The following is a 57,671-nucleotide window of genomic DNA, read 5'->3' as shown; positions in this document are numbered from 1 at the left end:
GAGCCGACGGCGACCACCTCTCCGCTCAGCTCCCCTCCCATCACCTTGGGCAGGTCGAGCCGGAAGACGGCCTTGAACTCACCGGTGCGGGTGCGCTCATCGGCGTGGTTGACGCCGGAGGCGATCATCCGCACCAGGACCTGGCGTGGTCCAGGCTCGGCAACGGGTATGTCGACGGCTCTCAGGGGGCGACCGTACTTCTCCAGGACGAAGGCCTTCACGTGGTGTCCTTCCTGTGCCGCAGCACCAGACATCTAGTTACATTGTGTTACCACTTGAGATGGACGATATGCTATCCAGTAACAGAATGCAACTACCACGAAGAAGGGCGCACGATGATCCCCCGGCCTCGCTCCGCCTGCCCTATCAACCGCAGCCTCGAGATGCTCGGCGACAGGTGGAGTCTGCTAATTCTGCGAGACATCGTCCTGCATGACCGACGCTCCTTCCGCGAGCTGCTCACCGGCAGCGAGGAGGGCATCAGCGCCCCGGTGCTGTCCCGCCGACTGACCGACCTGGTTGAGGCGGGCTTCCTCACCAAGAGCGAGGTCGCCCGGGGCAAGCAGGGGAGGTACTCGTTGACCGAGCAAGGCTTGGCGACGGTGCCACTGCTGATCGAGCTCGGCCGACTCGGCGCACGCATCGACCCGTCAACCTCTCGCAACGCCCCCAAGCTCAGCGCAGATCCCGACGACCTCGCCAAGCGCATCGCCGCCCTACGCGAGACTCATCTCGCTGATTAACACTCACCCCACAACAACCGCGGAGGATGCCGGCCCACATGGACCTTCTTCTCAGCGGTAGGCCTCTGCGGAGGCACTCTCGTCGTAGCGGGCCACGAGGACCAGGCCGGACAGGGCGTAGGGGCCGCCGATGTAGGGCATGACCTGAACCAGGGCGGCGGCCACCTCCTGGGGGGAGGAGCCGGCCCGGATCGCCCCGGCCACGTGCGGGCGCAGCTGGGTGGTGGCGCCGATGGCGGCGATGGCCACGAGGCTGATGAGCTCGCGCTGGGCGACGTCGAGCCCGCCGCGGGTGGCGAAGTCGCCGAAGGCGGAGGAGGTCAGCAGGTGGGGCACGAACTCATCGAAGGGCTCGGGCAGGGCGGAGAAGACCTCCTTGACCTCGTTGCCGTACAGCGGTGCCTGGATGGCGGCGCCGGCCTGCTCTCGGGCACGGGGGTCAGTGGCGTCGACGGCGCCGGCGTTCTCCAGGGGCAGGGAGATGTCGTTGGCCTCGAAGACCCCGTTGGCGATGTCGATGGCGTTGAGGGTCTTGGGGAAGCCGATGTAGGGGGGCGCACTGGTAGATGGTCTCGCGCAGCTGGAGCGGGCTGGTGCCGATGTTGAGGGCGGCGCCCACGTGAGCCCTCAGCTGCGGGAGGGTCTGCATGGAGGTCAGGGCGGTGATGGTGAGCAGCTCGCGCTCGACGTCGGTGAGGACTCCGGTGGAGAAGGCCTCGTCGAAGATCCCGTTCTGGAGGATGTCGAACAGCTCGGGGTCCGTGGGGTGGGGTTGGGGCTCCACCCCGAACAGCCTGGTGAAGGTCTCACGTGCTTGAGGTGTCAGCGCCATGGAGGGACTCCTTGTGCAGTGCGGGCGGCTCAGCCGAGCATGTCACGTTCGCTGCCCCAGCGACAGGCCACAGCAGTCCTCCCAGAACACGGGATCTCAGCCACGCCGGACGAGCACAGAGACCCAATCCTGCCGAGCATCGAAGATCCGATCCACCCGAATGAAGTGCTCTTCAATGCTGTAAACAGCCAGCAGACGACCAGCCACAACATAGCGACTGTCAGTTGGCGTGCCAACAACAACATCCAACCTACTCCCGGCCAACGGGTAGCTACGAGCCCCTTCGACCGCCTCAAGCAGGGCATCCACCTGCTGAAACGCTAAGTCCGGGTCACCGGAGATCTCAACCGTGAAATCCCAGGCCTCATCAAGATCAATGAGAGCATCAGTGGAGTAGACGATCTCAGCACTCATGGGCGGAATCCCGCCGTGCGACGAAGTGCGCACGCACGTCTGCAGCACTAACCCACCCTTGCTCCTCACCAGAAATCCGGCCCGCCTCGACCTCTCGGAGGAGACGACGACCCGCCTTAATGCGGTCATAGTCCTTCATATCGAGAAGGACGTACCTCCCATGACCATTCTTGGTGAGGAAAACAGGCGAGTCCTCCGCAACATCCTTGAGAACGTCGGTGTAGCTCCTCAGATCTGATACTGGCTTGATCGTCGGCATAACATCCTCCTGCTGCTAAATCCTTCGATTAATTCTACAGCACGAGCATCAGGATGTCGAGATCGTGGCTATCCTCCGAGCCGCGTGGATGACGCGGGCGGCCTGCTTCTCGAGCTCGGCGCGCGTCAGGCCGACAGCGCCGTCGACCGGCTCGGCATCGCAGTCTGACTCGCCACCTCCGCCTTCGCTCCCCCGCTCCAGGGCTGCCAGGAGGTCCTCCCGGTCCGTCTCGCCTCCGGGCATGAAGAGCTCGTTGCCGGCCTTGATGGTGGCGGCTGCGGTGGCACGCGGGTGCTTCATGTCGCTGCGGGTCATGCCGTCGACGACCCAGTCGGTCATGACCAGGCCGTCGAAGGCCCACTCCTGGCGCAGGATCACCTCGAGCAGCTGGGCCGACTCGGATGTGTGGACGCCGTTGATGAGGTTGTAGGAGGTCATGACGGCGGCGGGCCGGGCCTGGCGTACGCAGATCTCGAAGGCGCGCAGGTAGAGGTCGCGCAGGGCTCGGGGGCTGACCCGGCTGTTGGAGTTGAGGCGGTTGGTCTCCTGGTTGTTGCAGGCCAGATGCTTGATGGTCACGCCCCGCCCCGGGCGGGCCTGGACGCCGCGGGTGATGCCGGCGGCGATGCGTCCGGCCAGCAGCGGGTCCTCGGAGAGGTACTCGAAGTTGCGTCCGCACAAGACGCTGCGGTGCAGGTTGAAGGCGGGGGCGAGCCAGAGGTGGATGCCGAAGCGCTCCATCTCGGCTCCGACGACGTCGCCGAGACTCTCGGCGAGTGCCGGGTTCCAGGACTGGGCGAGCGCGGTGCCGATGGGGATGGCGGTGGTGTACTGCTCGCGGATCTCGGCGGGTTCGCGGGGTTCGGGCTCGTCGGCGATGCCGAGGGCCTCGCGTCCGGCATCGTCCATGAGCTCGAGGAAGGTGGCGGGCAGGCTGGAGTCTCTCAGGGAGAAGGGGCCCTCGGCGTCGACGCCGTAGGTGGGGGCCAGGCGCAGGCCAGCGGGGCCGTCAGCCATGATGATGCTGGGCAGTCCGGGGATCCGGGTGGTGGTCTGGCCCGCCGCACCGATGACGGTGGTAGAGGACGCCCCGACGATGGAGCCGGACTCCTCGCCGCTGCGGTAGTCCCCCAGAACGGTATGGATGAGCTCGTCGTCGGAGAGCCCCCGGGCCTGGGTGAGGGCCTGGCTGAAGTCCTCCGGCGCGGCCTGCTCAGTGGGCTTGGCGACGTCCGACCGGCGCAGGTGGGCCGGGTCGACGTCGAGCACCGGCAGGCCAGTCGGGATGTCGAGGACCGCCGGGACCTCGGGCTTCCAGTCCGTGAAGCCGGGTTGCCCCAGGTCTCCGGCCAGGCATCGCACGGTTGCGTCCTGGGCGAGCTCGACGACGGCGACGGGGCTCAGGTGCCGGCTGGAGGTTCCCACCCGCAGCAGGTAGTGGCCGGCCTCCAGGATCGTGGCACGGGTGGCCTCGTCATAAGAGGCCAGGTCGGTCAGGTCGACGTCGACGGTGATCCGTGCCGTGGCGCCGGGGGCAATCTCACCGGTCTTGGTGAAGCCGGCCAGCGCCTGGAGGGGCTGGTCGAGGTGTCCGGCCGGCACACTGGCGTAGACCTGGACGGTCTCCTTGCCCGGGTAATCGCCGGTGTTGGTGACGTCGACATCGATGCTCACGCGGGCGCCGTCAAGGCTCACCTGGCGGGTTTCGACGTCGAAGGTCGTGTAGCCCAGGCCGAATCCGAAGGGGACGAGCGGTTCCTTGCCGACTGAGTCATAGAGGCGGTAGCCGACGTAGATGCCCTCGCGGTAGTGGGTGTCGTCCGGGTCGCCGAAGTCGCCGATCTGGTCGTCCTCGTCCCAGGCGGCCCAGGTGGTGGTGAGCTTTCCGGAGGGGTAGGCCCGCCCCAGAAGAACGTCGGTGAAGGCGTCGCCGACGGTCGCGCCGAGCTGGGAGAGCAGGAGGATGTTGGCAACGTCGCCCAGCGGGCTGAGGTCGACGACGCCGCCCACGTTGAGCACGAGGAGGAACCGCTCGAAGCGCCCATTGAGGGCGAGGATGTCACGGATCTCGGTGTCGGTGAGCCTGAGGTCTCCGGCCTCGGGGCTGCGGTCACTGCCTTCCCCAGAGGTTCGGGCCAGGACGTAGACGGCTGTACGCGGGTCGGTGTCGGCCTGGATATCGAGGGGGATCGTGTACTCCGGCTCGGGCATGACCGAGCCCATGCCGACCATGATGGCGGGGACGCCGCGCTTGGCGGCCTCGGCCCTGATATCGGCGATGAAGTCCTGGTGGGCCTGAGCTCGGACACGGTCGTAGGCCTCCAGCCAGGGCCGGGTGACGATGGTGAAGCCGGCCGCCTCCAGGCCCTCCTCGATGGTGGTGACGTGGCGGGAGTTGACGTCTCCGCTGCCGGTGCCGCCCTTGATGGTGTGCCGCGCACCGGAGCCGAACAGGGCGATCTCGCCCGGCTCAGTCAGGGGGAAGGCGTCGTCGGAGCGCAGCAGCACCATGCACTCGGGGGCGAGAGCGCGGACGGCGGCGAGGTGGTCGGTCTCATGGGTGTCCATACGCAGCTACTCCAGGACGTGTCGTGACAAAATGCCCACGATACGGCTCACTATGAGCCGGGAGCGACCCAGGGGACGAGCGTATCGCGATCAATATCAGCATCGGTGACAGGGTCCTTCCATATCTCGGTGAACTCTCCCCGCCTTTCGGATCGGAAAATAGTCGGCTTATAGTCGCCGTGGTTGGACGCGCTTGACCAGGCGTTTCCAGGAGTCGGGTCCGACGTGTGCCCGGAGGCTCCGGATGGAGACGTCGTCGGCGCCAGCGGATGGTACACAGGCGCCTGGTAGTTCCGTGCCGCCTGGACCAGCTCGTCACTGAGAGGGATAGCGACGTAAGCGCCCTCGGTCGGCTGTCCGCAGCGACTGAGGTCGGAGAGCCCGTAGACCGAGATCGAGATGTAGGTTTGATCATTCGACAGGGAGGCACTGGCCGACGTGATCGCACAGGCGGGCTGGCTGAGCTGGACCACGATGTAGGTCCTCTCCCCCAGCACGCCGGCTCCAGCCCCCTGGGTTGTCGCCTGCGCCGGATCGAGGGTGGCCAAGGCGATCTTGGAGTTGATGACCGCGGCGGAGGCGAAGGCTGCGGGCTGATCACTCGCAGTCCACGGGTAGTAGACCGGCTTGACTCCGATTTGCTTCGAGGAGTCCGACTGATCGCGCTGGACCTCACCTTCAACCACCGGGGTGAAGAGAGTGACGGGCTCCCCACCGGCGACCGGGCTCGCCACAGCCGAGGAGAAAGGATCCACGGTCTTCCCCGAAGCAGTAGGACGAGGAGCCGGGGAGGAATCATCGCTATAGCAACCCACCATATAGGGAGGGCAAGGACCAGAATACGTATCATCAGCAGAGCTCCCCGATTTCGACACCCCCAGACTGCCTGATTGCATACCTAATCCAGCCAGAACCGCCGCCATCACGATGGTAAACAGACCCCCGAGACTCCGTAAACCATACGAGACCTCGGAGGGCTCATTAGCATCGGGGTCACGATATTTCCACCCTTCCGTCGCCCGCCAATTCCCTCTCGGGTTGACCATCTGCCACAATCCCAGCAATGCCATAACAATAGCCAACAGGATAAGCATCAACTGCGCTCCACCCACAGGAAGACACCTCACTCAAGATCGCATTCAATCAAACAGCACTAACCAGATCAGCGCTACCGGACGTCCACTATATTGCAATCCGACCATCTGGACGTCAGGTTTCCACCCCCTCGCCGTTCTGCCGTGCCCGCCCACCACCGTCGGTGGCCCGAGGGGGACCGCCCGGCCTCGCAGTGCTCCCCTCCCAGCCGCACCCCAACTCCGCACGGAGTGAACGAGCTGGACTCACCCCACCGTCGCGGGACTCTGGCGCTTACGATGAGTGAGGCGGCCGCCGGATCCGGAGAACTCTTCGGACAGCGTTCGAGGCCCTGCGAAGAGGAGGATTCATGAAGGCGCCCAGGAGACTAAGCGGGAGCAGGATCGCCGTCGGCGTGGCCGGCGTGGGCCTGACGGTGGGGGCCTTCAGCCTTTACTCCCGCAAGCGCTATGGCCGCTCGGCCGCGGCGAGCCTGGCGGAGTACGGAACCCGGCCGGTCAAGGCGCTGAACGCGTGCAGGCCGATCACCGAGCGGATCGCCCGCCTGGCCAGCCGCCCCGAACCTGCGCGCTCCGTCACCTTCCCCGCCTGGGGACGCTTCTTCTACGACCTGGAGCGGCGAGATAACTCCGGCATGCCCGTCTACCACGTCTACCCGCGGACACCGTCGAGCGCGGTCATCATCTACCTGCACGGCGGCGGCTACATCTCGACGGCGGTCTCGGCGCACGCCTGGCTGGTCGATCACCTGGCCCGCAGGACGGGGGCCGACGTCGTCATGCCGCTCTACCCGCTGACGCCCCACCACACCTGGTCCGAGGCGCACCGGTTGGTGCTGGACCTCTATCGGCGCACGGTCGCGGAGAACCCGGGTAAGCGGATCATCCTCATGGGGGACAGTGCGGGCGGGGGCCTGGCGGCAGTCATCTCCCTGTCCCTGGCCGAGGCGGGTGAGGCCCAGCCCGATGAGCTCGCCCTCATCTCCCCCTGGGTCGACATCACCAACACCAACCCGGATATCGCCGACTACGTCGACGCCGACCCGCTCATGGCGCCCGAGCCCCTCACTGAGATCGGCCGTTCCTGGGCGGGCGGCACCCCGCTGACCGACTGGCACCTCTCCCCCATCTACGGTGACCTGTCAGGTCTGAAGAAGGTGACGACCTTCGTGGGGACCCGAGAGATTTTCCTGCCGGACAGCACGCTCTTCCACGCCAAGCTCCTGGAGGCCGGGGTGGACTCAACGCTGCACGTCGGCGAGAACCTCAACCACGTCTACCCGATGTTCCCCACCCCGGAGGGACGCCGGGCGCGCCGAGACCTCGTCCGCCTGGTCACCGGTGAGCTCGCCTGACCAGCCGGCGCTCTTTAACCAGCGCTGCGAGGCAGAAGCACATGAGGTGTCAGCTGGCGGTCTGTCTCCTCTGACTGCCATACCTCGGAGAGCTTGGCACGGCTACGAGCCTGGAAGATGGTCGGGCTGTACTCCCCTTCGGGGGAACTCTGCCACCCGTACTTCAGCTCGGAGTCGTCCAGAGGATGGTAGGCGGGAGCCTCGTAGCTGCGCGCCTTCGCCACCTGCTCATCGGTGAGCGGGATGGCGACGTAAGCGCCCTCGGTTGTCTGCCCGCAGCGGGCCGGATCGGTGACCCCATGGACAGCGATCTGAATGCCCTGCTCATACTCTTCGACCGATACCGACGTGACGGCGCACACCGCCTTTGTCATCCGGACAATAATCGCAGTCCCCTCGCCCAATGCCGATTCTCCACCACTGGCCGTGGTCGCTTGGGCGGGATCGAGCGTCCCCAAGGCGACCTTGGAGTCGACGACGCTTGCCGCAGCGAAGGCACGCGGATGGTTTCCGGGCAGCCAAGAGTAATAGAAGGCGTCGATGCCGATGCTGACCGAAGAGTCCGATTTCTGCTCACCGGCCGCACCCTCGAGAACCGGCTTGAAAAGGACAACCGGCTCCCCAGATCCCACGGCAGTCGAAGAAGCTGACGGGAAAGGATCAACCGGAGACGAAGTCACGGTCGTCTCGGCATATCCATCACTATCCTCACCATCGCTCGAAGAATAAATGTTTGGGTACACATGAGGAGAGACATCATCCGTTGCGCGGTCACTCGCATTCCTGTGCGATGCCGACACAAAAAAGAATGCACCACCCACAATCACCAGAAGACTAACAAAGGCAAAGAACCGCTGCACCGCGAAGGCACTATCGGACGGCTCATTAGCCTCGGGGTCACGGAACTGCCAGGAAGGTTATTCAGGGGTTGGTGTAGGCGTAGAGGGCTAGGGTGGCTGTGATAGTTTCTTTGAAGGTGTGCAGGGGGCGCCTGTAGTCGTGGGCCAGGATCTTCCAGGATTTGATGTGCGCGATGGTTCTCTCCACGACATACCGGATTTCATTTAGGGATTTGTTGGCCTGCTTCTGGGCCTTGGTGAGCTCACTGTTGGGAGGTTTCTTGTAGGGGGTGAGAACCCCGGTTCCGATGTCGCCTTTATCGGCGATGCAGCAGGAGGGGTCGATCTCCTCCAAGAGACCGGAGGTGGTGATGGCCTTGGTGTCGTGGGTGGCCCCCGGTAGCGGGTCTGAGGCCCACCGCAGGCGCCCGGCGGGGCTGACCAGCACTTGCAGGCTCAGGCCGGTGCGCTTGTGCTTGCCCGACCACAGGTCCGTCCGATCCTTCCAGCTCCAGCACGCCAGGAGCGTACCGTCGATGATGTGCACGCCCCCATGGGGGACCTCCTCGACGGTCGTCAGCACAGGCCCCAAGACCCTGGCGATGATCCGGGTGACCACCGAGATCGCCCGCGAGATCGTCGGCTGTGACACCCCCATGATCTCGGCGATCGCCTCCTGGGAGGTGTTGGTGCGCAAATACATCAACGTCGCCCGCACCGCGGCCAGTGGGCCAAGAATTCTTGGCGCCAAGGAGATCTCAGTATCACCCAGCACCATTTCCACCAGGCAGCTCAACTGCGTTCTGTCCAGGCCCGTGATACCCTTACCCATGACGGCTCGTTCCTGAGAGGTTTCATGTAGCAATCTGATTCTCTCAGACCAACGAGCCGTCACCCATTCAACACACCGAACCCCTAAACCCCCACACACGCCCCTGAATAACCTTCCGTGTTCCTTAGTTTTATAGCGGTAGTTGCGAGCCAGAATAGCCCTCTATGCGCAAAAGCTGCTGCTTGAGCTCTGTGCCGTAAATGTAATTACCAAACCCACCCGTTGCCGGCACAACCCGGTGGCAAGGCACCAGCAGTGGTAGTGGGTTATTTTTGCAGGCGGTACCAACAGCGCGGGCTGCACCAGGGTAGCCAGCCGCTGCCGCTAACTCTTTATAGGAACGCACCTGGCCGTATGGAATACGACTCATAGCCTGATAGACAGCCCGTTGGAACGGCGTCATAGCAGTACGGGACTGATGGGGAATTACATCAAGTGCAGTGCAATCACCAGCACAATAGGCCCGCACGGCAACTACGTAGGGATGCTGCTGATCCGCCACGACGCTTCCCACAGCTTGCATCGTATAATCGGCGGGCTGCCCGCGGCTAAAAGCTGTTTTATATACCACGCCATGCTGATCGCAGTACAAAGCAAACCTCGTGTACGATACGCCCGTGTGCGCATGTGTGTCTACAATTACTATCGTTGTATCGTGCATTGTTGCCTATCTTGCATGCATCGATAGAATGCCAGCTACAAGAAGCAGAAACCCGATAAGCAGTAACGTTGCGCGAATTCCTTGAAAAATTTCCCATAGATTTCTTTGTCGTTTCCAGTCGCTAGGCAGGTCGTTAACATCCCACTTAGTAACAGCAAAGTTTCGCGGAACATTAATCGCCAAGGTGAAAGCAATCGAAAGAGCAAAACTTAGTGCTGATGATATCGCCAGAACGTGCACATGTTTTGGCTCGTCCTGAGTCATGAAGGCAAAGGATATGCCAATAACCGAACAAATTGTCATCGCAAACGGCATAAATACACCGAAAGTACCAACCAGCCCCTTCTCCACCATAATATGGTGTTTCGGCGGCAAGCGCTTCACGACGGGGTGAACGAATGCGAACGAACCGAATTCTGCCGATGCAGTAAAACCTGTAATCACAATAAAAACAAATTCTAACCAGTTCATGGGAACCTCCAAACTTAGTACTTCTTATCGATCAATTATACCATGAAGGTTATTCAGGGGCGTGTGTGGGGGTTTAGGGGTTCGGTGTGTTGAATGGGTGACGGCTCGTTGGTCTGAGAGAATCAGATTGCTACATGAAACCTCTCAGGAACGAGCCGTCATGGGTAAGGGTATCACAGGCCTGGACAGAACGCAGTTGAGCTGCCTGGTGGAAATGGTGCTGGATGACACTGAGATCCCCTTGGCGCCAAGAGTTCTTGGCCCACTGGCCGCGGTGCGGGCGACGTTGATGTAGTTGATGTATTTGCGCACCAACACCTCCCAGGAGGCGATCGCCGAGATCATGGGGGTGTCACAGCCGACGATCTCGCGGGCGATCTCGGTGGTCACCCGGATCATCGCCAGGGTCTTGGGGCCTGTGCTGACGACCGTCGAGGAGGTCCCCCATGGGGGCGTGCACATCATCGACGGTACGCTCCTGGCGTGCTGGAGCTGGAAGGATCGGACGGACCTGTGGTCGGGCAAGCACAAGCGCACCGGCCTGAGCCTGCAAGTGCTGGTCAGCCCCGCCGGGCGCCTGCGGTGGGCCTCAGACCCGCTACCGGGGGCCACCCACGACACCAAGGCCATCACCACCTCCGGTCTCTTGGAGGAGATCGACCCCTCCTGCTGCATCGCCGATAAAGGCGACATCGGAACCGGGGTTCTCACCCCCTACAAGAAACCTCCCAACAGTGAGCTCACCAAGGCCCAGAAGCAGGCCAACAAATCCCTAAATGAAATCCGGTATGTCGTGGAGAGAACCATCGCGCACATCAAATCCTGGAAGATCCTGGCCCACGACTACAGGCGCCCCCTGCACACCTTCAAAGAAACTATCACAGCCACCCTAGCCCTCTACGCCTACACCAACCCCTGAATAACCTTCCAGGTCGAGACCGCGCTTCTTAGCCCGCTTGAGGTCCTTCTTGCACTTGTTCGAGATGACGATCTGGAGCATCACAGGCCCAGGTCGTTGCGCAGGTCAGCTACGGTCCGGTAACGCTTGGCCGTTCCTGCGGCGATCGCCGCATCGGCCTCCTCGTAAGCCCGTCGTGCCTCGGCAGTCATGCCATAGGGACGTGAGGTGTCGAAAGGGAAACCCTTGAAGTCATTGAACGCACGGACGAACATGCGTACAGCATTGGACGGAGTCGTTCCCATCTGGCGAGCAAGCTCAACGAACAGACGCTTGTCCTCGGCATCGATCTTGACGTTGAGATTCTCCATAGCGGTCGACATCGCTTCCTCCTCGTCTCCCATCGAGGGTAACACGACGTGTCACGCTGGGGTACGGCTGCGCCAGGATCACCCGGCCTGGGCGGAGCGGTAGTACATGACCGCGACCTGGGTGCGGTTGCGCAGGCCGAGCTTGGCCAGGATCGCGCTGATGTGGTTGCGCACCGTGCCCTCGCTCACGAACAGCCGCGCCGCGGCCTCAGCGTTGTCCAGTCCCTCGGCCACAGCCTCGACAACTTCGTACTCGCGGTCGGTCAGGGCCGCGAAGGCGGTGCTCCGCAGGTCCTTGGCGGACGGCCCCCGGCTTCCCTCGGACTGCTCCCGCCCTGCGGTGCCTCCGCTAAGCCCCATGGTGGTGCTGCGCTCGAGCACCTCCCCCTCCAGGACGCAGACCCCGGCCATGACGGAGCGCAGCGCCGGGGCGACCTGGGCGACGTCCTGCTTGATGAGGTAGCCGCGCGCCCCCATCTTGAGGGCCCGCACGATGTACTCGTCGTCGGAGAAGGTGGTCAGGAAGACGATGCGCGCCCCGCCGTCCTCGGCCAGAATCTGTTCGGCCGCACTGAGCCCGTCCCCGCCGGGCATCTGGATATCCATGAGGAGGATGTCCGGGGTCAGCTCCCGGTAGCGCTCAGTAGCCTCGGGTCCCGAGCAGCCCAAGCCGACGACCTCGACGTCATCCTCAACCGACAGAATCGTGGACAGGGACTGGGCGACGAGCGCGTCGTCGTCAACGATGAGGACCCTCATGATGCTCCTTCTTTCCCTTGTCCGTCCTTGGGGATCGTGGCAAAGACCGTGAACCGTGGCCGCGGGGTGATGCGCACCCGTCCGCCCAGGGCCTCGACCCGCTCCGTCATGGAGCGCAGGCCCAGGCCCGAGCCGCCGCGGCCGTCCACGGCCGGCTCACCCTCGGCGGGAACGATGCCGTCATTGTCGACCGTCACCTGCCAGAACGCAGGGTAGTCGGCGACGGCCACGCGGGCCGAGCGGGCCCCACCGTGGCGGGCGGCGTTGGTCAGGGCCTCCCGAACGACGGCGACGACGCAGCGCGCCACCGCCGCCGGTGGCTCAGCCTCGGTGGAGCAGTCCACGCGCACCGACTCGATGCCGCAGCGCGAGCCCAGCAGGTTGAGGGAGGTGGCCAGCTCCTCGCCGTCGTCGGACAGGGCGTGGACGGAGCGGCGCATGGAGTCCAGGGCCTCGCCCAGGCCGCCGTCCAGGGTGGCCAGGTCGGCGACGACACCCGGCTCGTCACGGTGGACGACCTGGAGGGCCTTGACCTGCAGCAGGAGACGGGTGAGGAGGTGGCCGACGCCGTCGTGGATCTCGCGGGCGATGCGGGTGCGTTCGGCCAGGGCGGCGGCGCGCAGCTCGTAGTCCTGAGCCTGGAGCAGCTGGGCGTTCATGTCCTGCAGGGTGAGGACCTTCTCGCGCAGGTCGTCGCGCACCACGTGCAGACTCCTTCGCGCCTCCGCCTCCTGGACGGTGCGCAGCGCCAGGAGGGCCGCGAGCGCACAGACCGCCAGAGCCAGGGCCAGCACGGGCATGTCCTGAACCCGGGCTGCCATGAGAGCCGCGAAAAGAATGCAGACGGCCACCGTCACCATTCGCTCACTCCGGGTCCCGAGCGCGCCGAGGCGGGCCAGGGCGTAGACGACCAGCGGGGCCCCGGTCACGGAGTCCGTCGAGAGGGCCCCTACGAGGAGATAGGCGGCGGGCACGGCGATGCCCCAACGTCGCTGATCGACGGTCATGCTCAGGCCGGCGACGGTCACGGCCGCGATCAGCCAGATCACGGTCGCCGTCTTCACCTGCCCCACGAGCAGGGCCAGCAGGAGGCATCCGCACAGCAGTGCGCCCTTGTCGACCAGAACCCTCATCCCCCGATTATCGGTCGATGGCCCACGCTCGCGGGCTCGGCATGCCGTCGGCGGACGCGCTGCGGCATCTCATGACAGAAGTCATGGGCGGCCGGCCGCAGTCATGACACCAGGCACTTCTGGCCGCCCCCACGCCCCGCGACCATGGATGCCATGAGCCGGGGACCACCGGCGCAGCAATGGAAGGAGCCGAGATGGACATCAAGGATGAGAACCACGAGGCGAGCCTGGCGGTGGAGGTCGACTCACTGGTCAAGCGCTATGGGGAGCTGGTGGCGGTCGATGGCCTGTCGCTGACGATCCCGCGCGGCCAGGTCCTGGGGCTGCTCGGCCCGAACGGCTCGGGCAAGACGACGACGATCAGCTGTGTCCTTCAGCTGCTCACCTACGACAAGGGCTCGATCCGCGTCTTCGGTGAACCGATGACGCCCACCTCTTACGGCCTCAAGCGCCGCATCGGCGTGGTGCCTCAGGAGGTCGCCGTCTTCGATGAGCTCACGGTGGCGGAGAACGTCAATGCCTTCTGCGCCCTCTACGTGCGTGACCGTGCCGAAAGGCGCCGCCTGGTGGCCGAGGCAATCGCCTTCGTCGGCCTGGAGAAGTTCGTGAGGTTCAAGCCCAAGAAGCTCTCCGGCGGCCTGCTGCGCCGCCTCAACATCGCCTGCGGCATCGCCCATGGCCCCGACCTCATCTTCCTCGATGAGCCCACAGTCGCCGTCGACCCGCAGAGCCGGGGCGCCATCCTCGAGGGCATCAAGCGTCTCAACGAGCGCGGTGCCACCGTCATCTACACGAGCCACTACATGGAGGAGGTGGAGCAGCTGTGCGACCGGATCGTCATTATGGACCGCGGCCGGCAGGTGGCCTCCGGCACCTCCGACGAGCTCAAGGCCATGATCGGCACCGGTGAGCGCATCCGCGTGGAGGTCGTCGACCCCGCCCCGCTAGGCGAGGAGGCCCTGGAGGGCCTGCGCCGCCTGGAGCATGTGCGCACGGCCGCCTACCAGGACGGTGAGGTGCTCATCGAGTGCTCCCCCGGGGCTCACAACCTCACCGATGTCATGAGGGCACTGGATGCCGCTGGGGCGACCTGCGGCCGGGTGACCTCCGAGCCCCCGACCCTCAACGACGTCTTCCTGGAAATCACCGGGCGGGCCCTACGAGACGAGGCGGCCTGAGATGTTGACCGTCTTCCTGTATCAAGTACTCAGGCTCCTGCGAGACCGGGTCCTGCTCGTGTGGACACTCGGCATCCCCGTCGTCCTGTCCCTCATCTTCATGGCGATGTTCTCCAACCTGGAGAAAGCCTTCGAAGCCACCCCCATGAGCTTCGGCGTCGTCCAGGACGAGGCCTACCGGACAGCTCCGGGGCTGGACGCCGTCGTGGAGCGCATCTCCGCCGACGACGCCGATCATCACCTCATCACGAAGGTCACCCACTCCACGGTCGCGCAGGCCGAGACCGCCGCGAAGCGGGGAGAGACCAACGGGTACCTCGCCGTCGAGGGCAGCGAGCCCGTGCTGCACGTGACTCAGCAGGGCAACGAGGCCGAGACGACTCGGGTCCTGCGAGTGGTCATGGACTCCTACACCCAGAGGCAGGCCGAGTACGAGGCCCTAGCCAAGGCGGGGGCGGCTCCCGAGAAGCTGGCCGCGCTGGAGACCGACCAGTCCTTCACCCACTCGATCTCGGTGACGCCCTCCCCCGTCAAGCCGGAGACCCACTACTACTTCGCGCTGCTGGCCTTCGCCTGCGGCATGGGAACGACCGTGGCCATGGTGGCCGTGAAAGGAATCATGGCCGTCTCACCGGTGGGCGCCAGGCAGACCCTGGCGGGCCTGCCCCGGTGGAAGGTCCTGACGGCCACGCTCGCGGCCTCCTGGGTGTGCGTGTTCGCCTGCCTGCTCATCGCCTTCGCCTTCATGGCCTCGGTCGTGGGCGTGGACTTCGGGCCCCATGTGCTGCTGTGCCTCGTGGCGATCGGGGTGTGCAGCCTCATGGCGAGCGCGGTGGGAGCCGCCCTGGGGACGCTGGGTCGCCTGGAGACCGGGATAGTCTCCGGCTTCCCGGCCCTGCTGTCCTTGTTCACCGGCATGTACGGGCCCGCGTCCCAGTCCCTGGCCAGCTCTATTGAGGAGCACGCACCGCTGCTGGCGCAGGCCAATCCCCTGTGGCAGACGGCCCGCTGCTTCTACGGGCTCCTGTACTACGACTCTCTGGCGCCCTTCGCCCGCAGCTGCGCAGTCCTGCTGGGCATGACGTGCCTGTTCCTGACCATCGCCCTGATCCGCGCCAGGAGGATGACCCATGAGCACCTTTAAGACATGTGTGAGAGTTGTGGCCGCTCACCGGCTGTACATCCTCATCTACCTGGTGGTGCTGAGCCTGTTCGGTCTGTTCACCGGGATGGCCAAGTCCGAGGACAGCTCCGATGAGGTCACGGCTGCCACGGCGAGTGTGGCCGTCATCGACCGCGACGGCTCCACGATCTCCCGCGGGGTCAAGGGCTATGTCGAGTCCGTCGGCGAGGCTCAGCCGCTTGAGGACTCCAGGCAGGCCCTCCAGGACGCCACCGCGCAGAACCGCATCAGCTACATCCTCATCATTCCCGCCGGTTACGGGCAGAGGCTGCAGCAGGCGGCTCGCGAGGGCACCGAGCCGCCCCGCATGGACACGGTCATCGGGTACGAGTCGGCGTCCGGCGCGCTTATGAATGTGCGCGCCGACTCCTACGTGGGGCAGGTCAGCGACTACCTGTCGACCACCACGGACGACCCGGTCCGGGCCGTGGCACTTGCCAAGGAGACGATGAACCACTCCGCCCCCGCGAAACGGATCACCCCGGACGCCACGCCTCTGTCCCACAGCTTCGTCACCTACGCCAGGTTCTCGTTCTACCCGCTCATGGCCTTCGCGGTCGTCACGATCTCCACGCTGATGGCGGCGCTGGGGCGCCGGGAGGTGCGCGCACGCCTCGAGGCCACCCCGGTGAGCGGTACTGTCCGTAGCCTCGGGCTGCTGGGCGCATGCCTCGTGGTGGGGCTCGCCGGGTGGCTGTGGGTCTTCGGGCTGGGAGTGGCGGCCTTCGGCCTGGGCAGCGTGGCGACGTCGGCTCCGCTTCTGGGAGTGGTCGCAGCGGCGGTGGGCAGCTACACGCTCGTGGCGGTCTCGATCGGATTCCTCATGGGGCAGATAGGTCTGGGACAGCACGCGGCCAACGCGGTCGCCAACATCGGCGGCATGGCCCTGTCCTTCCTGGGTGGGGCGTGGGTGCCCATCGAGTGGTTGCCCGACTCGCTCGCCCGGGCGGCGAGGCTCACGCCCGGCTACTGGGCGGACCGAGCGATCTCCGGGGCGTACGAGGCGACCTCCATGTCCGCCGCCGTCATTGGGCCCCTGCTGGTGGACTGCGGCATCTGCGCCCTGTTCGCCGTCGCGGTCTTCTCCGTCGCCGTGGCCGTGGGGCGCGCCCGGGCCCGGTCGGCCCTGTAGGACGCAGGGGCGCGGAGCACCCGCAAACACGACCTTGGGGCCGGCCACCACCTGGTGGCCGGCCCCAAAAGTCTGGCCCTACGGTCGACGCCGAGGTCGTCACTTCACCGCGACGAAGACCTTGTCGGCGAGAAGACCGGGGGTCACCGCAAGAACCCCGTCCTGGGCGTTGGCCGACGGCACCGCGCGCACAACGTTGCCTGAGACGCTGGCCCCGTTGTACAGCGTGGTCAGAGTATCGATGGCATCCGGGGCGACGGCGATGGAGTCGGCCCCATCGACGGTGACACCATCCGCCGTCACGAAGTCGACCAGCACAAAAGCAGGTGTGTCTCCGCTTGGGTCGTTGCCGATGTAGGTGGCGGTGTAGTTGATGAGAACGTATTCCTTCCCTTCAGCGGGAGGGTCGTTGAACTGGTTGGCCGCGGCAACCTGATCGTCAGCCTTGAAAGTGACCGAGTTGATGACCACTTTCCATTCCTTGCTGGAGATCTCGGTACGGAGCGGGTAGGGGTTCTCCCGAGTCTTTCCCTGTGCGGAGTCCGCAGCACTCGATCCTTCTGAGTTCGACGACGCCCCATCGGGAGCCGGCGCCGCAGAGACGGCACTCGTGGAGGACATCGCCTCATCGACAGCGTTGCTCACAACCACAAGGAAGACGAAGACACCGACGACAGTTCCGACAACCGAGACGATCACCGCGGTGATTGCAGGCCAGATCACCTCCCCCTTCCGGAAGAGACCCACCAAACCGACGATGAAGGAGATTGGCAGCAGAATCCAGCCGACGATGAGCGCGCCAGGGACGCAGGCGAAGATGAACCCGATGATCGCCATCACCAGAGCAACGATGCCCACGGTGTTGCGCCCCTTCTTTACTGGCGCAGGCGCTTGCTGAATGGGCACAGGAACCTGATCTTGAGGCGGGTACTGCTGGGGAGGGACGGACTGAGGAGGGTACGACATTGTGGCTCCTGATATTCGACAGTATGCCGAAATGAGACAAACGAATGCAGCGACACCCGCTGCGCCACTCATCGTAGCTAGAACAACACCCGGACAGCACACCCGGAGGCACAGAATTCAGAATTCTTACATTCCAAAATGAACACTAACCGTCCGAATGAAACTTAATGTCATCGCAACTACCAGCGACATGACCACTACTCGCCAGACATACACCTGCGCACATCGACCACTGCAAATTAATACATCCAACCAAAGGAATATAGCAACCCCTAAAATTGAGTAGCCGTCAACAATAATTCACTCCCGGAGTCAAACTCCATTGAAACTCAGGACTCGAGGACCACTATCGATCTGCCGGCGATTTTTCAAGACTCCAGCTGACACTCAGAAAAGCGCCCAACATTCCCGTAGCTCACGCAATCGCCACCCTAAATCCAAGCCTTCCCGGATCGGGAACGCCCTTCCTGCACGAGGACTGATTTCTCCTCCAGACCACTGCGGGGAAATCCCAGCAGTCTGGAGGACACGTACGTCGTCGGCGAGAATCGCAGTCCTCGATCCACAGGCCAGGCCCACTGCAAGGAGGCGGTTCTAAACGTTGGTCGATGACGGCCTACGACGACAGCGCTAGAGCTTCTCCAATAGCTGACGCTTGGCAATGGCGAAGTCGGCATCATCCAGAATGCCTTCCTTACGTAGCTCAGCCAACTCACGTAGACGTTTCGCGACATCTTCAGTAGATAGGCCAGGAGAACTCATCCCCTGAGAAACCTCGACCTGACCTGACGGAAGAGTGGGAGCGTTCGACATCACAGGCCCACGCCCCAGGGCGGTCAGCACCGAGTTACCTGTTTGCTCCAGGACAGCGCCAACACTTTCATGATCTTTTCTGGGCATGGGGATGCCCGTTTTCGGATGCTTCACCTGATTCGTCAGCACATGAACTCTCTGGTCAGTGGTAATAGTCAGGACAGCCTTCGCTGACATGATTTTAGCAACCGTACCAGCCCCTGCGGCAGCAAGGCCAATACCACTTGAAACCGCCATCCCTACAGGGTGACGTTTCGCGATCATCGACACCACCTTGACTGCAGTTCCGGCCGTCGCAACCGATGGCGCAGCCACCGCACCAACCGCCCCAGAATTGCCACCATCAGGGCGCTCAAAAGATATAGAGATCAGATTCTCGTAAGGAGTCGATTCGTCCATCCAACAAGAACGTCCACCTTCATTGGGTCCAGCTACACGCACATACCCGTTCTCATAGATCTCAACTTCCGAAGCCCCAAACTCTCCACTCGTCACCCGCCTTCCAGCCATCCGAGCGCACTCGGCTTGCCGAAGACGCTCTTCACGCTCACGCTTCTCACGCTCTCGACGCGCCCTCACGCCGGCAGTCAGCGCCCCGATCGCCAGACTCTTTTGTTCAACCGCCGCATTCTTGACAGCCTGCCCCAGGGCGTTGAGTATTCCAGGCTCCTTCACAGGCTGTCCGACCGACCCAGCCACCTGCCCATAACCCGCCGCACCAGGGTCCCCCGGGACGGAGGAGACATCCTGCGCATAGACACCCCATGCGCTGCCATCCCACCATCGTTGCTGGCCCGTTCCATCGTCATACCAACCTGCTGGGGCAGACACCGCCACACCTCCATTGACGTGTTTTATGGGCGTGATCGTAGCACTGTCAACACTCCTCGGGAGAGGCGGGATTCGATAATCATCCACCCCTTCAATTAACCTCTACTTTTGGCTCTTTCGAAGCACGGAAGTCGCATGCATTATTGACCTAACAGTGATTTCGCAAAGCCTCTTCCGACCACCGAGAGGAGCACTCCACCACCCCCACAGGTCACGCAATCGCCACCCCAAATCCAAGCCTTCCCGGATCGGGAACGTACTTCCTGCACGAGGACTGACTTTTCCTCCAGATCACTGCGGGGGAACCCCAGTGATCTGGAGGACACGTACGTCCTCGGCAGGAATCGCAGTCCTCAATCCGCAGCTCCGACCCACTGCCCCACCCGACAGCCGGCCCCGCCCCGACCAGGGCCGGGAAGCACGCCGGATCGCACTCACCCACGGGCACAGCAAGGCCCCGCCGGCGCATTGCACCGGCGGGGCCCAGCAGGCGGCGGGCTATCGTTCCGACTCGCCCGTCACTCCCACTCGATGGTGCCCGGAGGCTTGCTCGTGCAGTCGAGCACCACCCGGTTGACCTCCGGCACGGAGTTGGTGATCCGGTTGGAGATGCGTGCCAGGACGTCGTAAGGCAGGCGGGTCCAGTCCGCGGTCATGGCGTCCTCGCTGCTGACCGGCCGCAGAACAATGGGGTGGCCGTAGGTGCGCCCATCACCCTGCACCCCTACGGAGCGCACGTCGGCCAGCAGCACCACCGGGCACTGCCAGATCTCGTCGTCGAGCCCAGCGGCGGTGAGCTCTTCGCGGGCGATGGCGTCGGCGGCCCGCAGCACACACAGGTTCTCGGCCGTCACCTCGCCGATGACGCGGATACCCAGCCCCGGCCCGGGGAAGGGCTGACGGGCGACGATCTTCTCCGGCACGCCCAGCTCGCGGCCGATGGCGCGCACCTCATCCTTGAACAGCTCGCGCAGCGGCTCGATGAGCTCGAAGTCGAGGTCCTCGGGCAGGCCGCCCACGTTGTGGTGGCTCTTGATGTTGGCGGCGCCCTCTCCCCCGCCGGACTCAACGACGTCGGGGTAGAGAGTCCCCTGGACCAGGAAGCGGATCTCACCGCCCTCAGCGCCCACGGCCTCGATGACCCGGCGCTGGGCGGCCTCGAAGGAGCGGATGAACTCCCGGCCGATGATCTTGCGCTTGGCCTCCGGCTCGGTGACGCCGGCCAGGGCGCTCAGGAAGCGCTCGGTCTCGTCGACCGTGATGACGCGGATGCCCATGCCCTCGGCGTAGTCGTGCTCGACCTGCTCGCGCTCGCCGGCGCGCAGCAGGCCGTGGTCGACGAAGATGCAGGTGAGCTGGTCGCCGATGGCGCGGTGGACGAGGGCGGCGGCCACGGAGGAGTCCACCCCCCCGCTCAGGCCGCAGATGACGTGGGCGTCGCCCACCTGCTCGCGGATGCGGGCCACCTGCTCGTCGATGATGTTGTTCGGCGTCCAGGTGGCCGCCAGTCCTGCCTCCTTGTGCAGGAAGTTGACCAGGGCGGCCTGCCCGTGCTCGGAGTGGAGGACCTCGGGGTGCCACTGCAGCCCGTAGAGGCGGCGGCCCGGGTTCTCGAAGGCGGCCACCGGAGTCTGGGAGGTGGAGGCGGTGACGGTGAAGCCCTCGGGGGCGGCCTGGACCGCGTCACCGTGGCTCATCCACACCACCTGGTCGTCCGGGGTGCCGTCGAACAGGCAGGAGCCCTCCGCCACTCGGGCGGGGGTGTGCCCGTACTCGCGGGTTCCGGTGCGGCCGACCGTTCCGCCTAGGGCCTGGGCCATGGCCTGGAATCCGTAGCAGATGCCCAGGACCGGTACTCCGGCGTCGAAGAGGGCCGGGTCGACGGATGGGGCGCCGTCGGCGTAGACCGAGGAGGGGCCGCCGGAGAGGATGATGGCCGACGGCTGCTTATCCAGCATGGCGGCGACATCCATGGAGTGGGGCACGATCTCGGAGTAGACACCGGCCTCGCGCACGCGGCGGGCGATGAGCTGGGCGTACTGTGCGCCGAAGTCCACCACGAGGACGGGGCCGACGGCGCTGGAAGAAGTCTGGCTGGTCGTCACCGGAACAGAATAGCCGGGGCAGCAACCGACCACCTTCCGCCCTGCCGGCCGGCGACGTCACCACTTCTCGGCATTGCCCACCACACAGGATGACTAGACCAGTGGTTGACGTCGCACTCCTACAGCACAGGTCACGTCTCCGGATCAAAACCACCGCAACGCCGACACCCCTCGAGCCCCGTCGCAGCCCGGAATCCCCTCAATAACGTCACATCTGGACACACGCCTCCACGCTCGGACCACACCCCTCCCAGTGCCACCTGTGATCCACGGACTATCGACGCAACACACGTCACGATCCTTTGTCTAGACAATCAGATGGAGTGTTCCTAGAGTTCTACGTGACGGAAAAACCTTCGTCCGGCCCACGGGCTGCACACAGTCGTGCAGGGACGCACGACTCATGGTCAGGCGGACCTGCTCGACACACACCGAGAGGAACACTCACATGACCGCCACCACCACCGAGCGCCCCACCCAGACCGTCGAGACCACCGCTGCTGCCACCGCCACCCAGGCGACCACCGGCACGCAGACCGACGCCAACCGCCTCACCTTCGCCGTCGCCATGATCGCCGTCATGTTCGCCGTCATGGTCATGGCTGTCGTTGGCGCCGTCACCGGCATCCCGACCCTCATGTTCGCCTCCTCCGTCCTGGCCGCGATCACCATGGGCGTGGGCATCTACACCGGCATCAACCTCCTCGAGGCCCGCTGAGCATAGACGACTCCAGCAAGCTCATCGGAGCTCCACCAGATCCGGACCACGCACCACAAGCAACGCAGGCCCCGGACCCAGCCCGGCAAGGGCACAGAACAACGAGGCTGCGCGGCCAAGGAAGCCCGCGCAGCCATGGCAACCCGAGGGGAACCGCACAGGCGGCGCCTCTCTTCTCATATCCCCCTCCCCGCAACGCAAACGGAACCAGGTCTCGCACCGACTCCGCTCACCACTGGTGCACCCCTCCCCACAAGGCAGACACCACCCTCCCGAGCGGCACAGGAGCGGCCGAGATGTCCATATCGGACACAAAGGCGAACTCCGAGCTCACGCCACCGATAGGAAACCGCATGATTCCGCGGTTTCATCAGCGGCCTGATCGAGCCACCGGCTCCTTTGTCTCCGATTTGGACACCAAGCACCCTCTTCCTCGGTTTCGGATCAGGCATCGCGCCTCCCACTCAGAGCAGCAGGGCCCGGGCAGGAGGCGCGAGGACGGGAGGTCACGGTGAAGCCCCAGCGACCGGGACTTCACCGCCGGGGCTCACAGCGACATGTCGACGACGGCGCGCCCCTGGATCTCGCGGTTGCGCAGGGCGGTGTAGCCGGCGCCGGCCTCCTCCAGCGGCAGGCGGCGCGAGACGACGTCGCGGTAGTTGATGACGCCCTTGTCGGCCAGGTCGACGACGGCCGGCAGGTCCTGGCGGGTACGCGCCCCGTAGGAGCCGAGGATCGACTGCGAGCGGCGCACGGTGCGGTTGATCTCCACCCCGGCGGTCTGCACGCCGGCCCCCAGGCCGATCGGCACCATGCGGCCACCGTCGGCCAGAACGTCGAGGGCGGTGGTCCAGGTGGCGGGGATGCCCAGTGCCTCGAAGGAGACGTCGACGCCCTTGCCGCCGGTGAGTCGGAAGACCTCCTCACGGGCGTCCTGGGTGACGGAGTTGACCACGGCCGTGGCCCCGTAATCGAGCATGGGGGCGAGCTTGTCGTCGTCGACGTCGATGGCGATGATCTGGCTGGCGCCGAAGGCCCGGGCGATCTGGACGATGTTGGTGCCCACGCCGCCGGTGGCGACCACGGCGACGGTCTCCCCGTAGCGCAGGTCGGCGCCGCGGCGCACGGCCCCGTAACCGGTCATGGCGGCGCAGCCCAGGATGGCCGCCGGCACCATGTCGATGGTGTCTGGCACGGGGGCCACGGCGGTGGAGGGGACGACCGCGTACTCGGCCAGACCGCCCATGGAGTACATGGCCACCGGTTCGCCGTCGGGGGTGGCCAGACGGGTGGTGCCGTCGTAGAGGAGGCCCTTGAGACGGTTGAGGTCGAAGAAGGGGCCGCACAGCTCGTCGCGTCCCGAGGCGCAGGCGTCGCACTGGCCACAGGGCATGAGGAAGCCGCCGGCCACCTTCTGCCCGACAGTCAGGCCGGTGTGCTCGTTGCCGGGGCCAAGCTCCACGATGGTGCCGGAGACCTCGTGGCCGAGCACCGCCGGCAGCGGGAAGGCGATGGCACCGCCGATGACGTGGAGGTCGGAGTGGCACAGCCCGCAGGCGGCCACCTTGATGAGGACCTCGCCGGTCTTGGGCCGGGGGGTGCGCAGGGTCTCGATCTGCAGGCCGACCTCGTGGTCCCGCAGGACCGCCGCCTTCATGGTCTCAGGGATGGACGCGGTTGTCTCTGAGGCCTGGACTGCCTCGTTGCTCGTCATGCTCAGGTGCCTCTCTGTCAGGTGTCGACGACGACGGGTCGTCGAGTGGCCCCTCGCGGCCACACCCCCACCATACGACATTTGTCCTGACAAATCATAGGTCTGAAGTCGGAGTCGCGAGATCCGGTCACGGATACCCTCCGGACCCGTCCCACCCTTAGACCTTTAGACCTTCAGCTCCCGTGGCAGGCGCAGGAGCACGGCGACGACGCTGACCAGCGACAGCGCAAAGGCCGCCCAGTACAGGACGGACGTCCCGAGGTAGCTCACGACGAGCAGCGAGGCCAGGAGGACCCCGGCGCGCGCCAGGACCCCTCCGGTCGCCGAGGCGCGCCGCTGCGCCTCGACCAGCCAGGGCGGGATCCGCGGGTCGATCGCCCCCTGGCAGGCGGGCAGGACCAGGACGGACTGGCTGGCCACGAGGATCGTCAGCGACACGACGATGGTCCAAGCACCGCCCACTCCCCCGAGAGTCAGGCCGGTGACCAGGAAGGTCGCCCCCAGCACGGCCACAACGGTGCCCAGGACCACGCGCAGGAAGCGCAGCTGCTCGATCCGGGTCACCAGCACCAGGGCAAGAAGGGCCAACCCGCCCCAGGCCGCGGCGCTGGTGGCAATCGCGCTCGAGCCAAGGCCGAGGTCGACCGCGACCAGCGGAGCGAGGACCAGAGCCGCCGCGCCCAGCGGCGCCTCCTGAGCGAGGATGAGGACGGCGCCGGTCAGCACGGCGGCACGCACCTGGGGCACCCGCAAGTCCGCAGGGGTCAGAGCCTGTTGCTCGGCCAGCATCTCGGCGTCCAGTCGGGTCCAGTCGATGGCCACAGAGGCCTCCAGGGTCCCGTGCAGTCGGCGCAGGGCCTCGAAGGCCTCGACGTCACGGCTCTGCCGCACCAGCCAGGTCGGGCTCTCGGGCAGAGACAGGGCGCAGAACAGGTAGACCAGCGCAGCGACTGCGACCACCACCCAGGCGGTGGGGGTGCGCGCCGGGCTCCACCAGGCCGCCAGGGTCGTGATGCCCGCCCCGGCAGGACCGAGGGCCATGGCCTGCGGCATGAGACGCTTGTGCCCCCTCAGGGAGAGCTCGTGGCAGACCAGTGGCGCCACGACGAGCACCCCGCCGGCGGCCGATCCTGCGAGCCCGGCGCCGATGAGGGCGGGGACGCCGTGGAGCCCCGCTGCGAGCCCCGCCCCCACTGCAGCCAGCACGGCCACGACCAGGCCGGTTCTCCTGCGGCCCAGGTGCCGGGCAAGGGGCATGCCGGCGACGGTCCCCAAACCCATGGCCGCACCAACGACGCAGACCAGCGCCAGCGCATCGCTGCGGATGTCTGCGACGACGATGGCCAGCGCCCCTTCGAGGGCGCCGAGGAACAGACCTGCCGCCCATGCGTACAGGCGGAGGCGGAGCGGAGCGGGTGGCGCGCTGCGCGGCGGATGGGGGGTCATGGACCGGTCACCGTGTACGTCATGGACGGCATTGTGTGTAGATGTCTGTTCAGATGTGGCATCAGCTGACGCTGACGACGTCGGACGGGAACTGAGACAGTGTGTCAGAACCGAGCGGTCGGCTTCAATCCGCCCCTGTCGGGCCCACCGACCCGACGGCCTGTCGCTGGCTCAACACTGACTCAGCTCCCTGACCACGTGAATCAGCTGTACTCCTTCTCGAATCGGGCCTCGAGCTCCTCCAGGGAGTGGTACTTCGTCTCGGGCACGAACTTCATGTAGAAGATGAGTGACATGACGTTGAACAGGCAGAAGATGAGGTAGGTGCCCGCTCCTCCGAGCTTCTCCATCATGATGGGGAACACCAGGGCGACGATCCCATTGGCGATCCACAGGGTGCCCACGGCCAGTCCCATGGCCGTGCCGCGAACCTTGGCGGGGAAGATCTCCGCGACGAGGACCCAGGTGACTGTTCCGGACTGCTTGGCGAACACGAACAGCGAGACGATGAGCAGCACCAGGTAGGGGGCGAAGGCAGGGGCTCCCTTGATGTTGCCGTCGGCGTCCTGGTAGGGCTGGATGAGGAAGTAGAAGACCGCTGCCAGGAGCCCGAGGGAGACCACGATGCTGGCCTCCTGGTAGATGCCCACGTGCCGGCGGGCGAACTTGGTGACCAGCCACAGGCCGACGGCCGACCCCACGAAGGAGACGAATCCGGAGACCACATTGAGGGAGATCGCGTCACTCATGGGCAGGCCGGCCGCGGAGAGCACCTTGGGCGTGTAGTACATGGCCGTGTTGATGCCGGTGAGCTGGTCGGCCAGGCCCAGGATGATGCCGATGAAGAGCAGGTGGCGGGTCCACTTGACGCCCATGATCTGCGCCAGGCCCCACTTCTCCTGGTTGGCCTCCTTGCGCTGGATCTCAAGCATCTCGTCGACCTCTTCGGCGATGGAACCGTCCTTGGACTCGTCGCGCACCCGCTTGAGGGAGCCGATGGCCTCGGCGATGCGCAGGTTGGCGACGTACCAGCGCGAGGACTCCGGCATGAGGCGGATGCCGAACCACAGGGCGACGGCGGGCAGGGTGGCCAGCACGAGCATGTAGCGCCAGGTCATACCGTTGCCGGACTCGATCATGACGTTGCTGAAGTGCTGCACACTCTCCCAGGCGACCTTGTCGCCGGCCTTGGCGACGACCTCACCGGAGTTGTTGACGACGTCGTTGGCGAGGGTGACCTCCGGGCCGCCGTGCATGCGGGCGAGGACGGCGTTCATGGAGAAGGCGAGGAACTGGCCGAAGACGATCATCATCTGGTCCACGGCCACCAGGGTGCCGCGGATGCGCTTGGGGGCCGTCTCACCGAGGAAGACGGGGACGATCGCCGAGGCACCGCCGACGGCGAAGCCCAGCACGATCCGGAAGAAGTAGAGGACCCAGATGTTGGGCGAGATCGTGCAGCCCAGTGCCCCGATGAAGAAGACGATGGCCAGGAGCATGATGTTGTGCCGGCGCCCGTACTTGTCGGAGAGCTTGCCCCCCACCGAGGCGCCGAGCGCGGCGCCCAGGCAGAGCAGGCCGCCGATCCAGCCCTCCTCCCAGGAGGTGATCTGCAGGCCGTCGGCGCCGTGCGGCAGATACATGTAGGGCAGGGCTCCGGAGATGACACCGGTGTCGTAGCCGAAGAGCAGCGAGCCGAGGGTGGCGACCAGGGCGATGAGTCCGAGCGAGCGCTTCGGCCCTGAGGCGGGGGTCTGGTCGACCAGCTCCTGGATCTTCTCCGGCGTGTAGTGCGCCGCAGAGCTGGGTGATGTGGACATGAAGGAACTCCTTGGGTCGTCCGCCATCGTTGGCGGAGGCGAAAGAGAGCGCTGCTGGGTGGACCGGATGGCCCGGTCCGCCGGTCACCGCGCCGCAGCGCAGGAGCGGGAGCCGGCAGCGTGGGCGGCCCTCACCGGGAGCGGCGAGGGCCGATGAGGGTCAGCCGAGCTCCTCGCGGAGCCGGGCCAGCACTCGGCGGTTGATGTCGTCGGCGTGCTCGTGCCAGCCGAAGACGCACACGGAGAGCACGCCGTCGAAGCTGATGTCACGCAGCGTGGAGAAGACGGCGTCCCAGTCGACCTCGCCGTTGCCGATCTCGTTGTGCTGGTGGACGGTGACGTCGGCGCCGGGCGGGTTGACGATGTAGCGGTTGCCGTCGTTGGCGCGGTGGTTGAAGCCGTCGGCGATGTGGACCTCGCGCAGCTTGCCGGCCTCGTGGGCGGTGCGGATCATGCGCTCGACGTCGCCGGCACCGTCGGAGAGGTGGAAGGCGTGGGGGCAGCAGAACTCGTAGCCGATCCAGTCCTTGTTGACCGCACGCACGAGGTTCAGGGCGGGGTCGTGCAGCTCGACGAAGTCGTAGGGGTGGGCCTCCATGTTGAGGCGGATGCCGTAGCGCTCGAAGTCGGGGATGAGCTCCTCGATGGAGCGGAACCACTGCTCCTCGCTGCGGCGGGCCTGGTTGCGGTCTCCGGAGAACTCGGAGGTGATCTCCCGGACGTCGATCTGGTCGGCGAGCTCGAGCAGGCGGCGCCAGTTGGACACCTGGGCGCGCCGCTCCTCCTCGTCGGGCGAGGACCAGTTGAAGACGGGGTTGAGGGTGCGCACCTTGACGCCCGTCTCCTTCTGAGCCTTGTTGAGCTCGGCGACGAAGGCGTCGTCGGCGGCGGGGCGGTGGTGCCAGAAGTGGAAGTCCGCGTTGGGTGAGAGCTCGACGTGCTCGAAGCCCAGCTCGGCGGCCTTGTGGAGCGTGCGCACCGTGGACATGGTGCGGTAGTACATGTTCGGGTCAAGGGCGATGTCTACCAAGGAGGTCTCCTCTCGGGCGCCGACATCCATGTCGACACCCCCATAATGTCATGACAATGACGTCTGGGGAAGTGGTCGTGGCGGGAATTTCCAGATCCTTCAACGAAGCGGCAGGAGACCCCCGTCCTGCCGACGAAAAGTCCTCGTCCCGGGAGGCGGGGCTCATGCCTCCCGGGACGAACACGGCGGGCGGGACCCGTCACCGTCCTGCCGAGGGCGACCCCGGCGCACTCGCGAACACGCAGCAATCGCGAACGCTCCGGCAAGCGGCCGTATCGGCGAGGACGATGACGGGAGGCTTCAGGCGTAGAAGGCGGGCTTGTCGATGAGCGTGACGTCGACCATCGGCGAGGACTCGTCCTCCAGTGACGCGACCGCCGCGTCGACCACGGAGGTGGCCGCGTAGCCGTCCCAGGAGGTCGAGCCGGTGTGCTCGTCGCGGGCCACGGCGTTGATCCACTCCTGCACCTCGCGGTTGAAGGCGTCCTCGAAGCGGTCGATGTGCGACTGGCACATGGCGTTGCGGTTGCCGTGGATGTCGCGGATGTGGATCCGCTCCTGGTCGCCCAGCCTCACCGCGGCGGTCTCCAGCACGAGCTCGCACTCGATGGAGTAGGCGTACTGCAGGTTGACGTTGACCTCGTCGTCGATGCGCACGCCGGACTCGGTGTACATGACGACGACGACCGGGTCGATGAGGTGGTCGAAGCGGTGGGTGGTGGACCTCGGGCGCTCGACGCGCACCTTGACGATCTCCTCGTCCAGGAGCCAGCGCATCGTGTCGATCTCGTGGATCGCCGTGTCGTCGATGGCCATGCGCGAGGTGTAGGACTCCGGCACGGTGGGGTTGCGGTGACGGTTGTGGACCAGGAGGGCCCGTCCGTTGTCGCCGTCGTCGAGGACCTTCTTCATCTCGTTGTAGGCGGCGTCGAAGCGGCGCATGAAGCCCACGGTGACGAGCTTCTTGCCGGCCTTCTGCTCGGCCTCCATGATGGCGATGCAGTCCTCGGCGGTGGTGGCCAGCGGCTTCTCGCACAGGACGTACTTGCCGGCCTCGACAGCCTTGATGACGTCCGGGGCGTGGACCTTGCCGAAGGTGGCGATGAGGACGGCGTCGACGTCCGGGTCGTTGATGAGATCGTCGGCGCTGTCGTAGGCCTTGGCGCCGTAGGGCTGCGCGGCCGAGACCGCGGCCTCGTGGTTGATGTCGGCCACGGCGACGATCTCGCCGCCGGACAGGACGCCCGCGATGCGGGCCAGGTGGGCGCGGCCCATGCCGCCGGCGCCGATGAGTCCGATGCGTACAGTCATGCGTGTCTCCTCGTTGAGGTGGTGTCAGTGGTAGGTCGGCTGTTGGACGCGGCGGAAGGCCTCAGGCCAGTCCCAGGCCGCACTCGGCCACGTACGTGCGCATGTTGATGGCGTTCTGCTTGGGGAAGGAGGGCTCGCAGGGGTAGCAGTCCTGCTCGCAGATCGCGTAGATCGGCTTGTCCAGGGCGGCCAGGGCGTCGACGAACTCGTGCATCTCGGGCAGGCCGGCGGGCGGGCAGACTGAGGCGCCCTTGGTGACGGCCTCACCGAAGGGCCAGTCCTTCTCATGGGCCTCTCGGGTGATGCCCTCGTCGAAGGCCTTGATGTGGACGTAGGTGATGCGCTCGGGGTACTTCCGGCACAGCTCGACGGGGTCGCCGCCTCCGTAGACGACGTGCCCGGAGTCCAGGCACAGGTTGACGTAGGTGGGGTCGGTGGCGTCGAAGATGCGGGCGATCTCCTCGGGAGTCTCGATGTGAGAGTCGCCGTGGGGGTGGAGGACCATCTTGAGGCCGTACTCATCCAGGAGCATCTGCCCCAGGGCGTTGGCGTGCTCGACGTAGAGCTTCCAGGCGTCGTCGGACAGGACGCGGTCGTCGGTCCACTCCCAGGTCTTGTCATCGCGGTAGAGCGGGGGCAGGTGGACGATGTACTCGGCGCCGACGGCGGCGTGGGTCTCGGCGATGGCGCGGAAGGTCTTGAGGGTGGTCTCCCAGGCCTCCTGCTTGTGCAGGACGCCCCAGCCGGTACCGGCCACCACCCTCATGCCGAACTCGTCGCACCACTTCTGGAGCTCCTTGGGGGCGGTCGGGAAGTAGCCGAAGGGGCCGGTCTCGATGACCTCGAAGCCGGCCTCGGCCATCTCCTCCCAGGCCTGACGGGGGTCCATCTGCCTGGGGTCCTCGGGGAACCAGACGCCCCACTGGTCGGGGCAGACACCGATGGTGAGTTTGGAGTACTTGGGATCGTTGGTGTTGACGGCTTTGGACATCGTTGTCTCCTTCGCGTGGCGATACCCGAATCGTTTCGGATGCGAGATCCACGATATACCTCAACTGATCGAAAGCATAGAGTTTTGTACTGACAAAGAGGTCTGATCTCTAGCGCTTCCAACAAGGCGCGGACGCACCGTAGATCTCGCGGACTCATCCTGCAGATCAGTCGTTGAGTTCTATGGTGCGTCCGCGGTGATGGGTGGCGGAGCAGCCGGGCCTACTCCTCGCGCTGGAAGGACATGGTCGCGGCGTAGGTCTTCTCCGAGGGCCAGCGGGTGGTGACCGCCTTGGCGCGGGTGTAGAACCGCACGCCCTCAGGGCCGTGGATGTGGGTGTCGCCCAGGAGCGACTCCTTCCAGCCGCCGAAGGAGTAGTAGGCCACCGGCGTGGGGATCGGCACGTTGATGCCCACCATGCCGGCCTCGACGTCGAGCTCGAAGCGACGGGCCACGCCGCCGTCGTTGGTGAAGATGGCCGCGCCGTTGCCGAAGGGCGAGGAGTTGACCTGCTTGATGGCCTCCTCGTAGGTGTCGGCGTGGACGATCGCGAGCACCGGCCCGAAGACCTCCTCGGTGTAGAGCGAGGACTCCAGGGAGACGTTGTCGACGATGGTCGGGCCGAGGAAGTGACCCTTCTCGTGTCCGGGGATGACCAGCGGGCGGCCGTCGAGGACGACCTCGGCCCCCTTGGCCTCGGCGTCGTCGATGAGGCCGGTGATGAACTCCTTGGACTTGGCGTCGATGACCGGGCCCATCTCAACGCCCTCGTCCATGCCGTAGCCGACCTTGATCTTCTCGGCGTGGGCCTTGACGCGACGGGCCAGGTCCGGTCCGCAGCCGCCCACGGCCACGACGACGGGCAGGGCCATGCAGCGCTCGCCGGCGGCCCCGAAGGCGGCGGCGGAGATGTGCTGGGCGGCGAAGTCCAGGTCTGAGTCGGGCATGACGATGGCGTGGTTGTTCGCCCCGCCCAGGGCCTGGACGCGTTTGCCGTGGGTGACGCCGGTGTCCTGGACGATGTGGGCCACCGGGGTGGAGCCCACGAAGGAGATCGCGTCGATGCCGGGGTGCTCGAGAACCTTGGAGACCATGGTGCGGTTGCCGGAGACGACGTTGAAGACGCCGTCGGGCAGGCCGGCCTCCTTGTAGAGCTCGGCCGTCAGCAGGGCCGCCGAGGGCGTGGCCGAGGCCGGCTTGAGGACGAAGGCGTTACCGGTGGCGATGGCAATGGGGTGCATCCACATGGGCACCATGGCCGGGAAGTTGAAGGGGCAGATGCCGGCGACGACGCCGACCGGCTGACGCAGGGTGTGGATGTCCACGCCGGTGGAGATGTCGAAGGAGTGCTCGCCCTTGAGGGCCAGGTTGATGGCGGTGGCGAAGTCGAGGGTCTCGCGCCCGCGCTGGATCTCGCCGACGGCGTCGGAGTAGTTCTTGCCGTGCTCGGCCACGATCATCTTGGCCATCTCGTCCTGGTGGTCCAGGACCAGCTGGCGCATGCGGAACATGATGGCGGTGCGCTTGGCCAGCGAGACCTTCGCCCACTCCTTCTGGGCTCGGCGGGCCACCTCGACGGCGTGGTCGAGGTCGGCGTCGGAGGCCTGGAGCAGCTCGGCCTCGACCTCACCGGTTCCCGGGTTCTCGACGGCGAAGCGGCCGATCGGATTTCCCTCGTAGTACTTTCCGTCAACCCAGTGCGCAATGGTTCTCATCGTTATCGACTCCTGATTGTCGGTTTCGCGGACCCACCCCGTCTATGGGGTGGGCAGGGCCGGACCCCGACCAAGGTCTCACGAACGGGCCGGTCGGGCGCCCAGCGCCTTGCATGTACTCCAAGCCTAACGTCCTAGACGGCAAATGGTGCCGTTTTGTCAGAACATAATGGGGGCGTTGACCACATCGTGATCTTGGCGTCCTTCCGCAGCGCCGCTGACACAGCACCCGAGGGACACCCGTCCCAGAAGGGAGCGCGCGCACGGCGGGGGTCCACGGCACTATCCGCCGTGGACCCCCGCCGTCGCGGCTGGCGCAGGAGCTGCGCGCCATTTCCCGCGTCCTACCTGCGATCCCTTCAGGTAGTGGCCTTACAGGTAGTGACGTTGAGGCTTGCGGTCACGCAGGTACTCCTCGTAGGCGCGCTGCGTGGACTCCAGCTCGGAGACGCCCGAGACCGGGACGTCCCACCAGCTCGACCCGGGAGGGTTGGGGCCGTAGAGGTCGGTCTCGATGTGGATCATCGTGGGACGGTCGGAGGCCTCGGCCTTGCGGTAGGCCTCCTTGAACTCCGCGATGGTGTGGACCTCGAGGACGTCCAGACCCCAGGAGCGGGCGTTGGCGGCGATGTCGACGCCGTCGATGACCTGCTCGTCGGCCAGGTGGCTGCCCTCGCCGCGCCGGCGGTACTTGGTGCCGAAGCGCTGGGACCCGCGGGACTCCGAGAGGGCGCCGATGGAGCAGAAGCCGTAGTTCTGCAGCAGGACGTAGATGACCTTGATGTTCTCCTGGACCACGGTGGCCAGCTCCATGGGGAGCATCTGGTAGGTGCCGTCACCCACGATGGAGACCACCTCGACCTCGGGGCGGGCGAGCTTGACGCCCATGGCGGCGGGCACCTCGTAGCCCATGCAGGAGAAGGCGTACTCCACGTGGTACTGCAGCGGGCTGCGGGCCTGCCACAGGGCCTGGAGGTCACCGGGCATGGAGCCGGCGGCGTTGATGACCACGTCCTCCTCCCCCATGAGCTCGTTGAGGGCGCCGAAGACCTCGGTCTGGGCGGGCAGGGGCCCGTGGTCCAGGTGGTAGCAGCGCTCGGTGGCCTTGAGCCAGGCCTCCTTCTCCGCGGTGATCTCCTCGGAGTAGGCCGTCTCGACACGGTAGTCCGCGAGCGCCTCCCTCAGGGCCGCCAGGGCCTCGCGGGCGTCGGCCACCACCATCTCCGCGCTCTCCTTGGCGGCGTCGAAGGGGGTGACGTTGATGTTCACGAACGTCACGTTGGGGTTCTTGAACTGGGTCTTGGAGGCCGTGGTGAAGTCGGAGTAGCGGGTGCCCACGCCGATGATGAGGTCGGCCTTGTCAGCGATGTGGTTGCCGGAGTCGCATCCGGTGGAGCCCACGCCGCCCACGGCGCTGGGGTGGTCGAAGTTGATGGCGCCCTTGCCGGCCTGGGTGTCGCCCACCGGGATGCCGGTGGCGGTGGCCAGGGCGCGCAGCTCCTCGCTGGCACCGGCGTAGATGGTGCCTCCGCCGGCGATGATGAGGGGGCGCTTGGCGGCCTTGATGAGGGCGACGGCGCGCTCCAGGGCGGCGGGCTCGGGCACCGGGCGGCGCACGTGCCACACGCGCTTGCGGAACAGCTCCACGGGCCAGTCGAAGACCTCGGCCTGGACGTCCTGAGGCATGGCGATGGTGACCGCGCCGGTCTCGGCCGGGTCGGTGAGCACGCGCATGGCGTTCAGCAGCGAGGGGATGAGCTGCTCGGGCCGGTTGATGCGGTCGAAGAAGCGCGAGACGGGCCGGAAGGCGTCATTGACCGAGACGTCCAGGCTGGTGGGGTCCTCCAGCTGCTGGAGCACGGGGTCGGGGACGCGGGTGGCGAACTGGTCGGAGGGGAGCAGCAGCACCGGCAGGCGGTTGGTGGTGGCCAGGGCGGCCCCGGTGACCATGTTGAGGGACCCCGGACCGATGGAGGCCGTGCACATGTAGGTCTGGAGGCGGTTGGTGGTCTTGGCGAAGGCAGCGGCCGCGTGCACCTGCCCCTGCTCGTTGCGGGGCATGATGTAGGGCATCTCCTGCTCGCCGTCGGCGCGGGCGATCTCGTTCTGCAGGAGGGCCTGACCGATGCCGGCCACGTTGCCGTGGCCGAAGATCCCGAAGGCGCCGGCGATGAGGCGCTGCTCGACGCCGTCGCGCTCGGAGTACTGGTTGGACAGGAAACGGATGGTGGCCTGGGCGACCGTCAGGCGGATCGTGCCGGCGTAGGCTTCGTTACTCATCGTGGTTCTTCTCTGCTCTTCTCAGGTGGTGGGGGCGGTCGAAAGGCGGGTCGGCTAGTCGTTCATGGGGGTCATGGGCAGGCGCGGGTCGACCTCCTGCCCTTCCCAGGTCTGGCGCACCCAGGTGTGGTGGGGGTCGTCGGTCATGAGCCACACGGAGTCCTCGGCGGGGCCGGCCATGACGTTGAGGTAGTAGAGGTCGTAGCCGGGGGCGGCCACGGAGGGGCCGTGGTAGCCGTAGGGCATGACGACGACGTCACCGTCGCGCACCTCGGTGCACACGTCGATGTCGTGGCCGGGCGAGGGGTAGATGCGCTGGAGCGCGAAGCCCTCGGCGTCACCCTCGCCGGCGCGGACCTGGTAGTAGTAGATCTCCTCCAGGACCCGCTCGACCTCGGTGTGCTCGTCGTGCTTGTGGGGCGGGTAGGAGGACCAGTTGCCCCCGGGGGTCAGGACCTCGCAGGCCAGCAGGTGGGAGGTCTCGACGTCGTTGCCCAGGGCGTAGTTGTTGACCTGGCGCGAGGAGGGGCCGGCCCCGCGCAGGCCGGTGCCGACCTCGGAGCGCGGGCAGTAGCGCAGCGGCTTGTCGGTGGTGGCCTTGGAGCCGGGCAGGGCGATGCGGGCGCCGTCTGCGCTGGTGAGGGTCACCTCAGTGCGGCGGGGGACGTAGACGTAGTCGGTGATGTCGGTGAAGACCGACTCGCGGCCGGCGACCTCGAAGCGCTCACCGCCGGCCTGGACGCCGCAGCCCCCCGACAGCGGCAGGACGAGGTACTCGTGCTCGCCGGCGGGCACGGTCAGGCTCCCACCGGGGGCGAGCGCCACCACGCGCAGGGAGGACCACTCCCAACCGGCCCGCTCAGGGGTGAGGTCCAGCTCGTAGCTGTCGTGGGCGAGCTCGCCGGCGCGGATGACGTAGCGGGACTGACTCGACGTCTCGGGCTGGGCGGTGCGGTCGGTGTGGCCCATGGTGGTGCTCCTTCAGCTCCTGGGTGGTACTCGTGCGGATTGTCTCGTACGGGGCGGCCCTGCCGGGGCCGATTGACAGTGGCTGCGGACTGGGGCGGTCGCCCCGCTTGTGGATGCTTCAGGTGCTCACAGCAGGGCGACGGCGGCGTCGACGGCGGCCTTGACGTCGTCATTGCCCGGGTAGAGCAGGGAGCGGCCCACGACCAGCCCCCTGACATTGGGCAGCTCGAGGGCGGCCGCCCAGGAAGCCCGGGTGGCCTCGGGGTCGGCCGAGACCTCGCCGCCCAGAATGAGGCTGGGCAGGGAGGTGGAGGCCATGACGCGCCGCATTGAGGCGGGGCCGCTGACGCAGGGCAGCTTGAGCCAGGTGTGCGCCGAGCTGCGCCCCAGCGCCTGGGCGATGCAGATCGAGCGGATGACGGCCTCCTCGCTGATGTCGTTGACGATCCGGCCGCCCTCCCACCGCGAGATGAAGGGCTCGATCATCGCGTTCAGCCCGCGCTCGGACAGGGAGTCGATGGCCTTGGCGCTGGCCTCGAGGGTGGCGGCGCTGGCGGGGTCGGCGTAGTTGACGCGGGTGAGCATCTTGCCGCCGTCGAGGTGAGAGGCCTCGATGCCCTCGGCGTCGTAGGCGCCGAAGCGGTCATCCATCTCGAAGGAGGCCCCCTGGAGGCCGATCCGGTTCATGGAGCCCCACACGAGCTTGCCGTCCAGGGCGCCCAGGAGCGTCAGGTCCTCGATGATCTCCGCGGTTCCCAGGAACCCGTTGACGCCGGGGCGGGACAGGGCCGTCATGCAGCGCTGGAGGAGGTCCTCACGGTCGGCCATCGCCAGGGGCCGCTCCCCCGCCCCCAGGGCCCCGCGGGCCGGGTGGTCGCAGGCGATGACCATGAGGCGCCCGGCCCCGGCCAGGTCGGCGCGGGGGCGCTGGGCCAGCGCCCGACCGATACGGCCGGGGTCGGTGGCCCGGATCTCGGTGACGGCGTCGGTCAGCGGCCGCGGCCCCGAGGCGGAGGCGGCAGGGGTGGGTGATGCGCTCATCGGGGGCTCCTCACAGGTCCGTCAGCCCCGGGGCGACCTCGTCGCGGCAGGCGCGCATGAGCTCGAGCAGCTCGGGCTCGGTGGGCATGGCGGTGGAGCACTCCAGTCGGGACGAGACGATCGCCCCCGCGGTGGAGGCGGCGAAGATGGTCTTCTCCAGGGACCATCCCGACAGCAGACCGTGGCAGATGGCCCCGCCGAAGGCGTCCCCGGCACCCAGGCCGTTCTTCGTGTCCACTGAGGTCACGGGCATCTCCACCCGCTCGGTGCGGGTCTTGGCCAGCGTCCCCTCCAGCCCCTGCTTGACGATGGCCAGCTCGACGCCGGCCTCCAGGAGGGCGTCGGCCGCCCGCTCGGGGTCGCGCTCGCCGACGGCGACCTCGCACTCCTCCCGGTTGCCGATGGCGACGGTGACCTTGGGCAGGATCCTGGAGACCTCCCGGTGGGCCGTCTCCTTGTCCTTCCAGAACATGGGACGGTAGTCGAGGTCGGCGATCGTGAAGCGCCGCCGGTCGCGGGTGCCCAGGGCCGCGTGGTGGGCCGAGCGCGAGGGCTCCTTGCTCAGCCCGGTCACCGAGATCCAGAAGATGGAGGCGTCGCGGATGGACTCCAGCGGCAGGTCGTCCCAGGTCAGCTCCAGATCGGGGGCCGATGGCTCGCGGTAGAAGTAGAGGGGGAAGTCATCCGGCGGGAAGATCTCGCAGAAGGTGACCGGGGTGTTGTAGGCGGCCTTGGTGACGACGTGGCGGTCGTCGACGCCCAGGCGGCGCATCTCGGTGTGCACGAAGCGCCCGAAGGGGTCGTTGCCAACGCCGGTGACGACGGCGGAGCGGTGCCCGTAGCGGGCGGCGGCCACCGCCACATTGGTGGGGCTTCCGCCCAGGAACTTGCCGAAGCTCTCCACGTCCTCCAGCCCGACGCCGACCTGGAGGGGATAGATGTCAATGCCGCAGCGCCCGATGGTGAGCACGTCGAGCCGATCAGCGCCTCCGGCGCCTGGGGGCGGACCCTCGGGCGCGACCGACTCAGTTGCCTTGGTCGTTGCCGTCGTCGCTGTCGTCACGGTGATCGCGTCTCCACATCCTTGGGGCCTGCAGGCCTGCGGGAATGAGGTCTGCTTCGGGCGTCACTGCGAAGCCTGCCCCACAGGACCGCCCCAGGTCAAGCAATTGTCAGAACATTTGAGGGCCCACTTCCCCGAAGAGCGGCGCCGGGATGACGACAGTGCGTGACATCAGCAGACAGCATCCGTATGCTCGAGGCATTATCACGTCTGACACAGGCCTATCTCATGTCTGATTCAACATCCCCTTTCGCCCTCGACATCACGATCGACCGCGACTCCAAGACGCCGTTGCACACGCAAATTTCTGAGCCCCTGGCCTCACTCATCCTCGACGGCACACTGCCGGCCGGCAGCCGCCTGGAGGACGAGCTCTCGATGGCCAAGCGACTGAAGGTCTCCCGCCCCACAGCGCGCCAGGCCCTTCAGCACCTGGTGGACCGCGGCCTGGTCAAGCGCCGTCGGGGCGTGGGCACGATCGTCTCCCCCATGCACGTCCACCGGCCGATGCAGCTGACCAGCCTGCTGTCGGACCTGTCCGCGGCCGGCCACACGACCTCCACGAGCGTGCTGGACTACACCGAGCACGAGGCCGACGCCGAGGCCGCCGAGCACCTCGAGGTCGAGGAGGGCACCGCCGTCGTGACCTGCACCCGCATTCGCTGCGCCGACGGTGAGCCGATCGCGGTGCTGTCCAACCTCATGCCGGCGGCCATCGCCCCCACCCGCGAGGAGCTGGAGACCGGGGGCCTCTACGACCTGCTGCGCGCCCAGGACGCCATCCCCACCGCGGCCAAGCAGACCATCGGGGCCCGCAACGCCTCCGCCCGCGAGGCCGACCTCCTCCATGAGCGACGCCGCGCCGCCCTGATGACCGCCACCCGCATCACCTACGACCAGTCGGGCCGCGTCATCGAGTACGGGCAGCACATCTACCGCGCCTCGCGCTACACCTTCGAGACCTCGCTGTTCTCCAGCTAGCCCTCACACCGGCGCCGGGGCCACCGCCGTTCCCAGAAATCTTTGTCCTGACATTTTATTGACAGATGCCGTCGAGCGCACTTCAATAGGGGCTACCGGACCGCGGCTGCAAGGACGCCTGCGCGGATGAACCCGAAAGAGAGCACAGAACCGATGAGCATCGACTACACCCCCGGACCCCTTCTCGACGCCGCCCGCAACACGCCCACCGCCCTGTGGAACGACTCAGCCGACCCCGACGAGCTGCGCCAGTCCATCTCCTTCGGCGGTGTGGGCGCCACCTGCAACCCCACCATCGCCTACACCTGCATCAACCAGCGCAAGGACGTGTGGCTCCCCCGCATCGCCGAGCTGGCCGAGGAGATGCCCGAGGCCACCGAGTCCGAGATCGGCTGGCAGGTCGTACGCGAGATGAGCATCGAGGCCGCCACGCTGCTCGAGCCCATCTTCGAGGAGCACAAGGGACGCAACGGCCGCCTGTCGATGCAGACCGACCCGCGCCTGGCCCGCAGCGCCAAGGCCCTGGCCGACCAGGCCGAGGAGTTCTCCAACCTGGCCAAGAACATCATCGTCAAGATCCCCGCGACCTCCGTGGGCGTCGAGGCCATCGAGGACGCCACCTACCGGGGCGTGTCGGTCAACGTCACCGTCTCCTTCTCCGTGCCCCAGGCCGTGGCCACCGGTGAGGCCATCGAGCGCGGCCTCAAGCGCCGCGAGGCCGAGGGCAAGGACGTCTCCACCATGGGCCCGGTCGTCACCCTCATGGGCGGTCGCCTGGACGACTGGCTCAAGATCGTGGCCAAGCGGGACAAGCTCTTCATCGACCCCGGTCACCTGGAGTGGGGCGGCGTGGCCGCCCTGAAGCGCGCCTACCAGGAGTTCCAGGCCCGCGGCCTGCGCGCCCGCGTGCTGTCGGCCGCCTTCCGCAACGTGCTGCAGTGGTCCGAGCTGGTCGGCGGCGACCTGGTCGTCTCCCCGCCCTTCGCCTGGCAGAAGCTCATCAACGACTCCGACTACAAGGTCGTGGAGCGCATCGACGAGCCCGTGGCCCCCGAGATCATGGAGACGCTCCTGTCGATCCCGGAGTTCGTGCGCGCCTACGAGCCCGACGGCATGACGCCCGAGGAGTTCGACTCCTTCGGTGCGACCCGCCGCACCCTGCGCGGCTTCCTCCAGGCCGACGCCGACCTGGACGCCCTGGTGCGCGACGTCATCATGCCCCAGCCCTGATCGACTCCAGTCAGGGTCGTCCGGGTCCCGGTGGGGCCCGGACGACCAGAGCGGCACCCGCCGCGCCGGGCGGGTCCACGGCATGTTCGGTCATGTCCACACGTTCCGCGCCCTCGAACCGCCCACCCCAACCACTGTCCACAGTTCAGACACCAACCCAGACACCCACTCACACGCAGAAGGAGCAAGGATGCTCTCCATCGCCGTCATCGGTGCCGGCCGCATCGGCCACGTCCACGCCAAGACCATCGCCGCCCACCCCCAGGCCGAGCTCGCCCTGGTCTGCGACCCCTTCGAGGACGCGGCCGAGAAGCTCGCCGCCACCTACGGGGCCCGGTCATGCAAGGACGCCGAGGAGGTCTTCGCCGACCCCGAGATCGACGCCGTCATCGTCGGCTCCCCCACGCCGCTGCACATCCCCCACCTGCTGGCCGCCGCCAAGGCGGGCAAGGCGGTGCTGTGCGAGAAGCCGATCGCTCTGGACATGAAGGACGTCGAGGCCGCCCAGGCCGAGCTCGACGCCGTCAAGGTCCCCGTCATGTTCGGCTTCAACCGCCGCTTCGACCCCAGCTTCGCCGCCGCCCGCGCCGCGGTCGAGGCCGGCAGGATCGGCGATATCGAGCAGCTGACCATCATCAGCCGCGACCCGGCCGCCCCGCCGGCGGAGTACATCAAGGTCTCCGGCGGCATCTTCCGCGACATGACCATCCACGACTTCGACACCGCCCGCTTCTTCCTGGGCGAGATCGAGGAGGTCTACGCCGCCGGGCAGAACCTCGACCCGTCCCTGAAGGACACCGGCGACTTCGACGCCGCCGTCGTCACCCTCAAGGCCGCCTCGGGCGCCGTGGCCACGATCATCAACAACCGCCACTGCTCCTCCGGCTACGACCAGCGCCTCGAGGCCTCGGGCCGCGAGGGCGCCCTGTTCGCAGAGAACATCCGCGCCACCACGGTGCGCCTGTCCAACGGCGAGGTCACCGACGCCCAGGAGCCCTACCTCGACTTCTTCCTGGAGCGCTACGCCGACGCCTACCGCATCGAGCTGAGCGCCTTCATCGAGGCCGTCGAGGCCGGCACCACGCCCCCCACCGGCATCGAGGACGCCATCGCGGCCCTGCGCCTGGCCGAGGCCGCCACGGAGTCGGCCCACTCCGGACAGCCGGTGCGTCTGAGCTGAGCACCGCCCCCTCTGACGCGCGGTGGGCGTCGTCGAGACGGAATGCTCGACGACGCCCACCGTACGTTGTCGCGCCTGCAGGCTCAGCACGCCGCTTGCGCGCTCAGTCCTCCTCGTACAGGCGGTAGGTGAAGGAGTGGGACTGCCCCACCGCCAGGAAGATGAGGTCCTCACCGCTGTTGAAGGCGTTGGGCGGGCAGGTCATGGGCTCAACGGCCACGCCGGGGCGACCGAGCTCGTCGGCGGTGTAGGCCTGCACCCAGGGGACATCCGAGCTCATGACGACGGCGCGGTTCCCCTGCCCGCCGCGCAGGCTCACCTCCCATGCCCCCTCGGGCAGAGCGGTGTAGGCGTTGTCCGTCTGGGTGTCCCCGACGAGCCGACCCTCGCGCCAGTCCCAGTCGGTGCCCTCCACGCTGCGCCGGTGCGTGGGCGCCATGCGCTCGTCGACGTCGAGGACCTCGGCCGCCGGGATGGTCAGGACACAGTCGTCCAAGGGGGCCGAGCGCGTCAGGTAGGGGTGGCAGGAGACACCGTAGGGAGCGGGGGCGGGCTCACCCCCGGCCTCCGGCGCACCGGGGACCGGCGGGGCGGGACGGGCCGCACCGATGTTGGTGGCGGTCACCGTGACACTCAGTCCGCGCTCGGCGTCGAGCTCGAAGCAGGCACTGGCCTCCAGGCTCCAGGGGTAGCCGTAGGAGGCCAGCAGGCTCAGCTCCAGGACGACCCGGCTGCGGGGGGCGCCGTCGTCGGGGCCGGAGGGGTCGTCGTCGGCGACCTGCCAGTCCATCCAGCCGGCCAGGCCGTGGAGGGCCGAGCCGCTGGCCGGCTCGTTGCAGCCCACGAGGAACTCGGTGCCGACATAGCCGTAGCGGGACCCGGCGATGCGGTTGGCCCACGGCAGCAGGGTCTTGCCCTGCCAGCCGGCGGGCAGCATGGCCTCGGCATCGAAGGGCATGATGAGGTCGCGCCCCTGGCGACGCAGGTGAACGAGCATGGCTCCCGACGAGGCGATACGCGCCTCGTAGTCGCCGACGACCAGGTCGATGAGTTCTCCGTTAATCATGGTTGATCTGGTTCCTGTCCCAGTGTGCGGGGCGTGAGCCCCTCGGTTCCTCGGTTGTGGCTTCCTCGGCGAGGTTCACCGTACGCCACGTGCCGCATCAGGCGCGGGCCTTGTCCCGGCGTTCACACGGCGGGGCAGTCGTGTCGCGGACAACAAGCTCAGGCATCACCCGGAAGAGGCGACCACCCAGAGGCCGGTCCGCACCGGCCACCTCCGCCGGGATGTGACTGTCCTGGTCCGGGTGCATCCGGGCCAGCAGCGCCCGCACCGCCACCTCGGCGATGAGGCTGGCATCCTGGCGCACCGTGGTCAGGGAGAAGGCCGAGGCCGCCGTGACCGGGATGCCGTCGTAGCCGGTGACGGCCAGGTCCTGCGGCACCCGCACCCCCTGACGGCGCAGCTCCATGAGGGCTCCGACGGCGCAGTGGTCGTTGAAGCACAGAAGCGCCTCGGGGAGCTCACCGGCCCGGACGAGGTGGCGGACCGCCCTGGCGCCGCTGTCCTCATCGCCTCCCCCGGGCACCACCCGCACGTCTCTCCCCAGGCCCCGGCTCTCCATGGCCTGGCCGAATCTCTCGATCCGTCTCCCTGCGGCGGTCTCCCGCCCGCCGTCCACGTGGGTGATGCGGCGGCGCCCGGTGTCGATCAGGTGATCGACGAGCATCTGGATGCCGACGTCGTCGCGGGAGTGGACCTCATCGACATCCTCCAGCTCGATACTGGTGCCAATGAGAACCGCCGGGGGGCGGTCCACGATGCGGGCCAGGGCGTCCACGGAGAGGTCGGGGTCGACGAGGATGAGGCCCTCGCAGCGCTGGAGCAGCAGGGAGCGAAGCCCGTCAGTCACATCGCGGTGCGGGGTGGAGGTGGCCAGCACCAGTGCGTGCTCCAGAGCGGAGGCCGCCTGGAAGAGCCCGTCCACGATGAGTCCCTGGTAGGCCTGCCCGATGGCGAAGCTGGCACCGATGAGTCCGGTGTGGCTGCGGCGCAGGAACTGGGCGCGCGGGTCCGCCTGGTAGCCGAGCTCGGCGGCGATGCGCAGGATCTCGCCACGGGTCTTCTCAGAGACGCCGTCGGAGCCGTTGAGAGCCGCCGAGACAGTGGAGATGGAGCGGCCGGCTCGCTCGGCGACGGTCCTGATCGTGACCCGCCCACCTCGTCCTCGAGGTCCTTTCACGGCAGACGTCTCCCTTTCCACGCCGTTGTGCCTCGCGAACCTGCATGATCCGCGGGAACCGGGGTCCATCGTTGGACACCAGTCGAGAGCATCTTATCTGACAACGCTGGCGAGCAAGTAGTCCCTGCTCAGGGCGGTCATCAGACCTCATATTCCCCTCTTGTCAGGACAAAGGTGCTTTGATATCTTCCTGTGACGTCATTAACGACAGGTGCTTCCTGGGGCTTCCGGACGCACTTCCACACACGCAGCAGCCGACAATGTTGTCGGGAAGGACCGTAATGACCGACAAGAGAATACTGGGTATCGGAGTCATCTCCCTGGGCTGGATGGGACGGCTTCACTCCCGCAGCTACCGCGCCATCGCCGAGCGCTTCCCCGAGCTGGAAGTAGTCCCGCGCCTGGTCGCCGCCGCCGACCCAGTGGACGAGGTGCGCCAGGAGGCGGTGGACAACCTGGGCTTCGAGCGCGCCTACGCCGACTACCGCGACCTGCTGGCCGACCCCGAGGTGGAGGCCGTCTCCATCTGCGCCCCCAACTTCCTCCACCACGAGATGGCCATGGCGGCCATCGAGGCCGGCAAGCCCTTCTGGATCGAGAAGCCCATGGGGGTCAGCGCCGCGCAGTCCCGGGAGATCGCTCAGGCCGCCGAGAAGGCGGGACTGACGACCGCCGTTGGCTTCAACTACCGCCACACCCCGGCCATTGAGTACCTGCGCTCCCTGGTGCGCGGCGGCGAGCTGGGACGGATCACGAACGTGCGCGTGTGGTTCATCGCCGACTACAACTCCTCCCCCATGGGCCCCCTGACCTGGCGGGCCTCGAAGGAGAAGGCCGGGGCCGGCGTCGTGCCCGACCTCATGAGCCACGGGGCGGACCTGGCCCAGTACATCGTGGGTCGCATCTCCTCGGTCACCGCGGTCACCGACACCTTCATCACTGAGCGCCCCATCCCCACCAAGATGGGTATCGGCCACTCGGGATTCGAGATCGGCGACGAGGTGGGCCCGGTGGAGAACGAGGACTACGTCTCCATGCTCGTGCGCTTCGAGAACGGCACCGTGGGGACCATGGAGTCCTCCCTCGTCAGCGTGGGACCGCGCGCCGAGTACGTCGTCGAGGTCTACGGCACGAAGGGCTCGGCCCGGTGGAACTTCGAGCGCCTCAACGAGCTGGAGATCTGCCCCGTGCTCGACGGCGGCGCCTCCCACGGTTACACCCGCGCCATGGCCGGCCCCCAGTGGGGCCAGTGGCAGCGCTTCCAGCCCGCCATCGGCACCTCCATGGGCTTCGACGACATGAAGGCCATCGAGGCCGCACAGTTCATCGAGTCCATCCTCACCGGCAAGCAGGTGGCCCCCTCGGCCGCCGACGCCTGGTGCGCCGCGGAGGTCGACGAGGCCGTTGTCGCCTCGGCGGCCGACGGCCAGTGGCACGAGGTCCCCCGCGTCGAAGGACGCACCACCTTCGACGCCTGAGCCGCGTCGAGCCTCACCTTTCTCTTCACTCCACCACCCACCCATCACAACAACCCCTGCGGCATCGTCGCCGCAGGACTGAGAGGAGACCCCCTATGTCTCAGGGAGTCACGACGTCCCTGCGTGGACTCACCAGGGAAGAGCTCACCAAGGCAGTGGCCGACACACCGCCTTCGGGCAAGCACCGCGGCGTCATCGCCATCGCCGCCGTGGCCACGCTCGGCTCACTGCTCTTCGGATACGACACCGGCGTCATCTCCGGCGCCCTGCCGTACATGTACATGCCCTTCGACGCCAAGGGCCTCCAGCTGACCTCCTTCGAGGAAGGAGCCATCGGCGGCACCCTGCTGGTCGGAGCGGCGCTGGGCGCGCTGCTGGGCGGACTCATGTCGGACCGCTGGGGCCGGCGCCACAACATCACCTTCCTGGCCTTCCTGTTCTTCGTCGGCGCGCTCGGCACCACGTTCGCCCCCAACGTCTGGGTCATGTACCCCTTCCGCGTCGTCCTGGGCTTCGCCGTCGGAGCCGCCTCCGCGACGGTCCCCGTCTACCTGGCGGAAACGGCCCCCAAACGCATTCGCGGCTCCATCGTGGCCATCGACCAGCTCATGATCGTCACCGGACAGCTGCTCGCCTTCTCGATGAACGCCATCATCAACTCCCTCCAGGGCGGCCCGATGATCACCATCGCCGAGGACCCCAGCGGACGCTTCGCCCCGAACAGCTACGCCTTCGACGAGATCGCCAAGCTCCAGGCCTCCAAGGGCGGCCCGATGAGCGCGGACGAGTACCACGCCTTCCTCGACCAGCTCAGCATCAGCGCCGGTAACGGCGAGGCCTGGCGCTACATGCTGGTCCTGTGCTCCATCCCGGCCGTGGCCCTGTGGATCGGTATCCGCCTCATGCCCGAGTCCTCGCGCTGGTACCTGGCCAAGGAGCGCCTCTACGACGCCATCGGCTCCCTCAAGCGCGTGCGTGTCCCGGAGAAGGACGGCTCCATCGAGGACGAGATCATGGAGATGGTCGAGGCCCGCCAGCACGAGAAGGACGAGGAGTCCCAGCGCAAGGGCTTCAGCCACGTCATGGCCACGCCCTGGCTGCGCAAGCTGCTGCTGGTCGGCATCTTCCTGGCCGTGGTCAACCAGACCACCGGCGTCAACACCGTCATGTACTACGCCCCCAAGGTGCTGGAGTACGCCGGCATGTCCACCTCGGCATCCATCACCGCACAGGTGGCCAACGGCGTCATGTCGGTCATCGGCTCCGCCATCGGCATCTGGCTCATCCTGAAGTTCCGGCGCCGCCAGGTGCTCATCGGCGACGTCATCGGCGTGGGTATCACCCTCCTGGGCATCGCAGCGACCTTCCAGTTCTTCATCGCCCCGCACATGGCCAACCACACCACTCCACCCGCCTGGGCCGCCTACCTCATCCTGGGACTCATGTCCGTCTTCATGCTCATCGTGCAGTCCTCCAACGGCACGATCGTGTGGACGATGATGGGTGAGATCTTCCCGGCCAATGTCCGCGGCATCATGAACGGCACGGCGATCTTCTGCATGTGGACCGCCAACGCCATCATCACCTGGACCTTCCCGCCCATGATGGAGACGCTGGGTGGCGGTATCACCTACACCATCTACGGCGTGCTCAACCTGGTCGTCGCCGTCGTCCTGTTCAAGATCATGCCGGAGACCAAGGACAAGTCCCTGGAGGAGATCGAGGTCGAGATGGAGAAGCTCTACTCCTGACCCCATCCCCAGAAAACGCGCTCCCGGGAGGACCCGACAAGGGCTTGTCAGGACAAAGTCCTGTTGCTAGGTTCGTTGCACGGGCCACCACCCGGCACCGACGCCGGCCCCTCCTCCCGGGAGCGCACCACTGGCGGACACGAGCCGACGGCGCACCAGCCACCCGCGCCTCACCGCCACCCACCCACTCACCACCGCACATCACCACACGAGCGAGAACACGGAGCAACGATGTCCTTCACCCTCGACCCCGCAACCGCCATCTCCGACCCCCACGGCATCTCCTGGGGCATGCACCCGATCACCTGGCGCAATGACGACATCCCGGAGGTCGGCGCCTTCAACACCCTGGAGGACATGCTCCTCGACCTGGCCGACACCGGCTACGCGGGCACCGAGTGCGCCGGCTTCTTCCCGCCCAAGGAGGAGGTCAAGGCCGCCGCCGAGGCCCGCGGCATCAAGATCGTCGCCCAGTGGTTCTCCTCCTTCATCCTGCGCGACGGCGTCGAGGCCGTCGTCCCCGACTTCGAGGCCACCTGCGCCTACCTGGAGTACCTGGGCGCCACCCGCGTCGTCGTCTCCGAGCAGACCGGCTCGGTCCAGGGCATCCGTGACGTCTGCATCTTCACCAACAAGCCGGTGCTCACCGAGGAGCAGTGGCCGGTGCTGGCCGAGGGCCTCAACCGGCTCGGCGACGTCGCCCACGCCCACGGTCTCGAGCTCGTCTACCACCACCACCTGGGCACGGTCATCCAGACCAAGGAGGAGACCATCCGGCTCATGGAGCTGACCGACCCGGCCAAGGTCTCCCTCCTGTTCGACACCGGCCACGCCTACGTGGGTGACGGCGACGTCATGGGCCTGCTGGAGGCCACCATCGACCGCGTCAAGCACGTCCACTTCAAGGACGTGCGCCCCGAGAAGATGGCGGAGTCCAAGGCCGCCGAGCGCTCCTTCCTCGACTCCTTCCTGGCCGGCATGTTCACCGTCCCCGGCGACGGCACGATCGACTTCACCGTCCCCTACAAGTTCCTCGTGGACCACGGCTACTCCGAGTGGATCCTGGTGGAGGCCGAGCAGGACCCGGCCATCGCCAACCCCCTGGAGTACGCCCGCAAGGCGCGCGCCTACCTTGAGGGAACCCTCTTCAAGGCCTGAGACGTCACGGGACTCGCACGGACTCCCCCGCCGAACGGATCCCACCGGCTGACGCCTCAGCTCGACGCTCCCGACCAGCGATGGTCGGGAGCGTCGTCGTTCCCCATCTACTGCGCGAGCCCCCACCGACCGCCGCCACAGCCCTCCGGATCAGCCTGTAGCCTTCCCGGTAGCCGGGCACCCGCCTGAACGCGTCCTGCGAGAGGCAACCCGGCACCGGAGGAAGCAGGAGGAGACGGTGACCAAGGCTCACGCCGCCACCCAGAGCGACGTCGCACGCGCCGCAGGGGTCTCGCGCAGCCTGGTCTCGCTGGCTCTGAGCGGCTCACCCAAGGTCGCCGCAGACACCCGCGAGCGCATCGAGGAGGTGGCCGCCTCCCTCGGATACCGGGTCAACGTCTCAGCCTCCTCGCTGGCCCGGAAGCGCTCGAGCATCATCGGCCTGGTGCTGCCCAACCTGCGCAACGCCTTCTTCGAGCAGATCGCGGCCAGCCTGGGCCGAGCGGCCGCCCAGCGCGGCCTCACCCTGTTCGTCACGGTCGGCTCCGACCAGCCCGAGGTCCTGCACCAGGCCGTCGAGAGCCTGCTGGGCGTCCGCGTCGCGGGCATCATCCTCGTCTCGCCCTGGCTGCCCGGCGAGGACCTGCTGGCCATCGGTGAGGAGGTGCCCGTATGCGTCATCGGACGGCGCAGCCCAGGCGGGCGGGTCGACTCCGTGCGGGTCGACGAGGCCGCCGCCGCCCGACTCGTCGCCGATCATCTGGCATCCCGGGGCATGCGCACCATCTGCTACATCGGCCCGCGCCTGACCGATGCGGCCTCCCGCCACGACCGAGAAGGCTCGTTGGCGCACGCCACTCGGGCAACCGGGTCGGCCTTCGAGGTGCGCAGCTGCGGCGAGGACGCCGGCCCCGCCACACGGACGGCCCTGCAGGACCACTCCGAGCCACTGGGCCTGGTCATTCACAACGACGCCCTGGCCATCGACGCGGTGCCCGTCCTGCGCGAGAGCCGCCGCGAGCCCGGAGTCGACGTCGCCCTGGTCTCCTACGACAACACCTACCTGGCCCTGCGCGAGGAGTTCTCCCTGACCAGCGTCGACCAGCCCGAGGAACGCCTGGGCGAGTGCGCGGTGGACCTGGTGTGCCGGCGCGCCGGGCTCACGTCCGACGACGGAACGCAGGCCGAGGCGGGCACCGGGACCGAGGCCCGCAGCGTGGTCCTGGAGCCGCGGCTCATCACGCGCGCCTCGTCCCTGGGACGCTGACGAGCACCACGCCGGGCGCCGAGCCGACTCGCGCACCGTCCGTCGTCGGACAGCGGTGGTGCCTCGAACCGCCTCCGATCAAGGACCAACGGCTCCAACTTCTGTCCCCCGCCCTCAGGACAACTCCTTTGTCAGGATGAAGTTTCTCCTCATCGGTTGACACAACCAGCACCGGCACTCAGACTGAAGTCATGAATTCACGCGCGTGAATTCATGTCAGCACAGGACTTCACCCGCCACCCGCTCGTCAACGAGGACACCCGAGGCAACCATGAGCACCACTCCCCTGTCAGTCGCCGTCATCGGTGCCGGAATGGCCGGTACCACCCACGCCAACGCCTGGCGCCAGGTCGGAACCGTCTTCGACCTGGGCCTGCCGCCGGTCCGCCTGCACACCATCGCCGACGCCTACCTCCCCTTCGCCGAGGACGCCGCCCAGCGCTACGGCTACGAGCGCGCCGTCGACGACTGGCGCGTCGTGGCCGAGGACCCGGACATCGACATCGTCTCCATCGTGGTGGGAAACGCCCTGCACCGCGAGATCGCCGAGGCCCTCATCAGGGCCGGCAAGCACGTCCTGTGCGAGAAGCCCCTGGCGGACACGCTCGAGTCCGCCCGCGCCATGGCGCGGGCCGAGAAGGAGGCCGGCGGCGTCACCGGCGTCGGATTCACCTACCGCCGCAACGCCGCCGTGGCCGAGCTCGCCAAGCTCGTCGCCGAGGGCCACCTGGGCGAGATCAACCACTTCGACGGCCGCTACTGGTGCGACTACGGCGTCGACCCCTCCACCCCCATGGCCTGGCGCTACAAGGGCCCCATGGGCTCGGGGGCCCTGGGCGACGTCGGCAGTCACCTCATCGATACCGCCGAGCTCATCTGTGGCCCCATCACCTCGGTCTCGGGCGCAGCCATGATGACCTCCATCAAGGAGCGCCCCGTGACCGCTGGACACGTCACTCGCGGCACCGCTCTGGGCGACGGCGACTGCGCTGACGTCACCTACGAGCCGGTGGAGAACGACGACATCGCCACCTTCACCGCACACTTCGCCAACGGAGCCGTGGGCACCTTCTCCTGCTCGCGCGTGGCCTGGGGCCTGCCCAACTCCCTCATGGTCGACGTGCTGGGCACCAAGGGCCGCGCCTCCTGGGACCTGGCGCGATGCGGTGAGATCAAGATCGACGACGTCAACTCCCCGGCCGGGCTGGGCGGGGCCCGCCGCGTCCTGGTGGGCCCCGACTTCCCCTACTTCGCACGGGGCTCCTCCATGGCCTTCGGCGGGGTCGGGCTGACCCAGATCGAGCAGTTCACCTACCAGGCCCACGCCTTCCTCCAGCAGGTCGCCGGCGTCGCCCCCGAGCAGGGGGCCCTGCCCCGGTGCGCCAGCTTCGCCGACGGCTACCGGGAGATGCTCCTGGCCGACGCCGTGGCCCGATCGGCCGCTACCGGGGGCGCCGCCGTCGACGTCTCGGACCTGCCCGAGCTCGCGAGCCTGTAAGACCTTCCCGGCGGTGCCTCGTCCGCTCCGCTGGCCCGACCCCCTCAGACGCACCGACACCCAACGACGTATCGAACGACACGCAAGGAGACTTCCCATGCCGCTGACCTACGGCGCCTACACCGCCTGCCTCCAGGACCGTTCCCTGCCCGAGGCCCTCGACGTCCTCAAGGACGCGGGGCTTACTGGGGCGGAGGTCAACGTCGGAGGATTCATCCCCTCCCCGCACTGCCCCGTCGACGCCCTGCTGGCCTCGTCCACCGCCCGCGAGGAGTACCTGGGCGTCTTCAAGGACAAGGCGATGACGCTCTCAGGCCTCAATACCTCGGGCAACCCCACCTCCCCGCTGCCCAACGAGGGACTCAAGCACGCCGAGGACATCCGGGCAGCCATCCGCCTGGCCGGTCTGCTCGGCGTCAAGGAGATCGTCACCATGTCCGGTACCCCCGGCACCGACCCGAGCGCGAAGTACCCCACCTGGGTGGTCAACCCCTGGAACGGGATCGACATGGAGATCCTGGACTACCAGTGGAGCGTCGTCGTCCCCTTCTTCAAGGAGATCGACGCCCTGGCCCGCGACAACGACGTCCAGGTCTGCCTGGAGCTGCACCCGCGCAACCTGGTCTTCAACGTCCCCTCCTTCGAGAGGCTTGTCGAGGAGACCGGGGCGACCCATATCAAGGTCAACATGGATCCCTCCCACCTGTTCTGGCAGCAGATGGACCCGATCGAGGCCACCAAGCGCCTGGGCTCCCTGGTGGGACACGTCCACGCCAAGGACACCAGGGTCTTCCCCGGAGCCGCCTACCGAGGGGTCCTGGACACCGACTTCGGCCGCGTTCCCGCTGAGGCGGAGGGCAAGGTCCCGGTGGCCTACGGCTACTGGTGCAATTCCTGGCCGCAGGACCCGGCCTGGCGGTTCGTCGCCCTCGGCCTGGGGCACGACACCGACTACTGGGCTCGGTTCCTGGCCGCCATCACCGAGATCGATCCGGAGATGAACGTCAACATCGAGCACGAGGACGCCGAGTACGGCAACGTCAAGGGGCTCCAGATCTCCGCACGCAACCTCCTGGAGGCCGCCGCCCGGCTCTGAGCCGCACCTGGTGGACCTCACACAGGTCACCGTCGATGGCGAGGCCCCCATCGGTCCTCGCCGTCGACGGTCATACATTAGTCTGGACAAAGTTCAGACCACACCCCGACTCTTCTCACCGCTGAGAGGTCCTGTGCTCCCCTCCTTGACCGCAACCGCCTGGATCCTGCTCGCGGTCGTGGCGGCCCTGTGCGGCATCGCCAAGACCGCCCTGCCCGGGGCTGCCACCATCGCCGTGGCCCTGTGCACCGCGGCGCTGCCGGCCAAGGAGTCCACCGGTGCCATCCTGCTCATGCTCATGACCGGCGACCTGCTGGCCGTGTGGAGCTATCGCGGCGACGCGGACTTCCGCATGCTGCGCAGGCTCGTCCCCGCGGTCCTGACCGGCGTCGGCGCCGGCGCCCTGTTCCTGCACCTGGCCTCCAACGACTCCACTCGCCGCCTCATCGGCGCCATCCTGCTGATCCTGGTCCTCATCACGCTCCTGCAGCGCCGCTCGGCCGCCAGGAACAGGTCCGACGAGGCGCCCGAGTCGGCGCGCCCGGCCCCGGCCGGCAGCCGCCCGGCCCGCCTGGTCTACGGCAGTCTGGCCGGCTTCACCACAATGGTCGCCAACGCCGGAGGACCGGTGACCTCCATGTACTTCCTGGCCTGCCGCTATCCGGTCAAGGCGTTCCTGGGGACGACGGCCTGGTTCTTCTTCCTGGTCAACCTGGTCAAGCTGCCCTTCTCCGTCTCAGCCGGCCTGGTCAACCCCACGACCCTGTCACTGGCCGTGATCGCAGCACCGGTCGTCATCGCCTCGGCCCTGGCCGGTCGCCGCCTCGCCGAGCACATGGATCAGCGGATCTTCGAGCCGATCATCGTCGCGCTGACCATCATCTCCGCGCTGCCTCTGCTTCGCTGAGCCGGGCCGCGTCCGGAACTCGTTCGGAACACAGCCCAGCAACCCTTATTTCCCCGGCCTACAAAACAGGGCCCTACCAGCGGTTATTTCCCTCAAATACGCCTGTCTGACATCACATCCCCCGCTCACGGCGGAGCGTTGACGTGATTTATCCTGACCGTTACCGTATTCATCAGTATGAAGAGTACGGCCAGTATTGATTATGTTGACGTTTCGTCAGGCAGGGACGCCGGAGACGACGTCGACAATGTCGCGCCCCCGACACCCTCCCCCCTCACCCAGGACGACGCGGCGGCCCCCATCATGGTCAGTGCCGATATCCATGCCGTCATGCTGGGACTGTGGGCATCGGGGCTCAGGTGCGTCATCGTCTACGCCCTGGCTCCCGCCATCGGCAACGCCGGCCCCCTGGCCGTAGGCGTCGCCCTGGTCATTCAGGTCGCCGGCGCCGCCGTCAGCGTCAGTGGTGCCTGCTCTCTGTGGCGACGGCAGGAGCGCGGTCACCACGTCTACGCCCTCATCGCGACCCTCGCCTGTCTGTGCGCCGCGGCCGCCCTGCTGACCCCCGCCGGGTCGTAACCCCTTCCGCATCGAGACCGTCATGGATCCCACGGCCGAGACCGAACCCTCCCCGCCCTCCCGCACCTCCCGGGTGATGGCGCTCGTGCGCCGCTGGCTGTCGGCGGCAGTCGGTCTGGGGCTGCTGATCATTACTCTCAGCGGCGTGCTCCTGCCGCACCAGGGAGAGATCATGCGCTCGTTGAACCCGACCGCCTACACCCACGACGCCGACCCCGGTCAGGTCTCACTGCCTCAGGCGGTCGAGACGGTCCAGAACGGTCATCCCGACGAGCCCGTCCTGTCAGCGACGTGGGACACCGACATCGTCGAGGTCAGGACCGAGCGGGCCACCTACACGGTCGACCCCTCCACCGGGCACGAGATCAGCAGGGCGTCGGCGATCCCGGAGTGGGTTGCCGCCCTGGACAACCTGCACCGCTGCCTGCTGTCCTGCCAGGGTCCCGGCCACGTGCACTGGCTGTCCCAGGAGATCCCCCACACCGGATGGTGGGGCAGTCACCGGGGCCTGACCGTCGGGGGCCTGGTCGTGGCCACCTCGGGCGTGGTCCTGGTAGTCCTCACAGTCAGCGGGCTGCGCACGTGGTGGCCGATGCAGCGCTATCGACGCACCGCACTGTCCTCCCACTGGCGCACCCAGCGCCTGTCGCGGGACACCGATCTCTTCAAGGCGGCCGGCCTGGTCCTCCTTCCCCTGCTGTTCCTGTGGGGCTATTACGCCAGCGTGTTCAGCATCCGCCCCACCCAGCCCGCGTCCCCCGTCTCGATGACCGGGTACCAGTCCCCGGTGGAACCGACCAGCACGGGCCAGGACCAGGACATCGGGCCGCATCGCGCTGTCGCCGCGGCGCAGGAGGCAGGCGGCGGGCAGGCGGTCGCCCTGTTCCTCCCTGAACCGGGCGACCCGTCGTCGACATACACGATCTGGGTCTCGCAAGGAGAACGGGTCACCTCTCGGCAGTCCCACAACAGCGTCGCAGTGAACGTCGACCCCGGTACCGGGCGGGCCACGGTCCCCTCCACGCCCGCCCGCGAGCCGACCGCTCGAGCGGGTTAGCACCTATGACACCTGTACCAACCCCCTGGTGTGTGCCCGTTCCCACATCACAAGACGGACGGAGATCGGGCCTTTGGTCGCAGATGAACCGCAGGTGGGGGCACAATCGGACCCGTACGGCACCGGAATGAGCCGGCGCCCCTGACTCCAAGACAACGCGAGAAGGACCTAACGTGGCGCGCAGTATCTACATCGCCTCACCCAACGCCGGAACCGGGAAGTCAACGGTGGCCCTCGGGCTGGTCTCCTGCCTGACCAAGGTGGTTGCCAAGGTCGGCGTCTTCCGCCCCTTCGTGGAGAGCCGTGAGGGCGATGCCTTCCTCAGCCTCCTGCTGAACCGTGCCGGCTCCACCACGCCCGCAGAGCAGTGCGTCGGCGCGACCTGGGACGAGTTCCACGCCGACCCCGAGGAGGCCCTGGCACGTATCGTCGACGCCTACCGGGCCCTGGCGCGCGAGCACGACGTCGTCATCATCGACGGCTCGGACTTCACCGACGTCGCCGGCAACCCCGAGCTGGCCCTCAACGCCCGGGTGGCGGCCAACATCGGCGTCCCCGTGCTGCTGGTGGTCTCCGGACAGCACGACGTGGAGGACGTCGTCGCCTCCGTGGAGGTCTCCATGGCCGAGATCGCCGACAACCACGCCCGCACCGTCGCGGTCGTGGCCAACAAGTGCCTTCCCGAGACCCGCCAGGCCGTCGGCGAGGCACTGACCGCCATCGAGGGCATCACCTCCACCACGCTGCCCGAGGTGCCGCTGCTGGCGGCTCCGGTGGTGCGCGAGGTGCTCGACGCCGTCGAGGGCACTCTCATCGCCGGCGACGAGACGCTGCTCGACCGCGAGGCCGAGTCCGTCCTCGTGTGCGCCATGGACGTCGCCCACGTCCTGGAGCGCCTGACCGCGGGCCAGCTCGCCATCGTTCCGGCCGACCGCTCCGCCATGCTCATCTCCCTCATGGCGGCCCAGGCCTCCTCGAGCTTCCCGATCCTGTCCGGCCTCATCCTCAACGGCGGCTTCGAGGTGGCTCCCCACGCGCTGCGCCTCCTGGAGGGGCTGGACGTCAACATCCCGGTCATCACCTCCCCGCTGGACACCTTCACCGCCGCCTCCGCGGCCGGCTCCCTGCAGGGCCTGCTCGCCCACGGCTCGGAGCGCAAGATCGACGTCGCCGTGACCACCTTCGAGCAGGAGGCCGACGTCGATGCCCTCCTGTCGGCCCTGGAGGTCGAGCCCTCCGAGGTCGTCACCCCCATCATGTTCCAGGCCGAGCTGGTGGAGCGCTCGCGCGCCAACCGCAGGACGATCGTCCTGCCCGAGCCGGAGGACGACCGGGTCCTGCGGGCCGCCGACGCCATCCTGCGCCGCGGGATCGCCGACCTGGTGCTGCTGGGCGACGAGACCACGGTGCGGGCCCGCGCCACCGAGCTGGGCCTGGACATCGCCGCCGCCCGGGTCGTCGCCACGAACGACCCCGAGCTGCTGGAGAAGTACGCCGAGGAGTTCGCCCGCCTGCGGTCCAAGAAGGGCGTCACCCTGGAGCAGGCCCGTGAGAAGGTCCAGGACGTATCCTACTTCGGCACGATGATGGTCCACATGGGAGACGCCGACGGCATGGTCTCGGGCGCCGCCCACACCACCGCTCACACGATCGTCCCCTCCTTCCAGATCATCAAGACCAAGCCGGGGACCTCGATCGTCTCCTCGGTCTTCCTCATGCTCCTGCAGGACCGGGTGCTCGTCTACGGCGACTGCGCCGTCAACCCCGAGCCCAACGCCGCCGAGCTGGCCGACATCGCCATCTCCTCGGCCGCCACGGCCCGCCAGTTCGGCGTCGAGCCGCGCGTGGCGATGCTGTCCTTCTCCACCGGGACCTCCGGTAAGGGCGCGGACGTGGACAAGGTCCGTGAGGCCACCGAGCTGGTACGGGCCAAGGAACCCGACCTCGCCGTCGAGGGCCCCATCCAGTACGACGCCGCCATCGACCCGACCGTGGCCGCCAAGAAGGCCCCGGACTCGCTCGTGGCCGGGCGGGCCAACGTCTTCATCTTCCCGGACCTGTCCAGCGGCAACATCGGCTACAAGGCGGTCCAGCGCTCCTCGGGCGCCATCGCCATCGGCCCGGTCCTTCAGGGTCTCAACAAACCGGTCAACGACCTCTCGCGCGGCGCCCTGGTGGAGGACATCATCAACACCGTCGCCATCACCGCCGTCCAGGCCCAGGGCTGAGCCCTTCAGCGACGTGGGGCCGGGCACCGGTCCCACGCCGCTGAGGCTCACCCGGGACCCTCATCAGTCATCCAGTCATCCCCGCGTTCATCCCCGACCGTTCTTGAAAGGCACCCCGTGACTCAGCGCACCGTCCTCGTTATCAACTCCGGCTCCTCCTCCATCAAGTACCAGCTGGTCGACCCCGACTCGGGCGCCTCGCTCGCCTCCGGCCTGGTGGAGCGCATCGGCGAGGAGACCGGCGCCATCACCCACAAGCACGGCGAGGAGCGCACCGAGATCACCGAGCCGGTCCCCGACCACGGCTTCGGCCTGTCCGAGGTGCTGCGCCTGTTCGAGGAGCAGGGCCCCTCCCTGGCCGACGCCCACATCGTGGCCGTGGGCCACCGGGTCGTCCAGGGAGGACGCTACTTCTCCGGCCCGGCCCTCATCGACGACGACGTCGTGGCCCGTATCGAGCAGCTCGTGCCGCTGGGCCCGCTGCACAACCCCGCCCACCTCAAGGGCATCGAGGTGGGGCGCCGGCTCCTGTCCGACGTGCCGCACGTGGCCGTCTTCGACACCGCCTTCTTCCAGGACCTCCCTGAGGAGGCCGCCCGCTACGCCCTGGATCGCGAGGTCGCCGACACCTACTCCATCCGCCGCTACGGGGCTCACGGCACCAGCCACCAGTTCGTCTCCGGGGCGGTCTCGGAGCTCCTGGGGCGCGACGACCTCAAGCAGGTCGTCCTGCACCTGGGCAACGGGGCCTCGGCCTCGGCGGTCGTGGCCGGGCACGCCGTGGACACATCCATGGGCCTGACCCCGCTGGAGGGCCTGGTCATGGGTGGGCGCACCGGTGACATCGACCCGGCCGCCGTCTTCCACCTGGCGCGGGTGGCCGGCATGTCGATCGACGAGATCGACCACCTGTTCAACCGTGGCTCGGGTATGAAGGGCCTGGCCGGGGACAACGACATGCGCGAGGTGTGGAAGCGCATCGGCGCCGGTGAGCAGGAGGCCCGCGAGGCCATGGACATCTACCTGCACCGCCTCGTGAAGTACGTGGGCGCCTACACCGCCGTCATGGGCGGCCTGGACGCCCTGACCTTCACCGCCGGTATCGGCGAGAACGACGCGAACCTGCGCCGCGAGCTCGGCGAGCGCCTGGGCTTCATGGGCGTCACGATCGACCAGGAGGTCAACGAGACCCGCTCCGACGAGCCGCGGGTCATCTCCACGCCGGACTCGAAGGTCACCGTGCTCGTGGTGCCCACCAACGAGGAGCTCGCTATCGCCCGACAGGCACTCACCCTCATCTGAGCCGCTCCTAGAGCGCGCACAAGAATCTGACGCCCAGCACTGCAGGGCCAGGACAATCACGCGGTGCCGCAGCCGCCCCACCAGGGGTGGCTGCGGCACCGTCGTCGTCCCCCAGGGGTGACAAACAGGCCGTCAGCGGTGCGCGTGCCTCCTCCCGGAGGCTTCCATGGAGTCATGAGCA

General features: G+C 67.1%; 51 protein-coding genes and 1 pseudogene (1 of these 52 only partly in view). 21 read left to right on the top strand and 31 right to left on the bottom strand.

The features are described 5' to 3' along the window. On the bottom strand, positions 1–221 hold the 5' portion of the coding sequence (locus FBF36_RS03795) for an NADP-dependent oxidoreductase (protein ID WP_034491562.1). Its footprint begins 805 nt before the window's first position; the window shows 221 of its 1,026 coding nt (coding positions 1–221); it begins with the start codon at positions 219–221; the stop codon falls past the left edge of the window. A 114-nt stretch (positions 222–335) separates the two neighbouring features. Here FBF36_RS03795 and FBF36_RS03790 point away from each other — a divergent pair, with 114 nt between their 5' ends. Then, on the top strand, positions 336–743 hold the full coding sequence (locus tag FBF36_RS03790; protein WP_009394711.1) for a winged helix-turn-helix transcriptional regulator: 408 nt from the start codon (positions 336–338) through the stop codon (positions 741–743). A 51-nt stretch (positions 744–794) separates the two neighbouring features. Here the strand turns inward: FBF36_RS03790 and FBF36_RS13420 are convergent, their stop codons facing one another. The 7 genes and pseudogenes from FBF36_RS13420 to FBF36_RS13780 form a co-directional block, all read right to left on the bottom strand. Continuing rightward, positions 795–1,079 (bottom strand): carboxymuconolactone decarboxylase family protein, encoded by a 285-nt coding sequence (locus FBF36_RS13420; protein ID WP_009394715.1) that lies wholly within the window; start codon positions 1,077–1,079, stop codon positions 795–797. Between the two features lie 103 nt (positions 1,080–1,182). After that, positions 1,183–1,575, bottom strand: coding sequence for a carboxymuconolactone decarboxylase family protein (locus tag FBF36_RS13415; RefSeq protein ID WP_009394716.1), 393 nt, complete (start codon positions 1,573–1,575; stop codon positions 1,183–1,185). Between the two features lie 96 nt (positions 1,576–1,671). Further along, positions 1,672–1,989 (bottom strand): type II toxin-antitoxin system RelE/ParE family toxin, encoded by a 318-nt coding sequence (locus tag FBF36_RS03780; RefSeq protein ID WP_034491565.1) that lies wholly within the window; start codon positions 1,987–1,989, stop codon positions 1,672–1,674. Next, positions 1,979–2,248, bottom strand: a complete 270-nt coding sequence (locus FBF36_RS03775; RefSeq protein ID WP_034491568.1) for a type II toxin-antitoxin system prevent-host-death family antitoxin — start codon at positions 2,246–2,248, stop codon at positions 1,979–1,981. Before FBF36_RS03775 ends, FBF36_RS03780 begins: the two co-directional genes overlap by 11 nt. Before the next feature lie 48 nt (positions 2,249–2,296). Beyond that, positions 2,297–4,816 (bottom strand): glycoside hydrolase family 3 protein, encoded by a 2,520-nt coding sequence (locus FBF36_RS03770; RefSeq protein ID WP_009394718.1) that lies wholly within the window; start codon positions 4,814–4,816, stop codon positions 2,297–2,299. A gap of 50 nt (positions 4,817–4,866) precedes the next feature. Further along, complete coding sequence (locus tag FBF36_RS03765) at positions 4,867–5,571, bottom strand: hypothetical protein (RefSeq protein WP_225792457.1); 705 nt, start codon at positions 5,569–5,571, stop codon at positions 4,867–4,869. 168 nt (positions 5,572–5,739) lie between these two features. Continuing rightward, positions 5,740–5,910 (bottom strand): annotated as a pseudogene (locus FBF36_RS13780) (DUF6199 family natural product biosynthesis protein); the annotation flags it as partial. 350 nt (positions 5,911–6,260) lie between these two features. Between FBF36_RS13780 and FBF36_RS03760 the strand changes: the two are divergent. After that, positions 6,261–7,265 (top strand): alpha/beta hydrolase, encoded by a 1,005-nt coding sequence (locus FBF36_RS03760; RefSeq protein ID WP_009394755.1) that lies wholly within the window; start codon positions 6,261–6,263, stop codon positions 7,263–7,265. A 14-nt stretch (positions 7,266–7,279) separates the two neighbouring features. Here FBF36_RS03760 and FBF36_RS03755 read toward each other — a convergent pair whose 3' ends face one another. From FBF36_RS03755 to FBF36_RS03740, 4 genes are all read right to left on the bottom strand, one after another. After that, positions 7,280–8,125 carry a hypothetical protein gene (locus FBF36_RS03755; protein WP_225792456.1) on the bottom strand — a complete coding sequence of 282 codons (846 nt, stop codon included), beginning with the start codon at positions 8,123–8,125 and terminating at the stop codon, positions 7,280–7,282. Positions 8,126–8,186: 61 nt separating this feature from the next. Further along, the gene (locus FBF36_RS03750) at positions 8,187–8,936 is read right to left on the bottom strand and encodes a transposase family protein (RefSeq protein ID WP_192574993.1); all 750 of its coding nucleotides are present in this window, start codon (positions 8,934–8,936) and stop codon (positions 8,187–8,189) included. Positions 8,937–9,066: 130 nt separating this feature from the next. Further along, positions 9,067–9,339 (bottom strand): methylated-DNA--[protein]-cysteine S-methyltransferase, encoded by a 273-nt coding sequence (locus FBF36_RS13775; protein ID WP_412784065.1) that lies wholly within the window; start codon positions 9,337–9,339, stop codon positions 9,067–9,069. Positions 9,340–9,603: 264 nt separating this feature from the next. Then, on the bottom strand, positions 9,604–10,068 hold the full coding sequence (locus FBF36_RS03740) for a DUF1772 domain-containing protein (protein ID WP_087944001.1): 465 nt from the start codon (positions 10,066–10,068) through the stop codon (positions 9,604–9,606). A 298-nt stretch (positions 10,069–10,366) separates the two neighbouring features. On the opposite strand from FBF36_RS03740, the gene FBF36_RS03735 reads away from it, so the two are divergent. Beyond that, a complete protein-coding gene (locus tag FBF36_RS03735) occupies positions 10,367–10,987 on the top strand; it encodes a transposase family protein (protein WP_138137180.1) in 621 nt (206 codons plus the stop codon). Between the two features lie 80 nt (positions 10,988–11,067). Here the strand turns inward: FBF36_RS03735 and FBF36_RS03725 are convergent, their stop codons facing one another. The 3 genes from FBF36_RS03725 to FBF36_RS03715 all read right to left on the bottom strand — a co-directional run bounded on the left by FBF36_RS03725 (position 11,068) and on the right by FBF36_RS03715 (position 13,229). Then, positions 11,068–11,349 carry a type II toxin-antitoxin system RelB/DinJ family antitoxin gene (locus FBF36_RS03725; protein WP_009406362.1) on the bottom strand — a complete coding sequence of 94 codons (282 nt, stop codon included), beginning with the start codon at positions 11,347–11,349 and terminating at the stop codon, positions 11,068–11,070. A gap of 66 nt (positions 11,350–11,415) precedes the next feature. After that, the gene (locus tag FBF36_RS03720; RefSeq protein WP_009394655.1) at positions 11,416–12,096 is read right to left on the bottom strand and encodes a response regulator transcription factor; all 681 of its coding nucleotides are present in this window, start codon (positions 12,094–12,096) and stop codon (positions 11,416–11,418) included. Further along, complete coding sequence (locus FBF36_RS03715; protein WP_138137177.1) at positions 12,093–13,229, bottom strand: sensor histidine kinase; 1,137 nt, start codon at positions 13,227–13,229, stop codon at positions 12,093–12,095. The genes FBF36_RS03720 and FBF36_RS03715 overlap by 4 nt, the downstream gene beginning before the upstream one ends. Positions 13,230–13,423: 194 nt before the next feature. Here FBF36_RS03715 and FBF36_RS03710 point away from each other — a divergent pair, with 194 nt between their 5' ends. The 3 genes from FBF36_RS03710 to FBF36_RS03700 are packed head-to-tail and all read left to right on the top strand — an operon-like array spanning position 13,424 to position 16,722. Further along, positions 13,424–14,407 (top strand): ABC transporter ATP-binding protein, encoded by a 984-nt coding sequence (locus FBF36_RS03710; RefSeq protein WP_034491033.1) that lies wholly within the window; start codon positions 13,424–13,426, stop codon positions 14,405–14,407. Between the two features lies 1 nt (position 14,408). Next, positions 14,409–15,551, top strand: a complete 1,143-nt coding sequence (locus FBF36_RS03705) for an ABC transporter permease (protein ID WP_009393491.1) — start codon at positions 14,409–14,411, stop codon at positions 15,549–15,551. Next, positions 15,538–16,722 carry an ABC transporter permease gene (locus tag FBF36_RS03700; protein ID WP_225792455.1) on the top strand — a complete coding sequence of 395 codons (1,185 nt, stop codon included), beginning with the start codon at positions 15,538–15,540 and terminating at the stop codon, positions 16,720–16,722. Before FBF36_RS03705 ends, FBF36_RS03700 begins: the two co-directional genes overlap by 14 nt. A gap of 99 nt (positions 16,723–16,821) precedes the next feature. Here FBF36_RS03700 and FBF36_RS03695 read toward each other — a convergent pair whose 3' ends face one another. The 3 genes from FBF36_RS03695 to guaA all read right to left on the bottom strand — a co-directional run bounded on the left by FBF36_RS03695 (position 16,822) and on the right by guaA (position 21,437). After that, the gene (locus FBF36_RS03695) at positions 16,822–17,580 is read right to left on the bottom strand and encodes a DUF4352 domain-containing protein (RefSeq protein WP_225792454.1); all 759 of its coding nucleotides are present in this window, start codon (positions 17,578–17,580) and stop codon (positions 16,822–16,824) included. A gap of 738 nt (positions 17,581–18,318) precedes the next feature. Then, positions 18,319–19,338, bottom strand: coding sequence for a DUF2510 domain-containing protein (locus FBF36_RS03690; protein ID WP_225792453.1), 1,020 nt, complete (start codon positions 19,336–19,338; stop codon positions 18,319–18,321). A 512-nt stretch (positions 19,339–19,850) separates the two neighbouring features. Continuing rightward, on the bottom strand, positions 19,851–21,437 hold the full coding sequence (gene guaA / locus FBF36_RS03685) for a glutamine-hydrolyzing GMP synthase (RefSeq protein ID WP_009393486.1): 1,587 nt from the start codon (positions 21,435–21,437) through the stop codon (positions 19,851–19,853). 448 nt (positions 21,438–21,885) lie between these two features. Here guaA and FBF36_RS03680 point away from each other — a divergent pair, with 448 nt between their 5' ends. After that, complete coding sequence (locus FBF36_RS03680) at positions 21,886–22,155, top strand: hypothetical protein (protein ID WP_034491030.1); 270 nt, start codon at positions 21,886–21,888, stop codon at positions 22,153–22,155. A gap of 547 nt (positions 22,156–22,702) precedes the next feature. Here the strand turns inward: FBF36_RS03680 and FBF36_RS03675 are convergent. The 11 genes from FBF36_RS03675 to iolC all read right to left on the bottom strand — a co-directional run bounded on the left by FBF36_RS03675 (position 22,703) and on the right by iolC (position 37,535). Next, entirely contained in the window at positions 22,703–23,869 is a 1,167-nt protein-coding gene (locus FBF36_RS03675; RefSeq protein WP_009393479.1) for a zinc-binding dehydrogenase, read from the bottom strand. Positions 23,870–24,034: 165 nt separating this feature from the next. Continuing rightward, positions 24,035–25,315 carry an MFS transporter gene (locus FBF36_RS03670; RefSeq protein ID WP_009393478.1) on the bottom strand — a complete coding sequence of 427 codons (1,281 nt, stop codon included), beginning with the start codon at positions 25,313–25,315 and terminating at the stop codon, positions 24,035–24,037. Between the two features lie 203 nt (positions 25,316–25,518). After that, positions 25,519–27,135, bottom strand: a complete 1,617-nt coding sequence (locus FBF36_RS03665; protein WP_034491027.1) for an MFS transporter — start codon at positions 27,133–27,135, stop codon at positions 25,519–25,521. A gap of 160 nt (positions 27,136–27,295) precedes the next feature. Beyond that, positions 27,296–28,165, bottom strand: a complete 870-nt coding sequence (locus FBF36_RS03660; protein ID WP_034491038.1) for a sugar phosphate isomerase/epimerase family protein — start codon at positions 28,163–28,165, stop codon at positions 27,296–27,298. A 300-nt stretch (positions 28,166–28,465) separates the two neighbouring features. Beyond that, on the bottom strand, positions 28,466–29,476 hold the full coding sequence (locus FBF36_RS03655) for a Gfo/Idh/MocA family protein (protein ID WP_009393474.1): 1,011 nt from the start codon (positions 29,474–29,476) through the stop codon (positions 28,466–28,468). 61 nt (positions 29,477–29,537) lie between these two features. Beyond that, positions 29,538–30,467 carry a sugar phosphate isomerase/epimerase family protein gene (locus FBF36_RS03650; protein ID WP_009393467.1) on the bottom strand — a complete coding sequence of 310 codons (930 nt, stop codon included), beginning with the start codon at positions 30,465–30,467 and terminating at the stop codon, positions 29,538–29,540. Between the two features lie 221 nt (positions 30,468–30,688). Beyond that, positions 30,689–32,182 carry a CoA-acylating methylmalonate-semialdehyde dehydrogenase gene (locus FBF36_RS03645; protein ID WP_009393466.1) on the bottom strand — a complete coding sequence of 498 codons (1,494 nt, stop codon included), beginning with the start codon at positions 32,180–32,182 and terminating at the stop codon, positions 30,689–30,691. Between the two features lie 372 nt (positions 32,183–32,554). Beyond that, positions 32,555–34,462, bottom strand: a complete 1,908-nt coding sequence (iolD, locus tag FBF36_RS03640; protein ID WP_009393465.1) for a 3D-(3,5/4)-trihydroxycyclohexane-1,2-dione acylhydrolase (decyclizing) — start codon at positions 34,460–34,462, stop codon at positions 32,555–32,557. A 54-nt stretch (positions 34,463–34,516) separates the two neighbouring features. Then, positions 34,517–35,431: a 5-deoxy-glucuronate isomerase gene (iolB, locus tag FBF36_RS03635; protein WP_009393464.1), complete on the bottom strand. Its 915-nt coding sequence runs from the start codon at positions 35,429–35,431 to the stop codon at positions 34,517–34,519. 126 nt (positions 35,432–35,557) lie between these two features. Further along, the gene (locus FBF36_RS03630) at positions 35,558–36,472 is read right to left on the bottom strand and encodes a deoxyribose-phosphate aldolase (protein ID WP_138137175.1); all 915 of its coding nucleotides are present in this window, start codon (positions 36,470–36,472) and stop codon (positions 35,558–35,560) included. A 10-nt stretch (positions 36,473–36,482) separates the two neighbouring features. Next, positions 36,483–37,535, bottom strand: a complete 1,053-nt coding sequence (iolC, locus tag FBF36_RS03625; protein ID WP_034492386.1) for a 5-dehydro-2-deoxygluconokinase — start codon at positions 37,533–37,535, stop codon at positions 36,483–36,485. Positions 37,536–37,763: 228 nt separating this feature from the next. On the opposite strand from iolC, the gene FBF36_RS03620 reads away from it, so the two are divergent. From FBF36_RS03620 to iolG, 3 genes are all read left to right on the top strand, one after another. Continuing rightward, on the top strand, positions 37,764–38,516 hold the full coding sequence (locus tag FBF36_RS03620; RefSeq protein WP_034492398.1) for a GntR family transcriptional regulator: 753 nt from the start codon (positions 37,764–37,766) through the stop codon (positions 38,514–38,516). 153 nt (positions 38,517–38,669) lie between these two features. Then, entirely contained in the window at positions 38,670–39,746 is a 1,077-nt protein-coding gene (locus FBF36_RS03615) for a transaldolase family protein (RefSeq protein ID WP_009396539.1), read from the top strand. A gap of 190 nt (positions 39,747–39,936) precedes the next feature. Next, positions 39,937–40,926, top strand: coding sequence for an inositol 2-dehydrogenase (iolG, locus tag FBF36_RS03610; RefSeq protein ID WP_009396541.1), 990 nt, complete (start codon positions 39,937–39,939; stop codon positions 40,924–40,926). A gap of 103 nt (positions 40,927–41,029) precedes the next feature. On the opposite strand, the gene FBF36_RS03605 is transcribed toward iolG, so the two are convergent. Both FBF36_RS03605 and FBF36_RS03600 read right to left on the bottom strand, forming a co-directional pair. Then, positions 41,030–41,992 (bottom strand): aldose 1-epimerase family protein, encoded by a 963-nt coding sequence (locus FBF36_RS03605; protein WP_009396543.1) that lies wholly within the window; start codon positions 41,990–41,992, stop codon positions 41,030–41,032. Positions 41,993–42,089: 97 nt separating this feature from the next. Beyond that, positions 42,090–43,169, bottom strand: coding sequence for a LacI family DNA-binding transcriptional regulator (locus FBF36_RS03600; protein WP_034492388.1), 1,080 nt, complete (start codon positions 43,167–43,169; stop codon positions 42,090–42,092). Between the two features lie 281 nt (positions 43,170–43,450). Here FBF36_RS03600 and FBF36_RS03595 point away from each other — a divergent pair, with 281 nt between their 5' ends. The 11 genes from FBF36_RS03595 (at position 43,451) to FBF36_RS03545 (ending at position 57,490) form a co-directional block, all read left to right on the top strand. Then, a complete protein-coding gene (locus FBF36_RS03595) occupies positions 43,451–44,647 on the top strand; it encodes a Gfo/Idh/MocA family protein (RefSeq protein ID WP_009396546.1) in 1,197 nt (398 codons plus the stop codon). A gap of 95 nt (positions 44,648–44,742) precedes the next feature. Further along, positions 44,743–46,398: an MFS transporter gene (locus tag FBF36_RS03590; protein WP_009396548.1), complete on the top strand. Its 1,656-nt coding sequence runs from the start codon at positions 44,743–44,745 to the stop codon at positions 46,396–46,398. Between the two features lie 231 nt (positions 46,399–46,629). Beyond that, positions 46,630–47,556: a myo-inosose-2 dehydratase gene (gene iolE, locus FBF36_RS03585; protein WP_009396555.1), complete on the top strand. Its 927-nt coding sequence runs from the start codon at positions 46,630–46,632 to the stop codon at positions 47,554–47,556. Between the two features lie 238 nt (positions 47,557–47,794). Beyond that, on the top strand, positions 47,795–48,823 hold the full coding sequence (locus FBF36_RS03580) for a LacI family DNA-binding transcriptional regulator (protein WP_009396556.1): 1,029 nt from the start codon (positions 47,795–47,797) through the stop codon (positions 48,821–48,823). A 271-nt stretch (positions 48,824–49,094) separates the two neighbouring features. Continuing rightward, on the top strand, positions 49,095–50,321 hold the full coding sequence (locus FBF36_RS03575; RefSeq protein WP_138137173.1) for a Gfo/Idh/MocA family protein: 1,227 nt from the start codon (positions 49,095–49,097) through the stop codon (positions 50,319–50,321). Positions 50,322–50,418: 97 nt separating this feature from the next. Then, positions 50,419–51,417: a sugar phosphate isomerase/epimerase family protein gene (locus tag FBF36_RS03570; protein ID WP_009396563.1), complete on the top strand. Its 999-nt coding sequence runs from the start codon at positions 50,419–50,421 to the stop codon at positions 51,415–51,417. A 133-nt stretch (positions 51,418–51,550) separates the two neighbouring features. Continuing rightward, positions 51,551–52,324, top strand: a complete 774-nt coding sequence (locus tag FBF36_RS03565) for a sulfite exporter TauE/SafE family protein (protein WP_009396565.1) — start codon at positions 51,551–51,553, stop codon at positions 52,322–52,324. A gap of 177 nt (positions 52,325–52,501) precedes the next feature. Continuing rightward, on the top strand, positions 52,502–52,903 hold the full coding sequence (locus tag FBF36_RS03560; RefSeq protein ID WP_009396567.1) for a hypothetical protein: 402 nt from the start codon (positions 52,502–52,504) through the stop codon (positions 52,901–52,903). Positions 52,904–52,925: 22 nt separating this feature from the next. Beyond that, a complete protein-coding gene (locus FBF36_RS03555; RefSeq protein ID WP_009396569.1) occupies positions 52,926–53,960 on the top strand; it encodes a PepSY-associated TM helix domain-containing protein in 1,035 nt (344 codons plus the stop codon). A gap of 173 nt (positions 53,961–54,133) precedes the next feature. Continuing rightward, on the top strand, positions 54,134–56,188 hold the full coding sequence (pta, locus tag FBF36_RS03550) for a phosphate acetyltransferase (protein ID WP_034492390.1): 2,055 nt from the start codon (positions 54,134–54,136) through the stop codon (positions 56,186–56,188). A gap of 117 nt (positions 56,189–56,305) precedes the next feature. Then, the gene (locus tag FBF36_RS03545) at positions 56,306–57,490 is read left to right on the top strand and encodes an acetate/propionate family kinase (RefSeq protein WP_009396573.1); all 1,185 of its coding nucleotides are present in this window, start codon (positions 56,306–56,308) and stop codon (positions 57,488–57,490) included. The last annotated feature ends 181 nt before the right edge of the window (positions 57,491–57,671 follow it).

Source organism: Actinomyces sp. oral taxon 171 str. F0337 (assembly GCF_005696555.1).
GTDB classification, from domain to species: domain Bacteria; phylum Actinomycetota; class Actinomycetes; order Actinomycetales; family Actinomycetaceae; genus Actinomyces; species Actinomyces oris_E.
Note: the sequence above shows the minus strand (reverse complement) of the source record. Positions and strands in the feature narration are given on the sequence as shown.

Bases quoted from the DNA above. Each gene is read 5' to 3' on its own strand.
- FBF36_RS03590 (WP_009396548.1), top strand. From the start codon at position 44,743: ATGTCTCAGGGAGTCACGACGTCCCTGCGTGGACTCACCAGGGAAGAG.
- FBF36_RS03760 (WP_009394755.1), top strand. From the start codon at position 6,261: ATGAAGGCGCCCAGGAGACTAAGCGGGAGCAGGATCGCCGTCGGCGTG.
- FBF36_RS03720 (WP_009394655.1), bottom strand. From the start codon at position 12,096: ATGAGGGTCCTCATCGTTGACGACGACGCGCTCGTCGCCCAGTCCCTG.
- FBF36_RS03615 (WP_009396539.1), top strand. From the start codon at position 38,670: ATGAGCATCGACTACACCCCCGGACCCCTTCTCGACGCCGCCCGCAAC.
- iolB (WP_009393464.1), bottom strand. From the start codon at position 35,431: ATGGGCCACACCGACCGCACCGCCCAGCCCGAGACGTCGAGTCAGTCC.
- FBF36_RS03715 (WP_138137177.1), bottom strand. From the start codon at position 13,229: ATGAGGGTTCTGGTCGACAAGGGCGCACTGCTGTGCGGATGCCTCCTG.
- FBF36_RS03575 (WP_138137173.1), top strand. From the start codon at position 49,095: ATGAGCACCACTCCCCTGTCAGTCGCCGTCATCGGTGCCGGAATGGCC.
- FBF36_RS03655 (WP_009393474.1), bottom strand. From the start codon at position 29,476: ATGACTGTACGCATCGGACTCATCGGCGCCGGCGGCATGGGCCGCGCC.
- FBF36_RS03555 (WP_009396569.1), top strand. From the start codon at position 52,926: ATGGATCCCACGGCCGAGACCGAACCCTCCCCGCCCTCCCGCACCTCC.
- FBF36_RS03700 (WP_225792455.1), top strand. From the start codon at position 15,538: ATGAGCACCTTTAAGACATGTGTGAGAGTTGTGGCCGCTCACCGGCTG.
- FBF36_RS03790 (WP_009394711.1), top strand. From the start codon at position 336: ATGATCCCCCGGCCTCGCTCCGCCTGCCCTATCAACCGCAGCCTCGAG.
- FBF36_RS03775 (WP_034491568.1), bottom strand. From the start codon at position 2,248: ATGCCGACGATCAAGCCAGTATCAGATCTGAGGAGCTACACCGACGTT.
- FBF36_RS03595 (WP_009396546.1), top strand. From the start codon at position 43,451: ATGACCGACAAGAGAATACTGGGTATCGGAGTCATCTCCCTGGGCTGG.
- FBF36_RS03725 (WP_009406362.1), bottom strand. From the start codon at position 11,349: ATGTCGACCGCTATGGAGAATCTCAACGTCAAGATCGATGCCGAGGAC.
- FBF36_RS03570 (WP_009396563.1), top strand. From the start codon at position 50,419: ATGCCGCTGACCTACGGCGCCTACACCGCCTGCCTCCAGGACCGTTCC.
- iolE (WP_009396555.1), top strand. From the start codon at position 46,630: ATGTCCTTCACCCTCGACCCCGCAACCGCCATCTCCGACCCCCACGGC.
- FBF36_RS03735 (WP_138137180.1), top strand. From the start codon at position 10,367: ATGTATTTGCGCACCAACACCTCCCAGGAGGCGATCGCCGAGATCATG.
- FBF36_RS03710 (WP_034491033.1), top strand. From the start codon at position 13,424: ATGGACATCAAGGATGAGAACCACGAGGCGAGCCTGGCGGTGGAGGTC.
- iolD (WP_009393465.1), bottom strand. From the start codon at position 34,462: ATGAGTAACGAAGCCTACGCCGGCACGATCCGCCTGACGGTCGCCCAG.
- FBF36_RS13775 (WP_412784065.1), bottom strand. From the start codon at position 9,339: ATGACGCCGTTCCAACGGGCTGTCTATCAGGCTATGAGTCGTATTCCA.
- FBF36_RS03750 (WP_192574993.1), bottom strand. From the start codon at position 8,936: ATGGGTAAGGGTATCACGGGCCTGGACAGAACGCAGTTGAGCTGCCTG.
- FBF36_RS03770 (WP_009394718.1), bottom strand. From the start codon at position 4,816: ATGGACACCCATGAGACCGACCACCTCGCCGCCGTCCGCGCTCTCGCC.
- FBF36_RS03645 (WP_009393466.1), bottom strand. From the start codon at position 32,182: ATGAGAACCATTGCGCACTGGGTTGACGGAAAGTACTACGAGGGAAAT.
- FBF36_RS03605 (WP_009396543.1), bottom strand. From the start codon at position 41,992: ATGATTAACGGAGAACTCATCGACCTGGTCGTCGGCGACTACGAGGCG.
- FBF36_RS03650 (WP_009393467.1), bottom strand. From the start codon at position 30,467: ATGTCCAAAGCCGTCAACACCAACGATCCCAAGTACTCCAAACTCACC.
- FBF36_RS03705 (WP_009393491.1), top strand. From the start codon at position 14,409: ATGTTGACCGTCTTCCTGTATCAAGTACTCAGGCTCCTGCGAGACCGG.
- FBF36_RS03740 (WP_087944001.1), bottom strand. From the start codon at position 10,068: ATGAACTGGTTAGAATTTGTTTTTATTGTGATTACAGGTTTTACTGCA.
- FBF36_RS13415 (WP_009394716.1), bottom strand. From the start codon at position 1,575: ATGGCGCTGACACCTCAAGCACGTGAGACCTTCACCAGGCTGTTCGGG.
- FBF36_RS03630 (WP_138137175.1), bottom strand. From the start codon at position 36,472: ATGAGCGCATCACCCACCCCTGCCGCCTCCGCCTCGGGGCCGCGGCCG.
- FBF36_RS03665 (WP_034491027.1), bottom strand. From the start codon at position 27,135: ATGTCCACATCACCCAGCTCTGCGGCGCACTACACGCCGGAGAAGATC.
- FBF36_RS03680 (WP_034491030.1), top strand. From the start codon at position 21,886: ATGACCGCCACCACCACCGAGCGCCCCACCCAGACCGTCGAGACCACC.
- FBF36_RS03670 (WP_009393478.1), bottom strand. From the start codon at position 25,315: ATGACCCCCCATCCGCCGCGCAGCGCGCCACCCGCTCCGCTCCGCCTC.
- FBF36_RS03780 (WP_034491565.1), bottom strand. From the start codon at position 1,989: ATGAGTGCTGAGATCGTCTACTCCACTGATGCTCTCATTGATCTTGAT.
- iolG (WP_009396541.1), top strand. From the start codon at position 39,937: ATGCTCTCCATCGCCGTCATCGGTGCCGGCCGCATCGGCCACGTCCAC.
- FBF36_RS03560 (WP_009396567.1), top strand. From the start codon at position 52,502: ATGAAGAGTACGGCCAGTATTGATTATGTTGACGTTTCGTCAGGCAGG.
- FBF36_RS03675 (WP_009393479.1), bottom strand. From the start codon at position 23,869: ATGACGAGCAACGAGGCAGTCCAGGCCTCAGAGACAACCGCGTCCATC.
- FBF36_RS03620 (WP_034492398.1), top strand. From the start codon at position 37,764: ATGTCTGATTCAACATCCCCTTTCGCCCTCGACATCACGATCGACCGC.